Origin of the sequence: Geodermatophilus normandii, assembly GCF_003182485.1 — a bacterium.
Lineage (GTDB): Bacteria > Actinomycetota > Actinomycetes > Mycobacteriales > Geodermatophilaceae > Geodermatophilus > Geodermatophilus normandii.
The window spans coordinates 3,189,788-3,246,808 of the sequence record NZ_QGTX01000001.1; the positions used below are offsets into that span (position 1 = coordinate 3,189,788).

53 protein-coding genes (2 of these 53 only partly in view) are annotated in these 57,021 nt (G+C 77.2%); 28 read left to right on the plus strand and 25 right to left on the minus strand.

Annotation, left to right across the window (positions count from 1 at the left end; genetic code table 11):
- Positions 1–141 carry the 5' portion of a sporulation protein gene (locus tag JD79_RS15550; protein ID WP_110006262.1) on the minus strand. 639 nt of this gene lie to the left of the window's left edge, so the window shows 141 of its 780 coding nt (coding positions 1–141); it begins with the start codon at positions 139–141; its stop codon lies off the left edge, out of view.
- A gap of 83 nt (positions 142–224) precedes the next feature.
- The gene (locus JD79_RS15555; RefSeq protein WP_110006263.1) at positions 225–1,970 is read right to left on the minus strand and encodes a SpoIIE family protein phosphatase; all 1,746 of its coding nucleotides are present in this window, start codon (positions 1,968–1,970) and stop codon (positions 225–227) included.
- Between the two features lie 89 nt (positions 1,971–2,059).
- Here JD79_RS15555 and icmF point away from each other — a divergent pair, with 89 nt between their 5' ends.
- A complete protein-coding gene (gene icmF, locus JD79_RS15560) occupies positions 2,060–5,296 on the plus strand; it encodes a fused isobutyryl-CoA mutase/GTPase IcmF (protein ID WP_110006264.1) in 3,237 nt (1,078 codons plus the stop codon).
- Entirely contained in the window at positions 5,293–6,048 is a 756-nt protein-coding gene (locus JD79_RS15565; RefSeq protein ID WP_245900136.1) for a helical backbone metal receptor, read from the plus strand. Before icmF ends, JD79_RS15565 begins: the two co-directional genes overlap by 4 nt.
- Before the next feature lie 20 nt (positions 6,049–6,068).
- Here JD79_RS15565 and JD79_RS15570 read toward each other — a convergent pair whose 3' ends face one another.
- Positions 6,069–6,647 carry a GNAT family N-acetyltransferase gene (locus tag JD79_RS15570; RefSeq protein ID WP_110006265.1) on the minus strand — a complete coding sequence of 193 codons (579 nt, stop codon included), beginning with the start codon at positions 6,645–6,647 and terminating at the stop codon, positions 6,069–6,071.
- Between the two features lie 279 nt (positions 6,648–6,926).
- Positions 6,927–7,496 carry a hypothetical protein gene (locus JD79_RS15575; RefSeq protein WP_110006266.1) on the minus strand — a complete coding sequence of 190 codons (570 nt, stop codon included), beginning with the start codon at positions 7,494–7,496 and terminating at the stop codon, positions 6,927–6,929.
- Positions 7,497–8,185: 689 nt separating this feature from the next.
- Here JD79_RS15575 and JD79_RS15585 point away from each other — a divergent pair.
- Complete coding sequence (locus tag JD79_RS15585) at positions 8,186–8,626, plus strand: flavodoxin family protein (protein WP_110006267.1); 441 nt, start codon at positions 8,186–8,188, stop codon at positions 8,624–8,626.
- Between the two features lie 25 nt (positions 8,627–8,651).
- Complete coding sequence (locus JD79_RS15590) at positions 8,652–10,022, plus strand: FAD-dependent oxidoreductase (RefSeq protein ID WP_110006268.1); 1,371 nt, start codon at positions 8,652–8,654, stop codon at positions 10,020–10,022.
- 11 nt (positions 10,023–10,033) lie between these two features.
- On the opposite strand, the gene JD79_RS15595 is transcribed toward JD79_RS15590, so the two are convergent.
- Positions 10,034–11,173: a MalY/PatB family protein gene (locus JD79_RS15595; protein WP_110006269.1), complete on the minus strand. Its 1,140-nt coding sequence runs from the start codon at positions 11,171–11,173 to the stop codon at positions 10,034–10,036.
- Entirely contained in the window at positions 11,170–12,183 is a 1,014-nt protein-coding gene (locus JD79_RS15600) for an LLM class flavin-dependent oxidoreductase (RefSeq protein ID WP_110006270.1), read from the minus strand. The genes JD79_RS15595 and JD79_RS15600 overlap by 4 nt, the downstream gene beginning before the upstream one ends.
- A gap of 190 nt (positions 12,184–12,373) precedes the next feature.
- Between JD79_RS15600 and JD79_RS15605 the strand changes: the two genes are divergently transcribed.
- Positions 12,374–13,525 (plus strand): glycerophosphodiester phosphodiesterase, encoded by a 1,152-nt coding sequence (locus JD79_RS15605; protein WP_245900137.1) that lies wholly within the window; start codon positions 12,374–12,376, stop codon positions 13,523–13,525.
- 6 nt (positions 13,526–13,531) lie between these two features.
- Here JD79_RS15605 and JD79_RS15610 read toward each other — a convergent pair whose 3' ends face one another.
- The 5 genes from JD79_RS15610 to JD79_RS15630 form a co-directional block, all read right to left on the minus strand.
- Complete coding sequence (locus tag JD79_RS15610; RefSeq protein ID WP_110006272.1) at positions 13,532–14,131, minus strand: peroxidase-related enzyme; 600 nt, start codon at positions 14,129–14,131, stop codon at positions 13,532–13,534.
- A 53-nt stretch (positions 14,132–14,184) separates the two neighbouring features.
- The gene (locus tag JD79_RS15615) at positions 14,185–15,780 is read right to left on the minus strand and encodes a GGDEF domain-containing protein (RefSeq protein ID WP_110006273.1); all 1,596 of its coding nucleotides are present in this window, start codon (positions 15,778–15,780) and stop codon (positions 14,185–14,187) included.
- 208 nt (positions 15,781–15,988) lie between these two features.
- Positions 15,989–16,849, minus strand: a complete 861-nt coding sequence (locus JD79_RS15620; protein WP_110006274.1) for an acyl-CoA thioesterase — start codon at positions 16,847–16,849, stop codon at positions 15,989–15,991.
- A 70-nt stretch (positions 16,850–16,919) separates the two neighbouring features.
- Entirely contained in the window at positions 16,920–18,065 is a 1,146-nt protein-coding gene (locus tag JD79_RS15625; RefSeq protein ID WP_110006275.1) for a hypothetical protein, read from the minus strand.
- Positions 18,066–18,120: 55 nt separating this feature from the next.
- A complete protein-coding gene (locus JD79_RS15630) occupies positions 18,121–19,659 on the minus strand; it encodes an ATP-dependent DNA ligase (protein ID WP_110006276.1) in 1,539 nt (512 codons plus the stop codon).
- Positions 19,660–19,797: 138 nt separating this feature from the next.
- Here JD79_RS15630 and JD79_RS15635 point away from each other — a divergent pair, with 138 nt between their 5' ends.
- The 6 genes from JD79_RS15635 (at position 19,798) to JD79_RS15660 (ending at position 24,937) form a co-directional block, all read left to right on the plus strand.
- The gene (locus tag JD79_RS15635; RefSeq protein ID WP_110006277.1) at positions 19,798–20,184 is read left to right on the plus strand and encodes a DUF6394 family protein; all 387 of its coding nucleotides are present in this window, start codon (positions 19,798–19,800) and stop codon (positions 20,182–20,184) included.
- A gap of 19 nt (positions 20,185–20,203) precedes the next feature.
- Positions 20,204–21,991, plus strand: coding sequence for a potassium channel family protein (locus JD79_RS15640; RefSeq protein WP_110006278.1), 1,788 nt, complete (start codon positions 20,204–20,206; stop codon positions 21,989–21,991).
- Between the two features lie 25 nt (positions 21,992–22,016).
- On the plus strand, positions 22,017–23,231 hold the full coding sequence (locus JD79_RS15645; RefSeq protein ID WP_110006279.1) for a low temperature requirement protein A: 1,215 nt from the start codon (positions 22,017–22,019) through the stop codon (positions 23,229–23,231).
- Positions 23,232–23,332: 101 nt separating this feature from the next.
- A complete protein-coding gene (locus tag JD79_RS15650) occupies positions 23,333–23,860 on the plus strand; it encodes a universal stress protein (protein ID WP_110006280.1) in 528 nt (175 codons plus the stop codon).
- Positions 23,832–24,152: a hypothetical protein gene (locus tag JD79_RS15655; protein ID WP_110006281.1), complete on the plus strand. Its 321-nt coding sequence runs from the start codon at positions 23,832–23,834 to the stop codon at positions 24,150–24,152. The genes JD79_RS15650 and JD79_RS15655 overlap by 29 nt, the downstream gene beginning before the upstream one ends.
- Positions 24,153–24,253: 101 nt before the next feature.
- A complete protein-coding gene (locus JD79_RS15660) occupies positions 24,254–24,937 on the plus strand; it encodes a hemerythrin domain-containing protein (RefSeq protein ID WP_110006282.1) in 684 nt (227 codons plus the stop codon).
- Here the strand turns inward: JD79_RS15660 and JD79_RS15665 are convergent.
- Positions 24,912–27,239 carry an ATP-binding protein gene (locus tag JD79_RS15665; RefSeq protein ID WP_170149230.1) on the minus strand — a complete coding sequence of 776 codons (2,328 nt, stop codon included), beginning with the start codon at positions 27,237–27,239 and terminating at the stop codon, positions 24,912–24,914. The genes JD79_RS15660 and JD79_RS15665 overlap by 26 nt on opposite strands.
- Before the next feature lie 93 nt (positions 27,240–27,332).
- Here JD79_RS15665 and JD79_RS15670 point away from each other — a divergent pair, with 93 nt between their 5' ends.
- The 3 genes from JD79_RS15670 to JD79_RS15680 all read left to right on the plus strand — a co-directional run bounded on the left by JD79_RS15670 (position 27,333) and on the right by JD79_RS15680 (position 29,964).
- Positions 27,333–27,719 carry an ArsR/SmtB family transcription factor gene (locus JD79_RS15670; protein WP_110006284.1) on the plus strand — a complete coding sequence of 129 codons (387 nt, stop codon included), beginning with the start codon at positions 27,333–27,335 and terminating at the stop codon, positions 27,717–27,719.
- On the plus strand, positions 27,716–28,339 hold the full coding sequence (locus JD79_RS15675; RefSeq protein ID WP_110006285.1) for an SRPBCC family protein: 624 nt from the start codon (positions 27,716–27,718) through the stop codon (positions 28,337–28,339). Before JD79_RS15670 ends, JD79_RS15675 begins: the two co-directional genes overlap by 4 nt.
- 86 nt (positions 28,340–28,425) lie before the next feature.
- Positions 28,426–29,964, plus strand: a complete 1,539-nt coding sequence (locus JD79_RS15680; RefSeq protein ID WP_110006286.1) for an APC family permease — start codon at positions 28,426–28,428, stop codon at positions 29,962–29,964.
- On the opposite strand, the gene JD79_RS15685 is transcribed toward JD79_RS15680, so the two are convergent.
- The 3 genes from JD79_RS15685 to JD79_RS15695 form a co-directional block, all read right to left on the minus strand.
- A complete protein-coding gene (locus JD79_RS15685) occupies positions 29,951–31,108 on the minus strand; it encodes a lycopene cyclase family protein (protein WP_170149231.1) in 1,158 nt (385 codons plus the stop codon). The genes JD79_RS15680 and JD79_RS15685 overlap by 14 nt on opposite strands.
- The gene (locus JD79_RS23120) at positions 31,105–31,503 is read right to left on the minus strand and encodes a YchJ family protein (RefSeq protein ID WP_110006288.1); all 399 of its coding nucleotides are present in this window, start codon (positions 31,501–31,503) and stop codon (positions 31,105–31,107) included. The genes JD79_RS15685 and JD79_RS23120 overlap by 4 nt, the downstream gene beginning before the upstream one ends.
- A gap of 71 nt (positions 31,504–31,574) precedes the next feature.
- Entirely contained in the window at positions 31,575–33,233 is a 1,659-nt protein-coding gene (locus tag JD79_RS15695) for a glycoside hydrolase family 13 protein (RefSeq protein ID WP_110006289.1), read from the minus strand.
- Between the two features lie 212 nt (positions 33,234–33,445).
- On the opposite strand from JD79_RS15695, the gene JD79_RS22750 reads away from it, so the two are divergent.
- Positions 33,446–33,616, plus strand: a complete 171-nt coding sequence (locus JD79_RS22750; protein WP_170149232.1) for a hypothetical protein — start codon at positions 33,446–33,448, stop codon at positions 33,614–33,616.
- 122 nt (positions 33,617–33,738) lie between these two features.
- Positions 33,739–34,767: an Atu2307/SP_0267 family LLM class monooxygenase gene (locus JD79_RS15705; protein ID WP_110006291.1), complete on the plus strand. Its 1,029-nt coding sequence runs from the start codon at positions 33,739–33,741 to the stop codon at positions 34,765–34,767.
- A 9-nt stretch (positions 34,768–34,776) separates the two neighbouring features.
- On the opposite strand, the gene JD79_RS15710 is transcribed toward JD79_RS15705, so the two are convergent.
- Positions 34,777–35,409, minus strand: a complete 633-nt coding sequence (locus JD79_RS15710; RefSeq protein WP_110006292.1) for a DUF899 family protein — start codon at positions 35,407–35,409, stop codon at positions 34,777–34,779.
- A gap of 162 nt (positions 35,410–35,571) precedes the next feature.
- Here JD79_RS15710 and JD79_RS15715 point away from each other — a divergent pair, with 162 nt between their 5' ends.
- Positions 35,572–35,868 carry a PspC domain-containing protein gene (locus JD79_RS15715; RefSeq protein ID WP_110006293.1) on the plus strand — a complete coding sequence of 99 codons (297 nt, stop codon included), beginning with the start codon at positions 35,572–35,574 and terminating at the stop codon, positions 35,866–35,868.
- Between the two features lie 9 nt (positions 35,869–35,877).
- Here JD79_RS15715 and JD79_RS15720 read toward each other — a convergent pair whose 3' ends face one another.
- Positions 35,878–38,598: a LuxR family transcriptional regulator gene (locus JD79_RS15720; protein WP_170149233.1), complete on the minus strand. Its 2,721-nt coding sequence runs from the start codon at positions 38,596–38,598 to the stop codon at positions 35,878–35,880.
- A 259-nt stretch (positions 38,599–38,857) separates the two neighbouring features.
- Positions 38,858–39,631, minus strand: coding sequence for a response regulator transcription factor (locus tag JD79_RS15725; RefSeq protein ID WP_146220463.1), 774 nt, complete (start codon positions 39,629–39,631; stop codon positions 38,858–38,860).
- A 236-nt stretch (positions 39,632–39,867) separates the two neighbouring features.
- On the opposite strand from JD79_RS15725, the gene JD79_RS15730 reads away from it, so the two are divergent.
- Positions 39,868–40,224: a hypothetical protein gene (locus JD79_RS15730; RefSeq protein ID WP_146220464.1), complete on the plus strand. Its 357-nt coding sequence runs from the start codon at positions 39,868–39,870 to the stop codon at positions 40,222–40,224.
- Positions 40,225–40,239: 15 nt separating this feature from the next.
- Here the strand turns inward: JD79_RS15730 and JD79_RS15735 are convergent, their stop codons facing one another.
- The gene (locus JD79_RS15735) at positions 40,240–40,983 is read right to left on the minus strand and encodes a dienelactone hydrolase family protein (protein ID WP_211307999.1); all 744 of its coding nucleotides are present in this window, start codon (positions 40,981–40,983) and stop codon (positions 40,240–40,242) included.
- Between the two features lie 99 nt (positions 40,984–41,082).
- Here JD79_RS15735 and JD79_RS15740 point away from each other — a divergent pair, with 99 nt between their 5' ends.
- Together JD79_RS15740 and JD79_RS23125 are read left to right on the plus strand one after the other, a co-directional pair.
- Complete coding sequence (locus tag JD79_RS15740; RefSeq protein WP_110006297.1) at positions 41,083–42,261, plus strand: FAD-dependent oxidoreductase; 1,179 nt, start codon at positions 41,083–41,085, stop codon at positions 42,259–42,261.
- A 52-nt stretch (positions 42,262–42,313) separates the two neighbouring features.
- Positions 42,314–43,867, plus strand: coding sequence for a GDSL-type esterase/lipase family protein (locus tag JD79_RS23125; protein WP_211308000.1), 1,554 nt, complete (start codon positions 42,314–42,316; stop codon positions 43,865–43,867).
- Positions 43,868–43,876: 9 nt separating this feature from the next.
- Here the strand turns inward: JD79_RS23125 and JD79_RS22755 are convergent, their stop codons facing one another.
- A complete protein-coding gene (locus tag JD79_RS22755) occupies positions 43,877–44,629 on the minus strand; it encodes an alpha/beta fold hydrolase (RefSeq protein WP_170149234.1) in 753 nt (250 codons plus the stop codon).
- Positions 44,630–44,782: 153 nt separating this feature from the next.
- Here JD79_RS22755 and JD79_RS22760 point away from each other — a divergent pair, with 153 nt between their 5' ends.
- Positions 44,783–45,163 carry a DUF4267 domain-containing protein gene (locus tag JD79_RS22760; protein WP_170149057.1) on the plus strand — a complete coding sequence of 127 codons (381 nt, stop codon included), beginning with the start codon at positions 44,783–44,785 and terminating at the stop codon, positions 45,161–45,163.
- 32 nt (positions 45,164–45,195) lie between these two features.
- Entirely contained in the window at positions 45,196–45,741 is a 546-nt protein-coding gene (mug, locus tag JD79_RS15760; protein ID WP_281270352.1) for a G/U mismatch-specific DNA glycosylase, read from the plus strand.
- On the opposite strand, the gene JD79_RS15765 is transcribed toward mug, so the two are convergent.
- Positions 45,738–48,626, minus strand: coding sequence for an AfsR/SARP family transcriptional regulator (locus JD79_RS15765; protein ID WP_110006299.1), 2,889 nt, complete (start codon positions 48,624–48,626; stop codon positions 45,738–45,740). The two genes, mug and JD79_RS15765, sit on opposite strands and share 4 nt — an antisense overlap.
- Positions 48,627–48,799: 173 nt before the next feature.
- Between JD79_RS15765 and JD79_RS15770 the strand changes: the two genes are divergently transcribed.
- Positions 48,800–50,113: an FAD-binding oxidoreductase gene (locus tag JD79_RS15770; RefSeq protein WP_170149235.1), complete on the plus strand. Its 1,314-nt coding sequence runs from the start codon at positions 48,800–48,802 to the stop codon at positions 50,111–50,113.
- Here the strand turns inward: JD79_RS15770 and JD79_RS15775 are convergent.
- Entirely contained in the window at positions 50,110–50,403 is a 294-nt protein-coding gene (locus tag JD79_RS15775) for a hypothetical protein (protein ID WP_110006301.1), read from the minus strand. The two genes, JD79_RS15770 and JD79_RS15775, sit on opposite strands and share 4 nt — an antisense overlap.
- Before the next feature lie 26 nt (positions 50,404–50,429).
- On the minus strand, positions 50,430–51,686 hold the full coding sequence (locus tag JD79_RS15780) for a globin domain-containing protein (protein ID WP_110006302.1): 1,257 nt from the start codon (positions 51,684–51,686) through the stop codon (positions 50,430–50,432).
- A 258-nt stretch (positions 51,687–51,944) separates the two neighbouring features.
- On the opposite strand from JD79_RS15780, the gene JD79_RS15785 reads away from it, so the two are divergent.
- From JD79_RS15785 to JD79_RS15800, 4 genes are read left to right on the plus strand one after another with little or no spacing between them, the layout of a single operon-like run.
- On the plus strand, positions 51,945–53,069 hold the full coding sequence (locus JD79_RS15785; RefSeq protein ID WP_245900138.1) for a globin domain-containing protein: 1,125 nt from the start codon (positions 51,945–51,947) through the stop codon (positions 53,067–53,069).
- A complete protein-coding gene (locus JD79_RS15790; protein WP_110006304.1) occupies positions 53,066–53,872 on the plus strand; it encodes a DivIVA domain-containing protein in 807 nt (268 codons plus the stop codon). Before JD79_RS15785 ends, JD79_RS15790 begins: the two co-directional genes overlap by 4 nt.
- 52 nt (positions 53,873–53,924) lie before the next feature.
- Complete coding sequence (locus tag JD79_RS15795; RefSeq protein ID WP_110006305.1) at positions 53,925–55,559, plus strand: bifunctional 3'-5' exonuclease/DNA polymerase; 1,635 nt, start codon at positions 53,925–53,927, stop codon at positions 55,557–55,559.
- A gap of 53 nt (positions 55,560–55,612) precedes the next feature.
- Positions 55,613–55,810: a hypothetical protein gene (locus JD79_RS15800; protein WP_110006306.1), complete on the plus strand. Its 198-nt coding sequence runs from the start codon at positions 55,613–55,615 to the stop codon at positions 55,808–55,810.
- Positions 55,811–55,813: 3 nt separating this feature from the next.
- On the opposite strand, the gene JD79_RS22765 is transcribed toward JD79_RS15800, so the two are convergent.
- On the minus strand, positions 55,814–55,963 hold the full coding sequence (locus JD79_RS22765) for a hypothetical protein (protein WP_170149236.1): 150 nt from the start codon (positions 55,961–55,963) through the stop codon (positions 55,814–55,816).
- A gap of 152 nt (positions 55,964–56,115) precedes the next feature.
- Between JD79_RS22765 and JD79_RS15805 the strand changes: the two genes are divergently transcribed.
- A complete protein-coding gene (locus tag JD79_RS15805) occupies positions 56,116–56,436 on the plus strand; it encodes an EthD family reductase (RefSeq protein ID WP_110006307.1) in 321 nt (106 codons plus the stop codon).
- Between the two features lie 16 nt (positions 56,437–56,452).
- On the opposite strand, the gene paaE is transcribed toward JD79_RS15805, so the two are convergent.
- Positions 56,453–57,021 carry the 3' portion of a 1,2-phenylacetyl-CoA epoxidase subunit PaaE gene (paaE, locus tag JD79_RS15810; protein ID WP_110006308.1) on the minus strand. 514 nt of this gene lie beyond the right edge of the window, so 569 of the gene's 1,083 nt are visible here — the last part of the coding sequence; its start codon lies beyond the right edge, outside the window — the gene reads right to left on this strand; the stop codon is at positions 56,453–56,455.

A 57,021-nucleotide genomic window follows, 5' to 3' on the forward strand; every position in this document is an offset into this window, starting at 1 on the left:
GATCTCCTGGGCCACCTGCCCGCCGGTGAGGTGCACGGTGCCGGTGACGGTGCCGCCGGGGGTGGTCGTCGGGGTGTCGAGGACGGCGTCGACGGTGGCGTTGCCGGCGCCGAGCTTCGCCATCAGGTTGCGGAAGGCCATGGGGGTCGTGCTCCGTTCGGTTCGGGGACGGCGGGCACTCTGACACCACGTCCGGGGGCTGGCGAGGGGTTCCCGCGCGGCGGTCAACACGCGGGGAGCACCCGCAGCCCCAGCAGGGCGACGTCGTCGGCCCGGTCGGGAGCCAGCCGGGCCAGCACCGTGTCGCAGACCTCGCCGGCCGGGCGGCCCGCGAGGTCGGCGGCCGCGGCGAGCAGCCGCGCCAGCCCGGCGTCGAGGTGGTCGTCGCGGCGCTCGACGAGGCCGTCGGTGTAGAGCACCAGCGTGGTGCCCGGGGGGAGCGTCTCGACGGCGTCGGAGCGGGCGGTGTCCGGCCGGACGCCCAGCAGCAGGTCGGGGCGGCGGTCGAGCAGGCGGGGCGGCCCGGCGGCGGGGACCAGGAGGGGCGGCAGGTGCCCCGCGCTGGACCAGGTGAGGGTCTGGGCACCGGCGGGTGCCGGCTCGACGCAGGCGAGGACGGCGGTGGCCAGGGTCGCCGTCCCGAAGCCGTCGAGCGCCCGGTCGAGCGTGGCCAGCACCCGCGACGGCGGCCCACCGACGGCCGCCGTGATGCCGCGCAGCACGTTGCGGACCTGGCCCATGACGGCGGCGGCCATCCGGTCGTGGCCGGTCACGTCGCCGATGACGAGGGTGGTGCCCTCGCCCGAGGCGAACGCGTCGTACCAGTCGCCGCCGACCTGTGCCTCCACCGCGGCCGGGCGGTACCGGACGGCGAGGTCGAGCCCGGGCCGGTGCGGCGGGTCGGTGAGCAGGGAGCGCTGCAGCGTCTCGGCGAGGCTGCGGGTGGCCGAGGCCAGCCGCCGCTCGTCCTCGAGGCGGGTGACCCGGTCGAGGGCCTGCGCGGTCTGGGCCGCCAGCGCCTCCAGCAGCCGGGTGTCGTGGTCGTCGATGCGCCGGGGTCCGTGCCAGCCGATGCCCAGCGACCCCAGCGCCCGCCCACCGGCCTCGATCGGGAGGACGGCCCAGGCGCGCAGCCCCGGTGCGAGCGGGGTCCCACCGGTGGTGTCCGGCACGATCACCGCCCGGCCGCGGGCGGCGACCGCCGCGGGGTGGTCGCCGCCCGCGGCGAGGGAGCGGCCGGGCGCCAGGCCCGGGCCGGTGAGCAGCAGCTGTCCTGCGCGGGGTCCGGGCGCGGCCAGCAGGAGCGCGTCGGCCCCCGACACCGCCCGGCCGTGCTCGGTCAGCCGTGCGAGCAGTTCCTCCCGCGTCTCGGCACCGGCGAGCGCCGAGACGGTGGCCGCCAGCGCGGCCAGCGACCGGGCGGTGCGGCGCTGCCGCTCGCCGAGCAGGCGCAGCTCGGCGTTGGCCGCGGCCAGCTCGCGGGTGCGGGAGAACAGGTCGGCTTCCACGTCGGCCACCCGGCGGTGCTCGCGGTCGGCCGCGCTGCGCGCCTCGTCCTGCCGCCGCACGTAGTCGGTGATGTCATCGGAGCGGTGCAGCAGCAGGACGACGCGGCCGTCGTCGTCGAGGACCGGCACGTGCACCGGGCTCCAGTAGCGCTCGGCCCACGTCCCGTCGGGCAGCGGGATGTCGTACTTCTGGATCGGCATGAGCACCGGGCGGCGGGTGTCGCGCGCCTCCTCGAGCGTGGCGCGCAGGTTGCGCAGCCCGTCGGCCGCCGGGTCGTCGGGCGGCATGGGGAAGGCGTCGAACAGGTGCCGGCCGACGGTGTCCTCCAGCGTCGTCGCGGTCGCCTCCAGCCGGGCGCGGTTGGCGTGCACGATCACGAGGTCCGGCGTCAGCAGCAGGAAGGGGGCCGGCGCGACGTCGAACACGCGCGCCCAGTCCGGGACCGGCAGCTCCTGCTCCATCCGCCCCCCGTGCCCCGGCCGGGGAGCGGGGACACCCGGCTACCCGCGGGTAGTTGGACGTCCTACTAAATTCCGCCTACGGTGCGGGCATGCCCTCCGCGGAGCTGCACGTGCCCGTCCACCCCGTCCGGTTCGTCACGGCGGCGAGCCTGTTCGACGGCCACGACGCCGCGATCAACGTGATGCGGCGGCTGCTGCAGAGCCAGGGCGCGGAGGTCGTCCACCTCGGCCACGACCGCGGCGTCGACGAGGTGGTGCGTGCCGCCGTGGAGGAGGACGTGCAGGGCGTCGCGATCTCCAGCTACCAGGGCGGGCACGTCGAGTACTTCAGCTACCTGAAGGAGCGGCTGGCCGACGCCGGGGCGGGCCACGTGCAGGTGTTCGGCGGCGGCGGGGGCGTGATCGTGCCCGAGGAGATCGCGCTGCTGGCCGAGCGCGGCGTGCGGGTGTTCAGCCCCGAGGACGGCGCCCGGCTGGGCCTGCCCGGCATGATCAACGAGCTGATCCGATCCTGCGACGTCGACCTGTCCACCGAGGGCCCCGACGTCGACGCGCTGCTCACCGGCGACCCGCGGGCGCTGGCGCGGGCGGTCACCGTGCTGGAGGCCGGTGCCGACGAGGCGCTGGCCGCCCGGGTCCGCGAGGCCGCCGCGCGGCGCACCGTGCCGGTCCTCGGCATCACCGGCACCGGCGGGTCGGGCAAGTCCTCGCTCACCGACGAGCTGCTGCGCCGGCTGCGCCGCGACCAGGAGGACAAGCTCCGCGTCGCCGTCGTGGCCATCGACCCCAGCCGCCGCCGCGGCGGGGGCGCGCTGCTCGGGGACCGGATCCGGATGAACGCGCTGGAGTCCGGCGAGGGCTCGCACACCTTCTTCCGCTCGATGGCCACCCGCACCGCGGGCGCGCAGGTGCCCGAGCGCCTCGACGACGTCCTCGCCGCGGTCAAGGCGGCCGGCTTCGACCTGGTGGTCGTGGAGACGCCGGGCATCGGGCAGGGCGACGCGGCGATCGTGCCGTTCAGCGACGTCTCGCTCTACGTCATGACGCCGGAGTTCGGCGCCGCCTCGCAGCTCGAGAAGATCGACATGCTCGACCTCGCCGACGTCGTGGCGATCAACAAGTTCGAGCGGCGCGGCGCCGAGGACGCCCGCCGCGACGTCGCCCGGCAGATGGTGCGCAACCGCGAGGCGTTCGGGCAGCCGTGGGAGCAGATGCCGGTGTTCGGCACCAGCGCCGCGCGCTTCGACGACGACGGCGTCACCGCGCTCTACCAGCACCTGCTCGGCCTGCTGGTGGAGAAGGGCCTGCCGGCCGGCGCCGGGGTGCTGCCGCGGGTCGACGTGCGCGCCTCGACCGGGCTGACCAGCGTGGTGCCGGCATCGCGGGCGCGGTACCTGGCCGACGTCGCCGACGCGGTGCGCGCGCACCACCGGGTCACCGAGGAGCAGGCCGCCGTCGTCCGCCGCCGCCAGCACCTGACCACCGCGGCCGAGGTGCTGGAGGGGGACGCCGCCGAGGCCGCCCGCGAGGCGGCGGCCGCCGCCGACCGGGAGCTGCTGCCCGAGGTGCGCGCCCTGCTCGACGAGTGGCCGGCGCGGGTGGAGCAGTACTCCGGCGACGAGTTCGTCTACACGGTGCGCGGCAAGGAGATCCGCACGCCGCTGAGGCGGCAGACGCTCAGCGGCACCCAGGTGCCGCGGGTGGCGCTGCCGCGCACGACCGACGCCGGCGACCTGGTGCGCTTCCTGCGCCGGGAGAACCTGCCCGGCTCCTTCCCGTACACGGCCGGCGTCTTCCCGTTCAAGCGGGCCGGGGAGGCCCCGGCGCGGATGTTCGCCGGGGAGGGCGACGCGTTCCGCACCAACCGGCGGTTCCGGGTGCTGTCGGCCGGCAGCGAGGCCACCCGGCTGTCCACGGCGTTCGACTCGGTGACCCTCTACGGCCGCGACCCGCAGCCGCGGCCCGACGTCTACGGCAAGGTCGGCACGTCCGGCGTCTCGATCGCCACGCTCGACGACATGCGGGTGCTCTACGACGGCTTCGACCTGTGCTCGCCCACGACGTCGGTGTCGATGACGATCAACGGTCCCGCGCCGGCGGTGCTGGCGATGTTCCTCAACACCGCGATCGAGCAGCGGCTGGACGCCTTCCGCGCCGAGGAGGGCCGCGAGCCCGACGAGGCGGAGGCCGAGGAGATCCGCGCCTGGGTGCTGGCCACCGTCCGCGGCACGGTGCAGGCCGACATCCTCAAGGAGGACCAGGGCCAGAACACCTGCATCTTCTCGACCGAGTTCGCGCTGCGCTGCATGGCCGACATCCAGCAGTGGTTCATCGACCACCGGGTGCGCAACTTCTACTCGGTGTCCATCTCGGGCTACCACATCGCCGAGGCCGGGGCGAACCCCGTCAGCCAGCTGGCCTTCACGCTGGCCAACGGCTTCACCTACGTCGAGGCCTACCTGGCGCGCGGCATGGCGATCGACGACTTCGCGCCCAACCTGTCGTTCTTCTTCAGCAACGGCATGGACGCCGAGTACACGGTGATCGGCCGGGTGGCGCGGCGGATCTGGGCGGTGGCGATGCGCGACCGCTACGGCGCCGGCGCGCGCTCGCAGCAGCTGAAGTACCACGTGCAGACGTCGGGCCGCTCGCTGCACGCGCAGGAGATGGACTTCAACGACATCCGGACGACGCTGCAGGCGCTGTGCGCGATCTACGACAACGCCAACTCGCTGCACACCAACGCCTACGACGAGGCGGTGACCACGCCGTCGGAGCACTCGGTGCGCCGCGCGCTGGCCATCCAGATGATCATCGACCGGGAGTGGGGGCTGGCCGGCAACGAGAACCCGCTGCAGGGCTCGGCGATCGTCGAGGAGCTCACCGACCTGGTCGAGGAGGCGGTGCTGGCCGAGTTCGACCGGATCGCCGAGCGCGGCGGCGTGCTGGGCGCGATGGAGACCGGCTACCAGCGCGGGCGCATCCAGGACGAGTCGATGCTCTACGAGCACCGCAAGCACGACGGCTCGCTGCCGATCGTCGGCGTCAACACCTTCCTCGACCCCCACCGGGACGAGGCCCCGCCGCGGGAGGTGGAGCTCGCGCGGGCCACCGAGGCGGAGAAGCAGTCGCAGCTGACCCGGTTGGCCGACTTCCAGGCGCGGCACGCCGACGAGGCGCCCGCCGCGCTGGCCGCGCTGCAGGAGGCGGCGACGTCGGGCGGCAACGTGTTCGCCGCGCTGATGGACGCCGTCCGGGTGTGCTCGCTGGGCCAGATCTCGGAGGCGTTCTTCGAGGTGGGCGGCCAGTACCGCCGCAACGTGTGAAGGACGACCTCGGTCACCCGGTCGACCTCCGCGGACCGGCGCGGCGGATGGTCTCGCTGGTGCCCTCGCTGACCGAGGCGCTGGCGGTGACCGTGCCCGACCGGCTGGTGGGCGCCACCGACTGGTGCACCCACCCGGCCGGCCTCGACGTGCCGCGCGTGCGGGGCACCAAGAACCCCGACCGGGCGGCGATCGCCGCGCTGGCGCCGGACCTCGTCGTCTGCAACCGGGAGGAGAACCGGCGCCTGGACGTCGACCGGCTGCGCGCGGCGGGGATCGCGGTGTGGGTGACGGTGATCGAGTCGGTGGACGAGGCGCTGGCCTCGATGCGCCGGCTGTTCGCGGAGGCGATCGGGGCCCCCGAGCCCGCCTGGCTGACGACGGCGGCCGCGGAGTGGGCGCGGCCGGTGCCGGGGCCGCCGCTGCGGTGCACCGTGCCGGTGTGGCGGGACCCGTGGATGGTCGTCGGCCCGCGGACGTTCACCGGCGACGTGCTCGCGCGGCTCGGGCTGGCCAACGCCTTCGGGGCGGGGGAGGAGCGCTATCCGCACGTGGCGGTCGACGACGTCCTCGCCGCGCGGCCCGACGTCGTCCTGCTGCCCGACGAGCCGTACCCCTTCACCGCCGGCGACGGCCCGGAGGCGTTCCCCGGCGTCCGGTCGGTGCTCGTGTCCGGGCGGGCGCTGACCTGGTACGGCCCGTCACTGGCCACCGCCCGCGCCGACCTGCTCACCGCCCTCGGCCCCCGCTGAGCCCTCGGGCCCGTCGCCGGTCAGGTCAGCGCCCGGCGCATGAGGACGCGGGGGAAGCCGCCGGCGACGGCGTCGGTGTCCGCGGCCTTGGTGAACCCGGCCTTCTCGAACAGGCTCCGCGTCCCGACGAAGGCCATGGTGAGGTCGACCTTCCGCCCCGCGTTGTCCACCGGGTAGCCCTCGACGGCCGGGGCGCCGTGCGACGCGGCGTAGCCCACCGCCCCGCGGACGAGTGCGTGCGCGATGCCCTGGCCGCGGTGCCCCGGTCGCACCCGGACGCACCACAGGGACCACACGGGCAGGTCGTCGACGTGCGGGATCCTCCGCGAGCGCGCGAGGGGCAGCTCCGCCCGCGGCGCGACCGCCGCCCAGCCGACGACCTCGCCGTCGTCGTAGGCGAGCACCCCCGGCGCGACCGGGCGGCCGGTCAGCTCGCGGACGAACTCCCCGCGTGCCGGCCCCACGAGCTCCCGGTTCGTCCTCGAGTCGAGCCGGTGGCTGAGGCACCAGCAGACGTTCGCGTCCGGGTTCCTCGGACCGAGGATCGTCGCGACGTCGTCGAACCGCGCCCGCGTCGCCGGCTCGACCACGATGCCCACGCCCGCACGCTAGCGCCGGCGTTGCGGCGCGGCCACGACCGTGAGCACGGCCTCGGGCCTCCCGTGGAGACGGTGTGCGCCGGGGGCGCCTCCCCCGGGCCGGGATGCACCCTCAGCGCACACCGTCACGCGGCGGCGCTTCCCGGACCACCGTCAGCACTCCGGCCCGCCCTCGGCGACGCCGACGTCGACGCGGTCCGGGTCGCCCGTGGAGCCACGCGCCCGGCAGCGGGGAGGGCACCGGACCCGAGGCGCACGACGGTCCAGCCGGGCGCGCGCTCACCGCGCCGGTCGCACGTCCGACAGGAAGCGCTCGACGATCGCCGTCCACCGCCCGCGGGCCTCGTCGTTGGCCTCGAGGGTCGGCACGCCGATCTGCGTGGCCACCAGCGACGCCGTCCCGTTCCCCTTCGGCTCGCTCGTGACGACGATCGAGGAGCCGTCCACGGCCCTGGTCCGCCAGGTGAGGCGCCGGTCGGTGCCACTGACCTTGAGGTCCCCGCCGGCGAGGACCTCCTGCACGGCCGCGTCACCGTCGGCGAAGGCGCGCCAGCGCTCCATGAGCTCGGTCATGCCGAGCGACGTCGCCCGGCTCACGCTGCACTGGAAGGTGCCGTCGGAGCGCTGGCCGGGGATCCGCCGGCCGATGTGCTGCTCGTAGGCCACGGTCACCGACTGCGCCCACCAGCCGCGCTGCTCGAAGGAGTCGCCGAGCTCCTCGTGGACCCGCAGCGCGATCTGCCCGTGGTCGAGGTCCGCCGCGCCGATGCCGTCCATGAACTGCAGCCACTCGTCCCACGTCCGGCCCGTGGCCCGCTCGACCGGACCGATCCGGGGGTTCGTCGCCATGGCGGTGATCGTGCCCGACCGCGGATCCGGTCCGGGCGGCCCGGGGGCGGCTCCCCGGCGCCCACCGCTGGGTGAGGCACTCCTGCGGTGTCCCCCGCGCTCCTGCGGTCCTGCAGCACCGCAGGAGCGCGGCGACCACCGCAGGAGCGGCCGTCAGCCGTCGGCCGGGGCGCCGCCGAAGCCGATCTCGTTGCCGTCGGGATCGCGGTAGGTGACCTCGCGGACGCCGTTGTCGTAGGTCTCCCGCAAAGGCGGGCTCCAGACCGCGGGCGCTCATCGCCGCGACCCGCGCGTCGAGGTCGTCGACGAACAGCGTGGTCATCGCGTGCCCGGCGTGGTCGGGCTCGACCTCGGTGTGGACGTACCGGTGCTCGGCGACCTCCCACACCGCCTCGACGTCGTCGGGCAGGAACGCCGGCCCGGAGCCGAACAGCCGCCCGTACCAGTCCAGGGCACGCTCGCGGTCACTGACGGGGACGCCCGCGGAGAGCTCGACGGCCACGGCGGGACGCCGGCGAGGACCACCGACACGCGGGACCCCGCCGGATGTCGACCTGCGGCTGCCTCCGGCGGCAGGAGACGACCGCAGGTCGACGAGCGCCGCGGTCAGGCGGGCTGCAGGAACTCCAGGCCCGCGTCCTCGGCGCCGGGGTGCAGCGCGGCTCGGCCGGCGGCGCAGGATGGCGGGCATGCCGCGGCTGCTCGTCGTCCACCACACGCCCTCGCCGAACCTGCAGGCGGTGCTCGAGGCAGTGCGGGAGGGCGTCGCGATGGTCGGGGAGGTCGACCTCGACGTCCGCCCCGCGCTGTCGGCAGGCCCCGCCGACCTGCTCGCCGCCGACGGCGTCCTGCTCGGCACCCCCGCGAACATCGGCTACATGAGCGGAGCGCTCAAGCACTTCTTCGACACCGTCTACTACCCCTGCCTCGACGCCACCGTGGGCCTGCCGTTCGGCGTCTACGTGCACGGCGGCGACGACACCGCCGGCGCGCTGAGGGCCATCGCCACGATCACCGGCGCCCTGCGGTGGAAGCAGGTCGCGGCCCCCCTGAGCCTCACCGGCGCGCCCTCGACGGAGGACCTCGAGGCGGCCCGGGAGCTCGCCGCGACCGTCGCGGTGAGCCTGTAGTCGCGGACGGTCATAGCCTGCCGGGGTGAGCACCCGACTCGTCGTCATCGGAGGCGACGCCGCAGGCGGCAGCGCGGCGTCGCAGGCCAAGAAGCGGCGGCCCGACCTCGACGTCGTCCTGTTCGAGCGCGGCCGCGCGACCTCCTACTCCGCCTGCGGGATCCCCTACTGGATCTCCGGCGCGGTCGCGAGCGAGACCGACCTGGTCGCCCGCACGCCGCAGCAGCACCGCGCGGCCGGCCTCGACGTCCGCATGCGCACCGAGGTCGTCGGCATCGATCCCGACAAGGGCGTCGTCCACTGGCGCGACCTCGACGCGGGCACCGAGGGCACCGAGCCCTACGACGACCTCGTGTACGCCACCGGCAGCGTGCCCATGCGCCCGCCGGTGCAGGGCATCGACGCGCAGGGCGTCTACGGCGTCCAGGTGCTCGACGACGGCGTCGCGCTCCGGGCGGAGCTGGACCGCGGGCACGTGCGGCGGGTGGTCGTCGTCGGCGGCGGCTACATCGGCCTGGAGATCGCCGAGGCGTGCCGCGTGCGCGGGCTCGACGTCACCGTCGTGGACAAGTCGCCGCAGCCGGTGGGCACCTTCGACCCCGACGTCGGCCGGTACATCGCCGACGCCGTCCGCAGCGAGGGCATCGAGCTGGTCCTCTCCGACGGCGTCTCGGGGATCGACGTCGGCCCCGACGGGCGGGCGCGCGCGGTGGTCACCGAGAGCGGCCGCGAGCTGCCCGCCGACCTCGTCGTCCTCGGGCTCGGCGTGCGGCCGAACGTGCGGCTGGCGCAGGAGGCCGGCATCCCGCTGGGCACCTCCGGCGGGATCGCCGTCGACCAGCGGATGCGCACGGAGGTGCCCGGTGTGTGGGCGGCCGGCGACTGCGTCGAGTCGGTGCACCGCCTGTCCAAGCAGCGGGTGGTGGTGGCGCTCGGCACGCACGCCAACAAGCAGGGCCGGGTGGCCGGGATCAACATCGGCGGCGGCTACGCCACCTTCCCCGGCGTCATCGGGACGGCGATCACCAAGATCTGCGCGGTCGAGGCGGCCCGCACCGGCCTGTCGGAGAGGGAGGCCGAGCACGCCGGCTACTCGTTCGTCACCGCCGCCGTCGACTCGACCACCAAGGCCGGCTACTTCCCGGGCGCCCGGCCGATCCGGGTCAAGATGATCGCCGAGCGGCGCAGCGGCCGGCTGCTCGGCGCCCAGGTGGTCGGTGAGGAGGGTGCGGCCAAGCGGGTCGACGCGCTCGCCATCTGCATCTGGAACGAGATGACCGTCGACGAGGTCCTGTCCCTCGACCTGTCCTACGCGCCGCCGTTCGCGCCGGTGTGGGACCCCGTGCTCATCGCCGCCCGCAAGGCGTTCGAGGCGGTGGAGGCCGACCCCCGCTGACCGGGGCGGGGTCAGGCGAGGGCGGCGCCCATCTGCTCGACGATCCGCCGCAGCACCGGCGGTGTCGTGGCGGTGTTGAGCCGCACCGCGCCGCGGCCGGCGGCGCCGCACCGGGCGCCGTCGACCAGCGCGACCCCGGCCTCGCGCAGCAGGTGGTCGCCGGGGTCCGGGACGCCGAAGCCCTCCAGCCAGGCGAGGTAGGTGCCCTCCGGCGGGCGGTACCGGATGCCGGGCAGGTGCTCGGAGACCAGGTCGGCGAGCAGCCGGCGGTTGCCGTCCAGGACGGCGAGCGTCTCGTCGAGCCAGCCGAGCCCCTCGGTGTAGGCGGCGACGTTGGCGACGGCGCCCAGCGTGGCGGCGCCGTGCTCGGCCGCGTGCCCGACCTCGGCCCACAGCCGTGCGTCGGCGTCGTTGCTGAGGACCAACTGCGCGCACTTGAGCCCGGGCAGGTCCCACGCCTTCGACGCGCTGGTGGCGGTGACCGTGTGGCCGGCGGTGGTCTCCCCGAGCGAGGCGTAGGGCACGTGCCGGTGCCCGGGGAAAACCAGCGGCGCGTGGATCTCGTCGGAGAACACCCGCCCGCCGTGCCGGTCGACCACCTCGGCGATCGCGGTCATCTCCGCGGGCTCGAGGACCCGCCCGACCGGGTTGTGCGGGTTGCACAGCACCAGCAGGTGCCCGCCGGCGCGGAAGGCGGCGTCGAGCGCGTCCAGGTCGTAGACGTACCGGCCGCCGTCGCGGGCCATCGGCACCTCGAGCACCTCCCGGCCCAGGGCGGGCGGCACCTCCAGGAACGGCATGTAGGCGGGGGTGGGCAGCACCACCGGCGACCCGGGCCGGGACAGGTGGGTGATCGCCGCGGACAGCCCGGCGAGGACGTCGGCCAGCGGCCGGATCCGCTCCGGCGGCACCTCCCAGCCGTGCCGGTCCCGCAGGAAGCCGGCGGTCGCCCGGGCGAGGTCCTCGGTGAGCCAGTCGGGCAGATAGCCGAACAACCCGCGGTCGACGGCGGCGTGCAGGGCGCGGGTGACGGCGGGCGCGGTGCCGAGGTCCATCTCGGCCACCCAGGCGCCGAGCGCGCCCGGGTACCGCGACCACTTGAGCGAGCCCTGCGCGCGGAGGGCGGTGACCGCGGCGTCGGCGTCGGTCATCGGGCGGACCAGCCCAGGAGCGGGCCGAGGCGCTCGGCGGTGTCGGTCAGGATCTGCTCGTAGTCGGGGCCGGCGAAGCTGAACGGCAGCGCGAACACCACCTCGCTCACCTCGCGGAAGCCGGCGTGCGCGTACAGCGCCTCGGCGATCTGCTCGGAGGTGCCGAGCAGGTCGGCGGCGAAGAGCATCCGCGCCGGGCCCTGCGGGCTGCGGGTGCGCGGGGTGCGCGCCTCGACGTAGGCGGCGTAGCGCTCGCGCTGCTCCGGCGTCGCGCTGTCGGTGGGGACGACCACCAGCCCCTGCGACACCCGCCCGGCCGGGTTCGCCTGGCGGAAGGCCCGCACCTGCGCCGCCTGGATCTCCGCGAAGTCGGTCGACCCGCCCTCGGCCTTGACCACGCTGCTGGTCAGGAAGTGCATCCCGGCGTCGCCGGCCCACTCCGCGGAACGGGTGCTGCCGCCGCCGTACCAGAGCCGGTCGCGCAGGCCGGGGGAGTGCGGCTGCACCCGGTCCGACCACTCCTCGACGACGCCCTCGCGGCCGGCGAACGAGGTCGCGGGCTCGCCGGCGACCAGGCGCAGCAGCCGCTCCACCCGCGCGTAGGAGAAGTCCTCGGCGTCGGCCGTGTCGGGGTAGAGCGCGCCCTTGACGTCGTCCCAGTGCATCGGCGGGCCCACGCTGACGCCGGGGTTGAGGCGGCCGCCGGAGAGGACGTCGACGGTCGCGAGGTCCTCGGCCAGCCGCAGCGGGTTCTCCCAGCCCAGCGGCGTCACCGCGGTGCCCAGCTCGATCCGGGAGGTGCGCTGGGTCAGGGCGGCGAGGACGGCGACCGGGGAGGAGATGCCGTACTGCAGGTGCCGGTGGCGCAGCCACGCGCTGTCGAAGCCCAGGCGCTCGCCGAGCTCGACCGTGCGCAGCGTGGTCTCGTGGCCGGCCGCGGGGTCGGCGGGGTCGAACAGGCCGATGGTCAGGAAGCCGAGACGCTCGAGCGGGACACCGGGGGCGGGCATGCCGCGATCCTGCCCGCCTCCGGCCCGTCCGTCCCGGCGGCGGGGTCGGCGCGGCCGAGGGCCTCCCACCGGGCGCGGGCGGGCGGCGGGGTCCACCCTGTGTCCACCGGCCCGCCGGCGGGCCGTCCCCCCGCACCGGCGTCGCTGCGGGACCGCCGGTGCGCGCCGCCGGCACCCTGCGGAGGCACCCGTGTCCGTCCCCTCGTCGCGCCGGTCGGCTGCGGTCGCCGCGCTGCTCGCCGTCCTGCTCGCCCTCGCCGGGCCTGCCTCGGCGACGCCGCGGCACGGCTCTTCACCGGGACCGGGTGCCGGCGACGCGGACCTGCTCGTCATCGGCCACCGCGGTGCGTCGGGCTACCGGCCCGAGCACACGCTGGCCGCCTACGAGCTCGCCGCCCGCACGGGCGCCGACCACGTCGAGTGCGACGTCGTCAGCACCGCCGACGGCGTCCTCGTCTGCCGGCACGAGAACGACATCACCGGCACCACCGACGTCGCCGACCATCCCGAGTTCGCCGACCGGCGCACCACGAAGGTCGTCGACGGCGTGGCGCTGACCGGCTGGTTCACCGAGGACATGACCCTCGAGGAGCTGCGGACGCTGCGCGCGGTCGAGCGGCTGCCCGACGTCCGCGAGGAGAACACCCTCTACGACGGGCTCTACCCGGTGCCCACGCTCGAGGAGTACCTCGACCTGCGCGCCGACCTGAGCCGGGAGCTGCGCCGCGAGGTCGGCGCCTACGTCGAGACCAAGCACCCGACCTACTTCGACTCGATCGGGCTCTCGCTCGAGGAGCCGCTGCTCGCGGCGCTGCGCGCGGCGGGGCTGGACCGGCGGAACGCGCCGGTGTTCCTCCAGTCCTTCGAGACGGGCAACCTGCGCGAGCTGGACGCGGCCGGCGTCCGGGTGCCGCTGGTGCAGCTGCTGGCGGTGAGCGGCGCGCCGGCCGACCTGGTGGCGGCCGGGGACCCGCGGACCTACGCCGACCTGTCCACCGCCGCGGGCCTCGCGGAGGTCGCCACGTACGCCGACGGCGTCGGCCCGGAGAAGGACCAGGTGATCCCGCGGGACCCGGACGGCACGCTCGGCGAGCCGACGTCGTTCGTCGCGGACGCGCACGCCTCCGGCCTGCTGGTGCACCCGTACACGTTCCGCAACGAGAACACGTTCCTGCCCGCCGACCTGCACGAGGGGGAGGCGCCCGACGACTACGGCCGGGCGATCGAGGAGCAGCTGGCGTTCTGGGCGACCGGCATCGACGGGTTGTTCACCGACAACCCCGACACCGGCGTGGTGTCCCGGCAGCTGTTCGAGGACGGCGCGCTCCCCGAGGCCGGCTGAGCGCGGTCACCGCTGCCGCGGCAGCCGGCCCATGAGGTGGAACTCCGGGTTGGGCGGGATCGCCGCGAAGTGGGCCAGCCGGTTGGACAGCGCGAAGAACGCGGTGATCGCGCCGACGTCCCACACGTCCTCCTCGGTGAGCCCGTGCGCGCGCAGGCGGTCGAGGTCACCGGCGGTCACCGCGGCGGGATCGGTGGCCAGCCGCACGGCGACGTCGAGGACCGTGTGCACCCGGTCGTCCAGCGGCGCCTTGCGCCAGTCGACGGCGACCAGGTCGGCGAGGTTCGGGTCGCGCGTGCGGACCCGGGCGATCGCCCCGTGCGCGACGACGCAGTAGCCGCAGTCGTTGGCCGCGCTGGTCGCGACCACGATCAGCTCCCGCTCGCCGGTCGACAGCCCGGGGGTGTCCTTGTCCATGAGCGCGTCGTGGAAGGCCAGGAACGCGCGCTCCTCGGCCGGCCGCCAGGCCAGCGCGGCGAAGACGTTGGGGAGGAAGCCCGACTTCTCCGCCACCTCGGCGTGGCGCTCGGCGAGGTCGGGCGGGAGGTCGGCGGGATCGGCGACGGGGAAGCGGCTGATCGGCGCGGGCGACGGTTCGGCGGTCACCCCGTCAGCCTGCCCCGCGCCGACCGGATGCGCCCAGGCCCTCCGGCGCCCCGTCAGTCGCCGAGGACGACGCGGTCGCGGCCGCCGCGCTTGGCGCGGTAGAGCCGGGCGTCGGCCCGGCCCAGCAGCTGGGCCGCCGTCCGGTCGGGGACGTCGACGGTGCCGGCCGCGCCGATGCTGACCGTCACGGGCAGGTCCCCGGTGAGCGGGCCCCACGGGTGGGCGGCGACGGCGGCGCGGACCTGCTCCAGGTGCCGGGCCGCGGTGCCGGCGTCGACGCCGGCGAGGACCAGCAGGAACTCCTCGCCGCCCAGCCGCGCGACCAGCGAGCCGGTGCCGGGGGCCGCCTGCTGCAGCAGCCCCGCGACGGCGCGCAGCACCTCGTCGCCGACGGCGTGCGAGCAGGTGTCGTTGACCCGCTTGAAGTGGTCGAGGTCGAGCAGCGCCACCCACACCTGCCCGCCGTCGGCCAGCATCCGGGGCAGCTCGTCGTCGACGTGCCGCCGGTTGTGCAGGCCGGTCAGGGGGTCGCGCAGGGACAGCTCGCGCCAGCGGCGGCTCTGCCGGCGCGCCTCGGTCGTCTCGTACATGGCCTGCATCGCGCGGGCGCGCGACTCGCGCTGCGCCGACTGCTGCTCCACCAGCTCCGCGGTGAACCGCTTGTGCTCCTCGAACGCGGCGCGGTGGTCGCCGGCGGCGGCGTGCAGCTCGGCCTGCTCGGCGCGGGCCCGCACCCGGATCGAGGTCAGGCCGTGCTCCACGCAGCGGCGGACGCACTCGTCCAGGGTCGCCTGCGCGGCGTCGACGGCGCCGCGGCGGCGCTGCACCTCGGCCAGGGTGAGCAGGTAGTCCGCGCCGGCGTCGCCGTCGTGCGAGCTGCCGAGGACCTCGGGCGCCAGGCCGGGGGCGAGGGCCGCCTCGGCCTCGTCGAGCCGGTCGAGGCCCATGAGCGCGCGGGCGACGGTGTCGAGCCTGCCGACGTCGAGCGGGATCCCCTGCGCGGCGGCCAGGTCCTGCAGGCGGGTGCTGAAGTGCAGCGCGTCGGCGAACCGGCCGGCGAGGGTGTCGGTGTAGGCGCGGTTGTTGAGGATCCGCAGCTGCCGGTCGACGTCACCGAGGTCCTCGGCCAGCCGCAGGACCGTGGCGTAGCGCTCGGGCGCGGCCGGGTCGCGGGACAGGCCCAGGACGTCGGCCAGCCGGACCAGGTGGTCGACCCGCAGCGCCGGCAGGGTGTCGTCGTCGAGCAGGTCGACGCTCTGGACCGCGTGCTCCAGCGCTCCGGCGAGGTCGCCGAGCTCCTGGAACACCGCGGTGAGGACGAAGGAGCTGCGGGCGATGAGGTGCCGCGAACGGGCCTCGGTCGCCCAGCGGTGCACCTCCTGGGCGATCCGGCCGGCCTCGGCGACCGCACCGCGGCGGCGCATCAGGTCGGCGGCCGCGAGCAGCGCCCGCTGCTCGAGGTCGGGGCGACCGAGCTCGCGGGCGGTGGCCGCGGCGGCGTCCGCGCGCGCGGCGGCCGGCTCGACGTCGAAGCGGGACAGGGTCTCGAGCTCGTCGAGCGTCGTGAGCAGGACCGCGAGCGGGTCCGGCGGGCGCCCGGCGCTCCCGGGTGCCGCGCCGCTGTCCGGGCGTACGGCGAGACTGGTCACGAGCCCCCATCGGCAGCCGCAGGACCCGGCGACAGGGCAGTCACGGGAGGCACACCCGGTCGGGTGAGGCCGGTGCGGGTGGGGGAGACGGCCATGCGCACCTCCCGGCCGAGGAATCCGCTGCAGCGCTCCGGTCCGGCGGGCGCTGTGCCCTCCATCACACCAGACGAGGTCCCCGTCGGCGAGGAACCACCCCGCACGTCGTCCCTCACACGGGGCGGCGGCGGAGCATGCCCTCCTGGACGACGGTGAGCACCAGCCGGCCGTCGCGGTCGAAGACGCGGCCCGAGCAGAGCGCCCGGCCGCCGGCGGAGAAGGCGCTCTCCTGCTCGAAGCACAGCCACGTGTCGGCGCGGGCCGGCCCGTGGAACCAGACGGCGTGGTCGAGGCTGGCGGTGGCCAGGTCCGGCGCCCCGATCACCGTGCCGTGCGGCGCGACGGCGACCGACAGCAGCAGCATGTCGGTGGCGTAGGCCAGCGCGCACGCGTGCAGTCGCGGGTCGCCGGGCAGCGCCTCCCGGGAGCGGAACCAGAACCGCTGCCGCGGCGGCGCCGCCTCGCCCCGGCCGGCGGCCACCCGGGGCAGCGCGCCGTCGAAGCGGAAGTCGAACGGGTGCCGGCGGTCCAGCCACGACAGCCACTCCAGGACCGCTGCCGGGGCGCCGGTCAGCGCCTCCTCCGGCTCCGGCAGCGTCTCCGGTGCAGGCGCGTCGAGCACGGGCACCTGGTGCTCGGGGCCGTCCTCGGGCCGGGCGAAGGACGCCGTCAGCACCAGGGTGGTCCGCCCGTGCTGGACGGCCGTCACCTCGCGGGTGGCGTAGCTGCCGCCGTCGCGGACCCGCGTGACCCGCAGGTCGGTCGGCGCGGCCGGGTCGCCGGCGCGGACGAAGTAGGCGTGCAGCGAGTGCACCGCCCGGTCGGCGGGGACGGTCGCGGTGGCCGCCAGCAGCGACTGGGCCACCACCGCGCCGCCGAACGCGCGGTCGGCCGGGACGCCGCGCGGGCGGCCGCGGAACAGGTCGGGCCCGGCCTCGTCGACGTCGAGCAGGGCGATCAGCCCACCGGGCACCGGATCCGTCCCCGCCACCGTGCCCCCTGTCCGCCCGACCGACCGGTGCAGTGAACCACCCGCCCGGAGGTCACCCGACGAGCACGGCGACCACGTCGGAGTCCCCGCAGGAGCCGGCCGCGACGCCCGAGGTGCCGTCGGCCGCGAGGTCGAGGGCGGCGTAGCCGCCCAGGCCCTCGCACGAGGCGAGCGGTTCCCCCAGCTCGCCGGTGGCCGGGTCGAGGGTCACGACCACGGGATCGGCACCGCCCCGTCCCCACGAGAGCGTCACGAGGCCCGCCGACGGGCCGGCGACCACGGCCTCCACCGGGCCGGTTAAGTCCGCGTCGACGGTGCTCACCAGGTCTCCGCCGGAGAAGACCGAGACCTGCCGGCCGTCCCGCACCTCGGTGAGGACGACGAGGTCGCCGTCCCCGGCCGCCCCGACCGAGACCTCCGTGTACTCCGTCGCCCCGATCGCCGCGACGACGCCGAAGGGTGCGACCACCGGCTCCAGGCCGGCGTCGTACTCGGCGACCCAGTCGCGCGCGCCCCCCGTCACGGGGTTGCTGATGACGGCCACGACCCCGCCGTCCGGGCGCGGCAGCAGCTGGTACGCCCGCGCCCGCGGGTCGAGCCCGTCGCCCAGCGGCGCCTCCCCGGTCACCTCGCCGGTGGCGGCGTCCACGGTGACCAGCCGGGCGACCGCGCCCTGCTCCTCCACCGGCGCCAGGCTGAGGTACACGGTGCCGCCGTCGGGGGACGTCGCCGAGGCCAGCACGGCCCCGGTCCCCGCGACGCGCCGCTCCGCCGGCTCACCGTCGCCGATGGTCAGGAGCACCGGCCCCTCGCCGTCGCTCCCGGCCAGCAGCAGCCCGCCGTCGGCGCCGCGGTGCAGGGCTGCCCCCCGGTGGAGCGCCGGCAGGTCGACGACCTCGCCGGCCTCGGGCCCGTCGTCCCCGGGCAGCACCTCGACCAGCCGGACGGCCTCGCCCCAGGTGAGGACGTACGCGCGGCCGTCGGGCAGCGCGGCGACGTCGAGCACCTGCACCCGGGACAGGTCGGGGTGCGGTGCACCGGCGAGCGCGCCCAGGTCGACGGTGCCGAGCACCTCGTCGAACGGCTCCGGGGCGGCGGCGGTGGCGGTCCCGCCGGGAGCGGCGGTGCAGCCGGCCAGCACCAGGGCGGCGGCCGGGAGGAGGGCGAGGAGGGCGGGGCGGTGGCGGGTCGCGGTCACGCGGCGACCCTCGCGGCGGGCGCTTGCGGGCCGCTGCGCCCCCGCTTGCCGCCGGTCAGTCCCCGGCCAGCAGGGCCCGCACCGCCTCGACGTCGTCGGCCTGGCCGGCGGTCTTGTCCGGCCGGTACCGCAGGACGCGCGCGAAGCGCAGCGCGACGCCGCCGGGGTAGCGGGGACTGCGCTGGGCGCCGTCGAGGGCGATCTCGACGACGAGCTCGGGCTCCAGCTCCAGGCCCCAGGGGTGCTCGGCCCGGGCGTGTGCCGGGAAGGTACGGGTCTGCCAGGCCAGCAGCTCGTCGGTCATCCCCTTGAACGTCTTGCCGACCATCACCGGCTCCCCGCCGTCGGGATCGCGGGCGCCGAGGTGGATGTTGGACAGCGTCCCGGTGCGCCGGCCGTACCCCCACTCCGCGCCGAGGACGACGAGGTCGAGGGTGTGCACCGGCTTGACCTTCTGCCAGGCGCGGCCGCGGCGGCCGGCGGCGTAGGGGGCGTCGAGCGCCTTGACGACCACGCCCTCGTGACCGGCGCCCAGCGCCTCGTCGAGCACGGCGGCGGCCTGCTCCGGCGTCGGCCGGCGCACGCCCGGCATCCGCAGCGGCGCGTGCTCGTCGCCGGCGAGCAGCCCGGCCAGCGCGTCGAGGCGGACCGACAGCGGCTCGTCGATCAGGTCGCGGCCGTCGAGGTGCAGCACGTCGAAGAGGAAGGGGCTCAGCAGGACGGCCGCGTCCTCGGCGGCTCCGTCGCTGCCGAAGCGGCTCATCGTGTCCTGGAAGGCGCGCGGGCGGCCGTCGTCGTCCAGCGCCAGGGTCTCCCCGTCGAGCACGGCGGTGCGGCAGGGCAGCGCGCGCACCCGCTCGACGAGCTCGGGCACGCCCCCGGTCACCTCACGCAGGGTGCGGGTCCACACCCGGACGTCGTGGCCGTCGCGGTGCACCTGGATCCGGGCGCCGTCGAGCTTGTGCTCCACGGTGACGTCGGGGCCGAGGTCGGCCAGTGCGGCGTCCAGCGAGGAGCCCGGGCTGGCCAGCATCGGCCGCACCGGCCGGCCCACCCGCAGCGTCACGGCCGACAGCGCCTCCTGCCCCCCGCCCAGCGCGAGCGCGGCGGTCTCGTCCAGCCGGCCGGCGAGCATCATGGCGCGCCGCACCCCCGGCGCCGGGACGCCGGCCGCGGCGGCGACCGCGTCGAGGACGACGCCCTCCAGCGCGCCCTGGCGCAGCTCCCCGCCGACCAGCCGGACCAGGAAGCGCTGCTCGTCGGCGGTGGCGGCCGCGAGCAGCTCCGCCAGCAGCGCCTCGCGGCGGGCGGCCGAGCCGCTGCCGGCGGTGCCCGCCAGCGCGGTGAGCGTCGCGTCGACCGCGGCCACGGTCAGCGACGGCGCCCCGGCGGCCGGCGGCGCGGCCCTCGCCAGCGTGCGCCAGCCGACCCCGACCCGGCCCTGCGGCAGCTCGCCGGCCAGCCACGCGGCCACCGGCCCGACCTCGCCCGGGTCCGCCGCCCGCAGCGCCGCGGCGATGGCCTGCGCCTTGGCGGTGCGCGAGCGGGTGGCCGCCACGGCGGCGGAGGCGGCGACGACGTCGGCGAGCAGCACCCCGCCATGCTGGCAGCCGGTCCCGACACCGCGGGCCGGGCGCGACGGCGTCACGGCGCCCGGCCCGGCCGGCGTCCCCGGCGCCGGTGCCTGCGCGGCGCTAGGGTCGGCTCCGCGTCGGAGGGGGGTGGTCGCAGCGTGAACCTCGAGAAGGTCGTCTTCGGCTTCTTCGTGCTGCTCGCCGCGACGCTGAACTTCGGCTTCTTCATCGGCGACATCGAGGACCCCGAGCAGCACAACGTCTACGAGCTGTTCGCCGCGCTGGTGGTCAGCCTGATCGCCACGGTGCTGAAGTTCGGTGACCGCACCCAGATCGGCGCCGTCCACCTCGCCACCAGCCTGGTCGCCGACCTGCAGCTGATCGCGGCCACGATCACCTGGGCCTGGGCGGTGCACGTCTCCGCCGACGGGCTGACCGCCAACGCGACGGCGAGCATGGTGTCGCTGTCGGGCGGTGCCCTGCTGGCCAACGTGGTGTCGGTGGTGCTGCTCGTCGTCGAGACCGTGTCCTTCCAGCGCCACTGACCGGCCGCCACCGACCGCCATGGAGACCGCGCCGCCGCCCCCGGTGACCACCCGGGGCCGCCGCGTGCGCCGCCGGGCGCCGGTGGTGCCCCGCGCGGAGGGGTCCGCGACGGTGTTCGTCGTCCTCCGCCGGATGCGCGCGCCGCTGATCACGCTGATCGTCATCTTCTTCGTCAGCGTCCTGGGGCTCTCGCTCATCCCGGGGACCGACGCCGAGGGGCAGCCGGCGCGGCTGAGCCTGTTCGACGCGTTCTACGTCATGAGCTACACGGCGACGACGATCGGCTTCGGCGAGATCCCCTACGCGTTCGGCTACGCGCAGCGCCTGTGGGTGACCGGGACGATCTACCTGACCGTCATCGGGTGGGCCTACGCGATCGGCTCGCTGCTGGCGCTGCTGCAGGACCGCGCGTTCCGCCAGGCGCTGGCGCTGCGGCACGTGTCGCGCAAGGTCACCCGGCTGCGCGAGCCGTTCCTGCTCATCTCCGGGTACGGGCAGGCCGGCGAGCGGCTCGGGGCCTCCCTCGACGCCCTGGGCCGCCGGTTCACCGTCGTCGACATCGCCGACGCCCGCATCGACGCCCTGGAGATCGCCAGCCACCGGGCCGACGTCCCGGGGATCGTCGGCGACGCCCGCGACCCGCACGTGCTGGGCGTGGCCGGGCTGGGGCACCCGTACTGCGAGGGCGTGCTGGCCGTCACCGGCGACGACGAGGCCAACCTCGCGGTGACGATGGCCGCCGCGCTGCTGCGCCCCGAGCTGCCGGTGGTCGCCCGCACGACGTCGGCGATGGTGGCCGAGCGGATGTGCGGCTTCGGGTCGCCGACGATCATCAACCCCTTCGACCGGTTCGGCGACCACCTGCGCCTGGCCCTGCGGACCCCGGCGTCATACCAGCTCATGACCTGGCTGGAGAGCGGCCCGGGCGCCGAGATCCCGCCGCGGGGGAAGGCGCCGGCGCCGGGCCGGTGGGTGGTGTGCGGGTACGGCCGGTTCGGCCGGCACTTCGCCGCCGACCTGCGCGCCGAGGGCCTGGAGGTGACGACCGTCGACCCCTCCCCGGAGGAGGAGCCGACCGTCGTCGGGGACGCCGCGGACCCCGACGTCATCCGCCGGGCCGACCTGGCGACCGCGGTCGGACTGGTCGCGGGCACGGACAACGACACGACCAACCTCTCGCTGGTCGCCGAGGCGCGGCGGATCAACCCCGACCTGTTCGTCGCCGCCCGCCAGAACCAGCCCGCCGACGCCGCCCTGTTCGCCGCGATGGAGGTCGACGCGCTGCTCGTGCCGACCGAGGTGGTCGCCCACGACGCCTACGCCCGGCTGAGCACGCCGCTGCTGTGGCGCTTCCTGCGCGAGCTGCCGCGCCAGTCCGACGCGTGGTCGGCGGGCGTCGTCGAGCGGCTGCTGGACGCCTGCGGCAGCCACCTCGAGGCGTTGTGGAAGGTGCGGCTGACCGCCGACGACGCGCCGGCGCTGTACCCGCGGCTGGCCGGCGGGCGGTTCCGCCTCCGCGACCTGCTGCGCGACCCCGCCGACCGGGACCAGGCACTCCTCGCCGTCCCGCTGCTGGCGCTGCGCGGCGGGGACGCGCTGCTCGCGCCCGAGGGGGACCTGGTGCTCGAGCCCGGCGACGAGCTGCTGTTCGCCGGCCGGGCGGCGGTGCACCGCGAGGTCGAGGCGACGATGTTCATCGACGGCGTCGCCGACTACCTGCTCACCGGCCAGCGGGTGCCGCAGAGCTGGATCTGGCGGAAGCTGACCCGGTCGGCGCCGGTGCCGGACGCGACCGCCGCCTCCTGACCGCGCGCCGACGGGGGGAGTTCCCGTGGCCGAGCAGGGACCGGTCCGGCGGTTGCTCGACGGCCTCACCGGCCGTGGGGACTCCGTCCGCCCGCCGCAGCTGCGCACCGACGACAACCGCTCGGCCTCGCGCCTGGAGCTGTTCTTCGACCTGGCGTTCGTCCTCGTCGTGGCCGAGCTGGCCATCGCCCTGCGCGAGGACGTGACGCCGCACGGCTTCCTCGTCTTCGGCGGGCTGTTCGCGACGGTGTGGTGGTCGTGGGTGAGCTCCACGCTCTACGCCAACCGCTTCGACCACGACGACGTCGTCTACCGGCTGTACAAGCTCGGCAGCATGGCGGCCGTCGTCGGGCTGGCGGCGTCGGCGTCGGAGGCGACGAAGGAGCGCTTCGTCCCCTTCGTGCTCTGCCACGTCGCGCTGCGCGTGATGCTGCTCCTGCAGTACCGCCGGGCGCACCGGCACGTCCCGGAGGCGCGGCCGATCACGCGGCTGTACCTGCTCGGGGCGGGCGCCGGGGCCGTGCTGTGGGCCGTGTCGCTCGCGGTGCCGCGGCCGGCGGCCTACGCGCTGTGGGCGGCCGCGGTCCTGGCCGAGGCGCTCGTGCCGCTGCTGGCGACGCGGTCGCGGGCCGACGTGCCGCTGCACGTCGAGCACCTGCCCGAGCGGTTCGCGCTGTTCGTCATCCTCGTGCTGGGCGAGCCGGTGGCCGCGATCGCGCACGGGCTCTACGACGCGGAGTGGTCGGGTGCCGCGCTGCCGGTGGCGGCGCTGGGGTTCGTGCTCGCCGCGGCCCTGTGGTGGAGCTACTTCGACCTCGCCGGCGCGCGGGCGAAGAAGCTGCTCGACGAGGCAGGGGAGTCCAACGGCGCGCACTCCCACGACGTCTACGTCTTCGGGCACCTGCCCCTGACCCTGGCGCTGGCGACGGTGGGCGCCGGCCTGGAGCTCGCCGTCGTCGAGGCCGGGGCGGGCGAGGTGCCGGCGGGGACCCGGCTGCTGGTGGCCGGCGGGGTCGCGGTCTACCTGGCCTCGGCGAGCCTCACCGCGTCGGCGATGACGGGGGACTCCCGCCGCGGGTGGTGGTGGCCGCTGCTGGCCGCCGTCGTCGCCGCGCTCGACGCGCTGCTGGAGCTGCCGGCCGTGGTGGTGATCGGCACGCTGGCCGCACTCGTCGGCCTCGTGGTGGTCGCCGGCTCGGTGCAGCGGTCCTCCGGCGACCTGGAGACCGAGGAGGTCTGACCCGGCCGGCGCACAGGGACCTCCGACCCTCCCGCCGGCCGCCGGGTCGGCGTGCACTGGAGCCGGCGGGTCGTCGAGGACCGGCCGGGAGGTGCGCTGCCGTGGACGCGTTCCCGGGAGGCGGCGGTGCCGTGGGTGGCGGGATCGTCGTCGGGGTCGACGGGTCGGCGTGCGCGCGGACGGCGCTGGCATGGGCCGGCCGGCTGGCCGCCCGGTCCGGCATGCCGCTCCTGGTGGTCCGCGGCTGGAGCCTGACCACCGCACCGCGGCCGGACTGCTGGGAGCCGGCGTACGTGCCGCCGCTGTCGGAGTACGAGGCGGCGGTGCGCCGCGCGCTCGCCGACGACGTCGCCGCGGCCGGGGTGCCCGCCGACGTCGCGGTGACCTGCACCGCGGTGCACCGCGCCCCCGTCGACGCCCTGCTCGGGGCGGCCGGGGGTGCCGAGCTGCTCGTCGTGGGCGCCCGCGGGCGCGGGGGCGCCCGCGGGCGGCTGCTGGGATCGGTGGCCACGTCGGTGCTCCGGGCGGCGGACTGCCCGGTGACCGTCGTGCGCCCGGGCAGGACGGCGCCCGGGGCGGGCGCCACGAGGGAGGAGCGCCATGAGCACGTCAGCACCGACGCCCGGTGACGACCGGCGGCGCTGGGAGATGTCCCCGGGGGAGAAGCTGATCGCCCAGTGGGAGGCGCAGCACGACGTCGCCGCCCGCGGCTCGCGCTGCGACCCGCTCGGCCTGCAGCACCAGCTCAGCCGGGAGCGCCTCGCCGACCGCACGCGTCCGCCGAGCCCCCGGACACCCGCCGGCGCCACCGCGTCGCGGGCGGCCGACGAGCCGGCGCCCGCCGAGGCGGCGCACCCCGAGCCCCCGACGGCCCGGCGGCACCCGTGGCGGCGGTTCCACCACCACGCCTCCGAGCACTGACCCCCCGGAGGTCCGCCGGTCGGGACCGTGGGGGGAACGTGGGAGGAACGTGGGGGTCCTGAGGGTGGGACGCCGGCGGCCCCGCCGACAGGCTCGTCGGCATGACGACCACCCGCACCGGCACCGCCACCCGCACCGTCCCGATGGCCGACGTCCGCGACATGTACGTCGTCCACCGCGCCTTCCGCCGCGAGTTCGGGCTCCTGCCCGGGCTCGTGCGCGCCGTCGCCCCCGGCGACACCGCGCGCGCCGCCGTCCTGGCCCGGCACGCCCGGATGGTGCTGCTCGGCCTGCACCTGCACCACACCGGCGAGGACGACCTGCTCTGGCCCAAGCTGCTCGAGCGGTGCCCGCCCGACGCCGCGCTCGTGCGCCGCATGGAGGCGCAGCACGAGCAGGTCGAGGACCTCACCGGGCGGCTCGGCCCGGCGCTGGACCGCTGGGAGGTCGAGGCCCGGCCGGCCGTGGGCGAGGAGGTCGCGTCCCTGGTCGAGGCGCTGCGCGCCGTGCTCGTCGAGCACCTGGCCGAGGAGGAGCGCGAGATCCTGCCCCTGGCGCAGCGGCACGTCACGCAGGCCGAGTGGTCGCAGCTGGGGGAGCACGGGAAGGGCCAGATGGCGCTCCGGGACCTCCCGCTGCTGTTCGGCTCGCTGCTGGAGGAGTGCAGCCCGGAGGAGCGCACGATGATGCTGCACGTCGTGCCGTTCCCGGTACGGCTGCTCCTGCAGACGGTCTTCGCCCGGCGGTACCGCCGCTACGTCAGCGAGATCCGCGGGACCGCCTGATCTCCCCGGCCAGGGCCGGGACGTCCGCCGGGCGCACCAGCCGGCCGGCGTCCCAGGCCCGCCCGAAGGCCGTCTCACCCAGCGTCGCGCGGACCTCCGGCAGCACGTCGCGGGCCAGCTCGACGTCGGGTGGGAAGGCCACCGCCACCGAGGAGGCCTCCGCCGTCGCCGACCCCGCCGCGAACAGCCGGGCCGCCAGGTCGGGCAGGCCGCGGCGGGCGGCGACGACGGCCAGCCCGGGGAGCGTGTAGGCCAGCGTCCAGGTGGTGCGGACCTCCGCGGCGAGGTCGGCGGCCTCGCTCCACCGGGCCAGGGCCGTGTCCTCGTCGCCGGCGAGGAGCGCGAGCGAGGCCTGCACGTTGAGCACCGTGGCCAGCGTGAACGGGCTCCCCAGCTCCCGGGCCAGCCGCTCGGCGACCGCCAGCTCGGCCGTGCCCCCGCCGAGGTCGCCGGCCCGCAGCAGCAGCTGTCCCCGGGCGCTCACGGCGTGCGCCCGAGCCCAGGGCTGGCCGGCCTCCTCCGCCAGCCGCTGCGCCTCGTCGAGCTCGGCTGCGGCCGCGTCGAGGTCCCCGAGGAAGACGGCGGCCGAGCCGGTGAGCACCAGCGCGAGGGCGTGCAGGTCGCCGGCCCCGGCGTCGGCCGCGGCGCGAGCGGCGTCGGCAGCCGCCGCGCGGGTGCCCGGGACGTCGCCCGACGCGTAGCGGAGCGCGGCCGTCCCCAGCAGCAGGCGGGCGGCGTCGGCAGGGGCGGGGTCGGCAGGGGCGGGGTCGGCAGGTGCGGGGTCGGTGCGCGCGGCCCGCGTGACCCAGCCCAGGCCCTCCGCGGTGTTGCCGCGCACCGCCCAGTACAGCCACGTCCCCTCGATCACCCGGGCGACGTCGGCCGCGCGTCCGGCGGCCACCAGCCGGCCCAGCGCGGCGGCGAGGTTGCCGTGGTCGCGCTCCAGCCGGTCCAGCCAGGCACCCTGCTCCGGTCCGGTCAGCCCGGTGCGGGCGCCGGCCGCGAGATCGAGCACGGCCGCGGTCGCCCGCTCGGCGACCACCTCGGCCTCGCCGGAGGCGGCCAGCCGGACCGCCGCGTACTGGCGCACCGGCTCCAGCAGCCGGTAGCGCGCCTCGGGGCCCTCCTCGGGGAGCACGAGGGACTGCTCGACCAGCCCGCCGAGCGCGGCGAGCACGCCGCCGCCGGCCACCGCCCGCGCGGCGTCGAGGGAGAAACCGCCGGCGAACACCGCGAGGCGGCGCAGCAGCTCCTGCTCGGCGGCGGTCAGCAGGTCGTGGCTCCAGTCCAGGGCGGCCCGCATCGTGCGCTGCCGCTCGGGCAGGTCCCGCGAGCGGCCGGACCCCAGCGCCTCGTCCAGCCGGCCGAGCAGCGCCGCCGGCGGCAGGTAGCGCGCGTGCGCCGCGGCCAGCTCCAGGGCCAGCGGCAGGCCGTCGAGCCGCCGGCAGATGGCGGCGACGTCGGCGGCGGTGGCGTCGGTGAGGGCGTCCGGGCGGCCCGCGGCCGCCGCGCGGTCGAGGAACACCTGCGCGGCGGGGGAGGCGGCCACGGCGCCGGCGCTGCTGCCGGCCGGCAGGGGCAGGGGACCGAGCGGCCGCTCGCGCTCGGCGCGCACCCGCAGCGGCGCCCGGCTGGTGGCCAGCACCGCCAGGCCGGGGCAGCGGGCCAGCAGGTCGGCGACCTCCGGCGCGGCGTCGAGCACGTGCTCGGCGTTGTCCAGGACCACGAGGTGGCGGCGCTCACCCAGCCGGGCCGCCACCGCCTCGGCGACCGGGCCGGACAGCTGCCGGCCGCCGAGCGCCCGGGCCAGCGTGGGCAGCACCAGCCGCGCCTCCCGCACCGGCGCCAGCTCGGCCACCGTCACCCCGTCGGGGAAGTCGGCCGCGACCGCCCGCGCGACCGCCAGGGCCAGCGTCGTCTTGCCCACCCCGCCCGGGCCGGTGAGCGTGACCAGCCGCGCCGCGCCGGAGCGCAGCAGGCCGGCCACCTCGGCGACGTCGTCGTCCCGGCCGAAGACGGGCGCCGCCGGCGCGGGCACGGGAGGGAGCGGGTCCGCGTCGGGTACGGGACGGGCGGCCGCGGCCAGCGCCGCACGGCCGGGCTCGTCGAGGCCCAGGGCGTCGCCCAGCGCGCGCAGCGTGTGCGGGTGCGGCCGGCGCCGCTCGCCGCGCTCCAGCGCGCTCACCGCCTTGGCGGTCAGCCCCGAGCGTGCGGCGAGCTCCTCCTGGCTGAGCGCGGCCCGCAGCCGCGCGCTCCGCAGCAGCCCGGCCAGCGGGCCGGGGCCGGACGTCGGAGCGCTCACCGGCGGGGAGGGTAGCGGCGGATGCCGCATCCCGGAGGTCCGGGCAGCGTATGAGCCTTGACTCATATAAGCGAGTACTGAAACGATGCGGCCGTGCACGCCTTCGACGTCCTGGGCGACCCGGTCCGGCGGCGGGTCCTCGAGCTCCTCGCCGACGGCGAGCGGTCGGCCGGCGAGGTCACCGCCGTCGTCCGGGAGGAGTTCGGCATCACCCAGCCGGCCGTCTCGCAGCACCTGCGGGTGCTGCGGGACAACGGCTTCGCCCGGGTCCGTGCCGACGGCGCGCGGCGGCTGTACGCCGTCGAGCCCGCGCCGCTGCAGGACGTCGACCGGTGGCTCGCGCGGTTCCGCGGCACCTGGGACCGGCACCTCGACGCACTCGCCACCGAGCTCGCCCGCGGCAGGCGGGAGCGCCGCCCGCGCGAGGAACACCCGCCGGACACCCACCCGGCGGACCCACCCGAGGAGGAGGAACCGTGAGAGACCTGCTGGCCGAGGTCGCCGAGACCGCCCGCGAGGTCGCCCGCCGCGGCGGGGCGGACGACGAGCTGGTCGCCGTCACCGTGCGGCGCGAGTACCCGGCGGCCGCCGAGGACGTGTGGGAGGCCGTCACCGACCCCGCGCGCCTGGCCCGCTGGTTCGCGCCGGTCACCGGCGACCTGCGCCCGGGCGGCGGCTTCGCCGTCGAGGGCAACGCCGACGGCGAGATCCGCGAGTGCTCCCCGCCGTCGACGCTGGTGCTCACCTGGGGCGGGCCGGTCAGCGTCGTCACCGTCCGGCTGACCCCGGCCGGCGCGGCCACCGTCCTGGAGCTCGAGCACACCGTCCCGGTCGCCTTCGCGGGCAGCGGCGCCGGCGCGCTGTTCGTCGGCCCGGGCTGGGACGTCGCCCTGCTCGGCCTGGGGCTGCACCTGCGCGGCGAGGACGTCGGCGACCCGGTCGCCTGGGAGGGCGGCGAGGAGGTGCGCCGCGCCAACGCCGCTTCCATCGACGCGTGGGTGGCCACCGTGACCGCCTCGGGCACCGCGACCCCCGAGGAGGTCGCCGGCGGCGAGGCGGCGGCCCGCGCGCAGTTCACCCCGGAGCCCTCGGCGAGCTGAGACCGCGGTCCCCGGCGCCGGCTCGCCGGGGACCGCGCCGTCGGTCAGAGTGATCACGCGATCCCCTCCCGACGGAAGGCCTCCCCGTGCGCCCCCAGGACGACGGCGACCCGCAGCTCGCGGAGTTCGGCTACACGCAGAAGCTGGACCGCAGCATCGGCCGGTTCGCCAGCTTCGCGGCCGGCATCAGCTACATCTCGATCCTGACCGGCACGTTCCAGCTGTTCTACTTCGGCTTCGGCGCCGGCGGCCCGGCCTACGTGTGGTCCTGGCCGATGGTGTTCGCCGGGCAGCTCATGGTCGCGCTCTGCTTCGCCGAGCTCGCCGCCCGCTACCCGGTGGCCGGGTCGCTCTACAACTGGACGAAGCGGCTGGGCAGCGCGACGACGTCGTGGCTGGCCGGCTGGGTGATGCTGACCGCCTCGATCGTGACGCTGGCGGCCACCGTGCTCGCCTACCAGATCACGCTGCCGCAGCTGTGGTCCGGCTTCCAGGTCGTGGGCGACGGCACCGGCACCTACGACGTCGCGGTGAACGCCGTCGTCCTGGGCGGCCTGCTCGTCCTGTTCACCACGCTGGTCAACGCCTTCGGCGTGAGGCTCATGGCGCGGATCAACAGCGCCGGGGTCCTCATCGAGCTCGTCGCCGCCGTGCTCATCGTGGTGATCCTCGCCGTCAGCGCCACCCGGGGTCCGCAGGAGGTCCTCACCGACACGGCCGGCGCGGGGGAGGGGCAGAGCCTGGGCTACCTCGGTGCCTTCCTCGTCGCGGCGCTCGCCTCCGGGTACGTGATGTACGGCTTCGACACCGCCAGCTCGCTCGGCGAGGAGACGAAGGACCCCGGACGCACCGCGCCGCGCGCGATCATCCGGGCCATCACCGCGTCGTTCGTCCTGGGCGGGCTGATCCTGCTCTCCGGCCTGATGGCCGCTCCCGACCTGGCCGACCCGCAGCTGGCGTCGAGCTCCGGCGGCCTGCAGTACGTCCTGCTGCAGGTGGCCGGCACGGGGCTGGGCAAGGCGTTCCTCGTGTGCATCGTCGTCGCGATCACCGTGTGCTGCCTGGCGGTGCACACCGCGACGATCCGGATGGCGTTCGCGATGGCCCGGGACAACAACCTGCCCTTCAGCGCCCGGCTGGCCCGCGTGGACCCCAGGCGGCGGACGCCGGTCGTCCCGGCCGTCGTCGTGGGCGTGCTGGCGATCGGCGTCCTGGTGCTCAACATCCGCCAGCCGCAGATCTTCACGGCGCTGACCAGCATCGCCGTGGTGATGATCTACCTGGCCTACCTGCTGGTCACCGTCCCGATGCTGGTGAGCCGGCTGCGTGGCCGCTGGCCGCTGCCCGCCGAGCCCGGGCGCTTCTCGCTGGGTCGCTGGGGCCTGCCGGTCAACGTCCTCGCGGTGCTGTGGGGCGCCGCCATGGCGCTGAACCTGGCCTGGCCGCGCCGGGAGGTCTACAACGCCACCGGGGAGCAGCACTGGTACCTGCAGTGGGCCGCGTTCGTGCTGATCGGCGCCATCGTCGCCGTCGGCCTGGCCTGGTACCTGCTGCGGCAGCGCAAGCGCTCGGGCGTCCTGCCCGAGCACGCCCTGGTGGCCGACCCGCCCCCTACCCCCGCCTGATCCGGGCCGCGGCCCGGCCGACCGAGCGCAGCAGCCGGGCCCGCTGTGCCCCCGGCAGGGCGGCGAACACCCGGGCCATCGCCGCGGCGACGGCGGACGGCGGCGAGCCGGCGTCGAGGTAGCCGCCCCACGCCCCCTCGGGCAGCGTGAAGAAGGCGGCGAAGAAGGCGTCGGTGGCCGCGGTGTCCAGCGCGAGCAGCACCTCCAGGCCCAGGCCCAGCAGCCCCGCCGTCGTCCGCGGCCGGGCGGCGCGCACCACCGGCCGCGGGTCCGCGCCGGCGGCCAGCGCCGCGGCCACCCGCGGGCCCAGCCGCAGCGACGACGCCACGCTGTAGCCGGTGGCCGGGTGCACCAGCCCGCCCGCCGCCCCGAGCGGGGTGCCCGGCCCGGCGGCGCGCGGCGGCGCGTCCAGCGGGATGGCCACCCGCTCGGCGTCACCGGCCGGGCGCAGCCCGTGCGCGTCGAGGAGCGCGGCCAGCCGGGCGCGCAGGTCGCCCAGCGGCACCGGCGGGCGCGCGGCGAGCGAGGTGGCCTCCAGGAGCACGGTGCCGTCGTCGAGGGGCAGGCCGTAGAGGAAGGCCGGCGGCGCGGCGGGGTCGGCCAGCGCCGTCCAGTCCATGAGCAGCGCGCCGCCGGGCGGCACCAGGCCGGGCACCGGGCCCGCGACCACCTCGCCCCAGGCCCGCTGCTGCGCCGTCCCCGGCCCGCCGCCGCGGGCGTCGAGCACCGTCCGCGCGGTCAGCCGGGCCCCGTCGGCGAGGACGGCGGCCTCCCGGTCCCGGTCGCGGACCAGCCCGGTCACCCGGCCGGTGCGCACCTCGCCGCCGTGCGCGCGGAGGCGGTCGAGCAGGGCGGCGTGCACGACGCCGTTGCGCAGCCGCGCGTAGCCCCGCTGCAGGCGCCGCTCGCCGCCGGCGGCGGTGCGCACGACGGTGGGGGAGTACCGGGCCGCAGCCGCGGCCGGGTCGAGCCCGAGCGGGCCGGCGGCGGCGTCGAGCTGGTCGGCCCACAGGCAGTAGGTCGGCGCCCACACGCGCGCCGACGGCGCCACCAGCACGGTGCGCAGGCCCGCTGCGGCGCAGGCGGCCGCCGCCGACAGCCCCGCCGGTCCCACCCCCGCGACGACGACGTCGTACGGGGTCACCCGATGTCGCCGTCGACGTACACCCAGCGGCCCCCCACCCGGCGGACCCGGCTGCGCTCCCGGTGCGTGTGCTCGGCCTGCGCGTGCCCCTCGCCGCCCGCGCGGGAGTACGCGCGGAAGGCCACCGTGCCCTCGGCGTCGAACAGCCCGCCGCCGGTGGTGGCCAGGACCTCCAGGCCGGTCCAGCGCACGTCCGGGTCGAGGGTCAGCGACCGCGGGCGCGTGGCCGGGTCCCACGTCCGCTCCAGGTAGCCGGCGTCGCCGAGGGCGAAGGCGCTGTAGCGCGAGCGCACGAGCTGCTCGGCGGTGGCGGCGGCCGCCGTCCCGTCGTGCAGCGGCCCGCAGCACTCCGCGTGGCTCAGGCCGGTGCCGCAGGGGCAGCGTCTCGGGGGCACGCCGCCATTCTGGCCCTCCGGCAGGGGCCCGCTCCGAGCGTGCGAGGGGTGGGGGACAGGGGGCTCCTCGCTCAGGACTCCGCGATCCAGACGGCGGTGTCCGGCGGCAGCGCCACCGACCGGGCCGAGGTGTGGACGCCGGGGCCGGACTCCAGCAGCACCTGCCCGCGGGAGCGGACCAGCGCGGTGCCGGTGCCCATGTTGACCACGCAGCGCACCGTCCGGCCGCCGCCGGTGCAGCGCACGGTGAGGACGTCGCCGCGGGTGCTCACGGTGGCCTCGCCGCTGCCCAGCGCCGGGTGCTCGGCGCGGATGCCCAGCGCCGTCCGGTAGAGGTGCAGCACCGAGCCGGAGTCGCGGGTCTGCCGGGACACGGCGTGCCGCTTCCACTCCGCGGGCACCGGCAGCCAGGGCCTCGCCGAGCGGGTGGGCGAGAAGCCGACGCCGGTCGTGGCGTTCCACGGCATCGGCACGCGGCAGCCGTCGCGGCCGGCGCGCTCGCCGCCGCTGCGGTGGAAGATCGGGTCCTGCCTGGCCTCGTCGGGGACGTGCGCCTGGGGCAGGCCGAGCTCGTCGCCGGCGTAGACGTAGGCCGAGCCGGGCAGCGCCAGCAGCAGCATCGCCGCCGCCCGGGCGCGGGCCAGGCCGGTCTCGCCGCCGCCGAAGCGGGTGACCATGCGGTCCTTGTCGTGGTTGCCCAGCACCCACGACACCGGCGCGCCCACGCGGCCGAAGGCCTCCAGGGCACTGCCGATCGCCTCGGCGAAGGCCGGGGTCTCCCACGCGGACTTCAGCAGCCGGAACGACAGGGACTGGTGCAGCTCGTCGGGCCGCGAGTAGAGGGCGACCTCGTCGAGGTCGGCCAGGCAGACCTCGCCGACCAGCATGGTGTCCGGGTACTCGTCGCAGACCGCGCGCCAGCGCCGCCACACGTCGTGCACCTCGGGCTGGTTCCAGGTCATGGCCTGCTCGGGGCCGTGGCCGAAGAGGGTGGGGGAGTACTCGCCCGGGTTGTCGCGCAGCCCGGCGTCCTTGTGGAGGCCGTAGGCGACGTCGACCCGGAAGCCGCTCACGCCGCGGTCGAGCCAGAAGCGCAGGGTCCGCTCGAAGTCCTCGGCCACGGCCGGGTCGCGCCAGTTGAGGTCGGGCTGCTCGGGGGCGAACAGGTGCAGGTACCAGCGGCCGTCCGGGGTCCGCGACCAGGCCGGCCCGCCGAACAGCGAGCGCCAGTTGTTCGGCGGCTGCTCCGACGGCGGCGCGAAGTGGTACCGCGCGGCCTCGGGGGAGTCGGGGTCGGCCAGCGCCGCCTGGAACCAGGGGTGCCGGTCGGAGGTGTGGTTGGGGACGACGTCGAGCACGACGCGCAGGCCCAGCCGGCGGGCGTCGGCCACCAGCGCCTCGACGTCGGACACGTCGCCGTACTCGGGGTCCACCGCCCGATAGTCGACGACGTCGTAGCCGCCGTCGGCGCCGCCGGAGGGGTAGTGCGGGTTGATCCACAGCGCGTCGACGCCGAGCCACGACAGGTACGGCAGGCGGGCGCGCAGGCCCGCGAGGTCGCCGATGCCGTCGCCGTTGCCGTCGGCGAAGGAGCGCAGGTAGACCTGGTAGACGACGGCCGAGCGCCACCAGGGCTGGTCGAGCTGCCCCGGCCGCTCCAGGGCGGGCGTCTCCCGGGACCACGGCTGCTGACCGGCCGCACTGCCGGCCGCCACGAGTCGAGCGGACATGCGCCCAGGATCGGCACTCCCCGTGGTCCGATCGCAGGTCGTGCACGCCAAAGAGTGCCGTCATGATCGTCACGTTCCGCCGAACGCGCAGGTGCGGGGCGTGCACGGTGTCCTCAGGCACACCCCGGATGGAGGACCCTCCTGCCGGTGTTGCACCAGCCGTCACACGAGTCACGAGCCGCCGTCGCCCGGCGGCAGGGAGTACCCGCACCATGACCAGCCCCACGGCCAGTTCCACGGCACCCGCCACGACCGGCCGCACCGCCTGCTTCCGTCATCCCCGGCACGTCTGGATCGCCAGCTGCCCCGACTGCACCGCCTGGTACCTCGCCGGCCTGCGCGCCGCGCCCAGGAACCGCGACCGGGCCGCCTCGGCGGTCTGATCGACCCGACGGCGCCCCTCCTGCTCCCCGGCCGGAGGGGCGCCGTCGTGTCCGGGGCTGGTTGACTGGTCGTTGAACGCTCGACGACCGGGGGCCTGCGTCCCCACCGGAGGAGGACGGCCGTGCACGTCGGTGTGGACAGCTTCGTGGCGGCGGTGACCGATCCGCGCAGCGGCCGCCGGGTCGGCCCCGAGGAGCGGATGGCGCACCTGCTCGAGGAGATCGAGCTCGCCGACCGGGTGGGCCTGTACTCCTTCGGGATCGGCGAGCACCACCGGCCCGAGTACTACGACTCCGCGCCCCCCGTGATCCTGGCCGCGGCCGCCGCGCGCACCGAGCGGATCCGGCTGGGCAGCGCCGTCGCGGTGCTGTCGGCGGCCGACCCGGTCCGGGTGTTCCAGCAGTTCGCCACCCTGGACCTCATCAGCCGGGGGCGCATCGACCTCGTCGTCGGCCGCGGCTCCTTCACCGAGGCGTTCCCGCTGTTCGGCCTGTCGCTCGCCGACTACGACGAGCTCTTCGACGAGAAGCTCGACCTGCTGCTGCGCATCCGCGCGTCCGAGCACGTCACCTGGTCGGGCCGGCACCGCCCGGCGCTCACCGGCCAGGGCGTCTACCCGCGGCCGCTGCAGGACCCCCTGCCGATCTGGGTGGGCGTGGGCGGCACCCCGACGTCCTTCGTCCGGGCCGGCCTGCTGGGCCTGCCGCTCATGGTCGCGATCATCGGTGGTGAGCCCCGGCAGTTCGCCCCGCTCGTCGACCTCTACCGGCAGGCCGGCGCGCAGGCCGGGCACCCACCCGAGCGGCTGCAGGTGGGGCTGCACGTCTTCGGCTACGTCGCCGACAGCACCCGGGCGGCGGCGGACACCATCTACCCGGGCTGGCACGAGATGTTCACCGCGGTCTCCCGGGAGCGCGGCTTCCGCGCACCCACCCGCGCGCAGTTCGACGCCACCAGCGGCCCCGACGGCGCGTTCTTCATGGGCGACCCGGACACGGTGGCCGACAAGCTGCGGCGGATCTCCGCGCAGCTCGGCGGCGTGGACCGGGTCTCGATCCAGATGACCAACCCGCGCCTGGCCCACGAGGACCTGTTGCGGGGCATCGAGCTGCTGGGCACCGAGGTGGCGCCCCGGGTCGCCGCGGGCTGAGGTCGCGCCTCAGGAGTGGCCGCCGTGCCGGCCGAGCGTCTGCACGGGAGTCGCGCCGGGCCGGGGCCACTGCGGCACGGGGCGGCTGGTCGGCCCCCAGGTGGCGTTGCCGTCGGCGTCCGAACGCCAGTACCAGCACGCGTGGTCCCCCTCGGGCCGGCCCTCGGGTTCGTCCTCCCACGCCTCGCCGCGGCCGTAGGGCGTCCGGTCGAGCAGGCCGAAGGACCCGGCGACCGGCTCGTTGCCGCGGCCGGTCGTGGAGTAGGTGAGGAACGTGCGGTCGACGTCGCGCAGGAAGCAGGTCAGGTACCCCATGGCGCCGCCGACCGGCTCCGCCACGTCCCGCACCGAGTACCAGGGCCGGGAGTACCCCATGAACGCGACGTAGGCGGCCACCTCGTCCCACCGGCCCGTGGTCACGACGGCGGAGGAGACGCCGCGGGCCTCGAGGTGGACGGTGTCCCGGAGCTGCCAGGTCGTCATGGTGCAGCCCTCGCACTGCCCCTGGTGCGGCGCGCCGTCGTACCACATGTGCTTGTGGACCACGAGCTCCTCGCGCCCCCGGAACAGGTCCAGGAACGGGACCGGGCCGTCGGGCCCGACCACCTCGACCGTCCCGTCGAACTCCAGCGTGGTCGTCATGGCGTCCTCCGGTGGGTGTGGGACCGGCGTCCCGCGACAGCCGGGCAGACCCGCGGGCCGGCCGGGACTCGTCGCCGGAGGCCGGGGACCAGGGTCGGGTCCGGGTGCGGTTCCGGGCCTTCCCCGATGCGGCGGGACGGCCCGCGGCGGGAGCCTCGTGCCATGACCACACCGACCCCCTTCCCGCCTCCCACCACCACCCCGGTCCGGCTGCGGCGCAGCTCGACCGACCGCATGCTCGGCGGCGTCTGCGGCGGCCTGGCCACCTACACCGGCGTCGACGCCGTGCTGTGGCGCGCCGGCGTCGTCGCGCTCTCCCTCGCCGGCGGCGCCGGCCTGGTCCTCTACGCCGTCCTCTGGGTGCTCACCCCGGCCGACCCGCCCGCGCCCGGTGAGCAGCCGCGACCGGTGGACCGGTTCGTCGACCGCCTCGCCGGACGGACCGACGGCGCCGCCTGAGCGCCGCGGTCAGGGCCGGGGCGGGAACAGCCGCGCCAACCCGACCCGGGACCGCAGTCCGCGCTTGCGGTAGACGCTGCTCAGGTGGTGCTCGACGGTCTTCGGGCTGAGGAAGAGCGCCGCCGCGATCTCCGCGTTGGAGTGCCCCTGCGCCGCCAGGACGGCGATCCGCGTCTCCTGGGCGGTCAGGGGCTCCTCCGGCAGCGCACGGCGCGGTCGGGCGGTGCGCCCGGTGGCCCGCAGCTCGTCCTCGGCCCGCCGCGCCCACGCGGCGAGGTCCGTCGCGGCGAAGGCGTCGGCCGCGGCGGCCAGCTCCTCCCGCGCCCGCGTCCGCCGTCCCGCGCGGCGCAGCCGGGCGCCGTACAGCAGCCGGGTGTGCGGCGTCTCGAAGGCGTCGGGCGCCAGGGCGTGCGCGGCCAGCGCCTGCTCGAACAGCGCGGCCGCCCCGTCGTCGTCGGGGGAGGTCAGCGCCCGGCACCGGGCCACCAGGGCCGCGGTCGGGGGCAGCGGTGACGGCGACACCCGCTCGTAGTCGGCGGCCAGCCGCGCGGCCTCGGCGACCCGGCCCAGCCCCGTCCACGCCTCCACCAGCAGCGGTGCGACGCCGAGCGGCTCACCCAGCGCCCCCACCCCGCCGTCGGCGGCCAGCCGCGCCTCCAGCAGCGTCGCGGTGCCGACGAGGTCGCCGCGGCACAGCGCGCAGAAGGCCTCGGTGAGCGCGAGGTGCGCGGCCACCCCGGCCGTGCCGGCGCGCAGGACGAGGGCCCGGGCGCGCGCGAGGTGCGCCGCGGCCTCCGCGTGCCGGCCGCGGGCCGCGTGCTCCCAGGCCAGCAGCTCCAGGGCCGGCGCGGCGTCGGCGACGTAGCCGAGCTGCTCCGCCAGGTCGACGGCCTCGCCGGCGTCGGCGAAGGCGCCGTGGTGGTCGCCCAGCAGCTGCGCCCTGCCGTGGGCGGTCATCGCGAGGACGCTCACCAGCACGCCCAGCGCCCCGAGCGCCCGCGCCTCGCGCAGCCGGCGCTCCACCGCCGGGACGGCGCCGAGCGGGTCGGCCGTCCAGCCCAGCCCGAGCACCGCCAGGGGCAGCAGCCGCGGCTCGGCGCGCAGGTCCGGCTCGGCCTCCATCGTGTCCAGCGCCCGCTGCAGGAGCGTCCGGCCGCGCCCCTCGTCGCCGTCGTGGACGGCGGCCAGACCGGTCACCCACGCCGCGAGGGCGCGCTGCAGCGGGTCCCCGTCGTCGGCTCCCGCGGCGATCCGCCGCGCGGTGTCCCGCATGCCCGCCACGTCGCCCAGCCGGTGCTCGGCGACGGCCAGGTCGGTGAGCACCCAGGCGGCGGCACGGCCCCGCGCGAGGTCCGCGGCCGCGCGCAGCAGGTCCCGTGCGGCCGGCACCGAGCCGGCGTCCTGCTCGACCCGGCCCAGGACGTGCAGCACCCCGGCGCGGGCGGCGCCGGTCGCCGGGCCGCGCAGGACCACGCCGGCCAGCGACCGGGCGCGGGCGGTGTCCCCGCCGACGGCGGCGTCCGCAACGGCGGCCGCCAGCAGGTCCGCCGAGCGTGCGGCGTCGCCGGTCAGCGCTGCCGCCCGTTCGAGGGCCGCCGAGGAGGCGGCGTAGCCGCGGCGGTCGCGCGCCCGGCCGGCCAGGCCCGCCAGCTCCCCGGCCAGCGCCTCGTCCGGGCCGGCCGCGGCGAGGGCGCGGTGCCACACCCGGGCGACGTCGTCCCCGGTCCGGGCGGTGTCGGCGAGGAGGCGGTGCGCCCGCCGGCGGTCGGCGGGCGCCGCGCGCTCCCACACCAGGCTCCGCAGCAGCGGGTGGCGGAAGGCGAGGGCGTCCCCGTCGCGGACGACGACCCCGCGCTGCTCGGCGGCGTCGAGGGCGGGACCGGGGTCGGTGCCCGACCGCGCCAGGGCGGCGGCCACCGCCGCGGCGCTGCCGTCGAGCGCGGCGGCCAGCAGCAGCAGCGCTTCCTCCGCGCCGGGCGGGAGCGCCGCGAGGTCCGGTGCGAGGGCACCGGCCAGCGCCGGGCCGGCCGGCAGGTCGGCGGGCAGCGGAGCGGTGCCGGCGCGCTGCTCCGGCGTCAGCGCGCCGGCCACCTCCAGCAGCGCGAGGGGGACCCCGCCGAGGCGGTCGGCGAGCCGGTGCGCCACGGGCGGGGCGACGGTCCGGGCGAGCAGCGTGCGGGCGTCCCCGGGGGCGAGGGCGGGCACGGGGAGGACCTCGGCACCGGCGACCGGTCCGGGGGCGGGACGCCGCGCCGCGAGCACCGCGACCCGGTCACCGTGCATCCGGCGCGCGGCGAACAGCAGCGCGCCCGCGGACTCGGGATCGACCCACTGCAGGTCGTCGACCAGCACCAGCAGCGGGCCGGACACCGCGGCCGCGGCGAGCAGCGACAGCGTGGCGGCCGCGACGAGGTGCCGCTCGCCCGGGACGTCGACCGGGCCCCATCCCAGCGCCGCCGCGAGCGCCGCGGCCTGGCCGGGCGGGACCTCGGCCAGCAGGGACCGCAGCGGGGTCAGCAGCTCCAGCAGCGCGGCCTGCGGCAGGGTGGCCTCGGACTCGACGCCCCGCGCGCGCAGGACGCCGAAGCCGGCGGCCCGACCGGCCGCGGCCCGCAGCAGCGCCGTCTTGCCGACCCCGGGCCCGCCCTCCAGGACGAGCAGGCCGGGGCAGCCGCCGCGAGCGTCGTCGAGCAGGCGGTCGACGCGGGCCAGCTCCGCCGCGCGGCCCACCAGGTCGCGGGTTTCCCCCGACGCGACGGCGCCCCCGCCGGACCGACGCTCGTCCGGCAGGGACCCCTCGGGAGGACACCATGTCATCGACCCAGCCCCAGACGCAGACCCGGACCCCTGCTCGGAACCAGCCACCGGCCCCGACGCTATCGCCGATCGGCACCCAGCTGAGGTGGCTCGCGTGCCTGTTCGGGGCTCCGTTCGACCGCCGGCTGCTCCCGTGGCGCAGCCCGCGGTGAGCGACCCCGGCGCCGGCCGCTCAGCGCGCGGGGGTGGGCAGGATGCCCCGCCGCTGCGCCTCGAGCACCGCGGTCAGCCGGTCGTGGACGCCGAGCTTGCGGTACACCCGCGCGGCGTGCGTGGTGACCGTGCGGACCGAGCAGCCCAGCCGGTGGGCGGCCGCGCCGGCGGTCAGCCCGTCGGCCAGGCACAGCAGCACCGCCGTCTCCCGCCCGGTGAGGCCGGCCTCGCGCGCGCGGTCGGGTGCCTCACCGGCGGGGTCCTGCAACCGCGCCAGCAGGCGGACGTGCCGGTCCAGCGCCCGCAGCACCGGCTGCACGGTCGCCAGCAGCTCCAGGTCGTCCGCGGTGAAGTCCCGGCGAGCCCGGCCGAAGGCGAACCCGCAGACCTCGGCCGGCCCGCCGCGCAGCGGCAGGCTCACCGCCTGGTCCCAGCCGCACACCTCGTCCAGCACGCCGCGGGCGGGGGAGCGGCGCCAGGTCTGCCACCCGCCGGCGGCCTCCTGCGCCGTCATCGGGGCGAGGTCCCCGGCCGCGGCTGCGGCGAGCAGCGGGTTGGCCGCGCGCATGCGGTGCGTGGCGCCGACCAGCTGCTCGAGCTGAGCGGCGTCGAACCCGCTGCCGATGATCATGGTGGCGCCGGTGCGCCAGTCGGTGCACTGCAGGACCGCGCCGGGTGCCTCCAGCCGCGGGCACAGGACCGCGAAGACCGGCCCGGTGGGCAGGCGGGGACCGACGATCCCGTCGAGCAGGCCGACCACCAGGTCGGTGAGCTCCCGGACCACAGGCTCCATGGCCGGCCTCCGACGTCCCCCACTCGCGGGACCGCCGGTCCCGCGCCCGCCGCGCGTGCGGTCCCCCGCACGGGACGAGCGTGACCGGGGCGGCGGCGCGCCGTCAACGGTCGACCGCGCGGTTCCGGCCGCGGTCAAGGTGGTCCGGTGCGGGCGGGGCTACGCAGTTGTGCGTACAGACGGCCTCGCTCCGCCGTCCCTAGCGTTCGGGCATCCGCACCGACCAGGGGGAAACCGTGTCACTCCTCGTGCTGCACCTGCGCTGGAACGACCTCGACCAGGAGCGGTACGCCCGGCTCCGCGACGCCATCCCGGAGGGCGACGACCGGCCGTCCAGCTGCCTGTCCCGCCGGCACGTCCGGCAGCCGCGGGCGGTGATGGTCTACGAGGTGTGGGACGACGGTGCCGCCGCCGAGGAGGAGCTCGCCCGGGTGCGTGCCGTGCTCGGTGCCGGTCCCGACGAGCCGCAGCGCGTCGTCTTCTCGATGCCCGACCTGTTCGCTGTCGGCTTCCCCGCCCGCAGGCCCGCGGCCTCCGCCGTGCCGATCCCCGCCCCGCGGTCGCCGGCCGAGATGCCCGCACCCGTCGGCTGAGGGCCGCCTCCGGGGTCAGCCCCGGAGGTGCTCGGCGAACCAGGCGTCGGTCCGGGCCCAGGTGTCGGCCGCGGCGCCGGCGTCCGGGCGGATCCGCAGCAGGTTGCGCAGCACCGGCCGCAGCGGGCGCGGCCCCACCGGGGCGTCGTGCAGGAAGCCGTGCCCGGCACCCGGGTACTCCCGGACGTCGTGCCGGACGCCGAGCCGGGTGAGCACCGTGCCCAGCTCGGCGGCGGCGCCGCGCAGCCCGGGGTCTGCCCCGCCGTAGCCGGCCACGACGGGGCAGGCGCCGACCAGCGCGGTGTGCGGGTCCTGCGGCAGCCGCGCGTAGAACACCGCCGCCGCGTCGAACCCGCGCGCGGCCAGGTGCAGCGCCAGGCCGCCGCCGACGCTGGACCCCAGCACGCCGAGGCGGCCGGTGCAGCCGGGCATCGCGGCGAGGTGCGACCGGGCCGCCTCGGCGTCGGCGAACGGCCGTCCCTCCCCGGCGGCCACGGCCGTGAACGTCCGCACCAGCGACGACCGGGCGCCGCCGTCGCTGAACAGGTCCGGCATCAGCGCCAGGTACCCGGTCGCGGCCATCCGCTGCACCTGCCGGCGCATGACTCCGTCCACCCCGAAGGCCTCGTGCAGCAGCACGACGCCCGGCCACGGCCCGGGCCCCTCCGGGACGCCGAGCACCCCGCGCAGCCGCGGTGACCCGCCCTCCGCCGGGGGGATCTCCACGTCGGAGAGCGCGATGCGCGCGAGATCGGTCACGGACGGCCTCCCCGGGCTCCGGTCGGTGCCGCCGATGCTGGCAGAGGACCCGCGCGCGCAGGGCTTGGCGCGCGCCGCCGGGTGTGGGGGGATGCCGGGATGACGCGCGCGATCGTGGTGGGCGGCGGGGTCGCCGGACCGGTGGCGGCCATGGCGCTGCAGCGGGTGGGCATCGAGGCGACCGTCCACGAGGCCCAGCCCGAACCGGCCGGCGACGTCGGCGCGTGGCTCGGCGTCCAGGTCAACGGCCTCGCCGCGCTGCGGGCGGTGGGTGCCGAGGACGCCGTCCGCGCCGCGGGGATCCCGACGCACGCCATCCAGTTCCGCAACGCCGCCGGGCGGGTCCTGGGCGCCCTGCCCACCGGCGACCCGCCGGCCGGGATCTCGCTGCGGCGCTCCGACCTCTACCGCGCCCTGCACGCCGAGGCGCAGCGGCGAGGCATCGAGGTCCGCTACGGCTCCCGGCTCACCGGGGTGCACGACACCGGCGACGGCGTCACCGCGGAGTTCGCCGACGGCCGCACCCAGACCGCGGACCTCCTCGTCGGCGCCGACGGCGTCCGCTCGACCGTGCGGGCCTGGGTCGACCCCGGCTGCCCGCCGCCGCGCTTCGTCCCGGTGCTCAACACCGCGGGCTACGCCGACCACGTCCCGGCCGACGCCGAGGTCGGCCGGCTGACGATGTACTTCGGCCGGCGCGGCTTCGGCGGGTACCTCGCCGCGCCGGACGGCACGACCTGGTGGTTCGCCAACCCGCCGCTGGACCGCGAGCTCCCGCACGGGGAGGTCGCCGGCACGCCGGACCTGCGGTGGCGGGCGCTGCTCTACGACCTGCACCGGGGCGACCGGTCACCCCTGGTCGAGCTGGTGGAGGCCACCCCGGGGCCGCTGCGCGGGTGGACGACGTACGACCTCCCCACGGTCCGGCGGTGGTCGCGCGGGCGCGCCGTGCTCGTCGGCGACGCCGCGCACGCCACCTCGCCGGCCGCCGGGCAGGGCTCGTCGCTGGCCATGGAGGACGCCGTCGTCCTGGCCCGCTGCCTGCGCGACCTGCCGGCCGCCGAGGCCCTGCGGGTCTACGAGGGCCTGCGCCGGGCGCGGGCGGAGCGGGTGGTCGCCCAGGCCCACCGCACGAGCGCCGCGAAGTCGCCGCCGGCCGTGGGCCGCCTCGTCCGCGACGCGGTCATGCCGCTCGTCCTGCGCGCCCGCGACCCGCAGGCGTGGATGCGCGACCACGACGTCGACTGGGACACGCCCGTGACCGCCGTTCCCCGGTGACTCCTGCGTCGTCGAGCCGGGGGACCTGCCCCCGGCCCCGATGAAGTGGTCCGTGCCCCGCCCCTGGTCCCGCCCGCTGACCGTCCTGCTCGCCGCCCTCGCCGGCGTCCTCCTGCTCACCCCGCCGGCCTCGGCCGTGCCCGGCCCGCTGCGCTACGTCGCCCTCGGCGACTCCTACAGCGCCGCCTCCGGGGTCCTGCCGCCCGACCTCACCGCCGCCCAGCACCCCGGGGTGCCGCCCCAGCTCGAGGCGCTGTCCGCGGACACCCAGCTGGTCACGATGACCATCGGCGGCAACGACAGCGGCGTGTTCGTCACCTCGATCCTGCGCTGCGGCGCGGCCGGCGTGAGCACCCTCGGGCAGGGCAGCCCGTGCCGCGACACCTACGGCACCTCGTTCGAGGACACCGTCCGCACCACCACCTACCCGGCGCTGGTCGAGGCGCTGTCGGCGGTGCGGCAGGCCGCCCCGCGGGCGCGGGTGGCGATCCTCGGGTACCCGGCGATCCTGCCGCCGACCGGTGGCTGCTTCGACCGGATGCCGATCGCCGAGGGCGACGTCCCCTACCCGTACGGGCTGCAGGCCACGCTGAACGACGCCGTCCGGCGGGCGGCCGCGGCCACCGGCGTGACGTTCGTCGACCTGTCGGCCGCCTCCGCCGGGCACGACGCGTGCCCGGCCGATCGGCGTCCGCTGGGTCGAGCCGGTCCTGCAGGGCACCAACGCGGTGATCGTGCACCCGAACGCCCTGGGGGAGCGGGAGATGGCCGCCCGGGCGGTGCAGGCGCTGCACCTGCGCTGAGGCCCCGGGGTGGGTACCGGGGGGTCGTGGTCACCCGTCGGCTCCTGCTCCTCGCGGCGGGCCGGGTCGCCGCGGCCGGTCTGCTGACCGGCTGCGCGGCCCGGCTGCCCGGCCCACCCGCGGCGTCCGGTGCCGCGGCGGTGCTCACCGCCCGCCCGGTGGCCGCGCCCAGCGCCCTGCCGCCGTCCCCGGGCACCACCGCGCTGGGCCTGGAGGAGGTGCGCGACGCCCTGCTGCACGTCCCGGCGGGCGGGCTGACCGGGCCGGCCCCGCTCGTCGTCGTCCTGCACGGTGCGGGAGGGGACGCGGAGGGCGGGCTCGGCCTGCTGCGGTCGCCGGCCGACGAGCGCGGTCTGGTGCTCCTGGCCCCGGCCTCCCGCGGCCCGACCTGGGACGCCGTGACGCGCGGCCACGGCCCCGACGTCGCGCTCGTCGACCGGGCGCTGGCCGCGGTGTTCGCGGCGCTCCCCGTCGACCCGGAGCGGATCGCCGTCGCGGGCTTCTCCGACGGCGGGTCCTACGCGCTCGGACTCGGGCTGGCCAACGGCCGGCTGTTCCGGCAGGTCGTCGCCTTCTCCCCGGGCTTCGTGCCCCCGGCCGGCCGGACCGGGCGGCCCCGGGTGTTCGTCTCCCACGGCACGGCGGACGACGTGCTGCCGGTCGACCGGACCAGCCGGGAGATCGTCCCCGCGCTCCGGGGCGAGGGGTACGAGGTCACCTACCGCGAGTTCGACGGCGGCCACGAGGTCCCGCACGAGGTGGCTCGGGAGGCCGCCGATCGGCTCGTCGCGCCCGCGGGCTGACCCGGACGCTCAGCCGACCTGTGCGGCGAGCCGGTGGATCGGCTCGGACCACGCCGCCGGCGCGGTCCAGACGAAGCTGTGCGCGCCGGGCACCGACACGAACCGGCCGTCCCGCGCGGCCCGGCTCAGAGCGCGGGCCCACTCCTCGGTGCACAGCAGGTCGTCGGCGCCGCGCAGCACGAGGACCGGGACGTCGACCTCGCCGACGACGTCCTCGAGCCGGTCGGCCAGGGACGCCCGCACCGCGTGCAGGACCCGCCGCAGGCCGGCCCGCTCCCGCTCCGGGCGGTGGGCGTCGTCGAGGTCCGGCGGCTCCAGGCGGCGGTTCCGGTGCCAGGCCCGCAGCACGCCGCCGAGGCTCCGGTACCGCGGGTCGACCGCCGGGCCGGCCAGCACCAGGCCGCGCACACCCGGTGGGCGCCGCAGGGTGGCCCGGGCCGCGACCTGGGTGCCGCCGGAGTGGCCGGCGAGCACCACGGGGCCCAGGTCCGCGGCGCGGAGCCAGGCGACGACGGCGTCGCCGAACTCCACGACGTCGAGCTCGTGCGGCGGCTCCCCGCTGCCGGAGAACCCGGGCAGCTCGACCAGGTGGGCGCGGGTCCACCGGCCCAGCTCCCGCAGCCCGGGGACGAGGTAGTCCGACACCCCGATGCCCTGGACCACCACGACCTCGGCGACGCCGTCGCGCCGGCTGCCCACCGAGCGGCTGTGCACCCGCCCCAACGGGGTCTCCCTGTCGGCGTGGAGGAGGTCGGTCGGCAACGGAACCTCCTGGTGCCGGACGGCGCACGGACGCGGGTCCCGAGGGCCAGTGTGGCGGCGCCGGCTCCCGCGTGCGCGGCCTCCGCACTGCTGGTTGGCTCGCGGCAGGCGGCTCAGCACGCGGGCCGTCCGGGTCGGCGACTGGAGACGACCGTGGCCACCACCATCGCAGGCATCCGCAGGCAGACGGCAGTGCGGGCGCTCGGCGCCTCCGGGCTGGCGTTCGGGGCGGTGAGCGTCCTCGCCCCGCGGCTGGTCGCCGCCGGGTACGGCGTCCCCCCGACGCCGCAGGGGCTGCAGCTGCAGCGGCTCTTCGGCAGCCGGGCGCTGGCCCTGTCCGTCTCGACGCTCACCGCGCGGACGCGGGAGGAGGTCGACCGGGGGCTGCTCCTGCTCGCCGCAGCCAACGTCCTCGACGTGCTCACCGCGCTGGGCGCTGCCCGCGGGTCCGGCCGGGCCACCACCGTGCGAGCCGTGACGAGCTCGGCCGTCTACGCCGCGGCCGCGCTGGCGGTCCGGGGGATGCAGGACTGACCCCGGGACCCGCCGGAGGCGCCGGCAAGCCGCTGCCCGACGTCGTCGCGCCCGGCCTCGACGTCCTGTTCTGCGGCATCAACCCGTCGCTGCTCTCGGCGGCGCGGGGGCACCACTTCGCGCGGCCCGGCAACCGGTTCTGGCCCGCCCTGCACCTGGCCGGGCTCACCCCGCGCCGGCTCGCGCCGGAGGAGGACCGCGAGCTGCTCCGCTTCGGCCTCGGGGTGACCAACCTCGTCGACCGGCCGACCCGGACGGCGGCCGAGCTGACCGCCGACGAGCTCCGCGACGGCGCCGCGGCCCTGGGTCGCCTGGTGGAGGAGCACCGGCCGCGGGTGGTCGCGGTCCTGGGACTCACCGCCTGGCGGCTCGCCGTCGGCTCCGCCCGCGCGGGCTGGGGCCGCCAGCCCGACCGGATCGGCGGCGCCGACACCTGGGTGCTGCCCAACCCGAGCGGGCTGAACGCGCACTTCCGGCTGCCCGACCTCGCCCGGCTGTACGCCGGGCTGCGCGACCCGGACCAGCGCGCCGCCCCGGACCAGCGCGCCGCCCCGGACCAGCGCGCCGCCCCGGACTAGCGCGCCGGCTCGGTCGCCCGGGCCTCCTCCGCCAGCCGGCCGACCATCGCCACGGCCTCGCCCCGGTCCAGCGCGGCGCCCTCGGCCAGGGCGGTGTCGTACTCGACCTCCTCGAGCGCCTCGCGGGTGGCCGTCACGTAGCGCTGGCCGTCCATCGGGTCCATCCGCAGCGGGTCGTAGCCGACCTGCCGGGCGTTGGCCTGCACCGCGCCGAGCAGCACCGCCGCGGTCCGCGGCCGCCCCGCGGCGGTCGTGGCGCCGACGGCGGCCAGCAGCCCGGCCAGGGTGCCGGTGGCGTCGCCCTCGCGGTGGGTCAGCTCGACCATCGCCCACAGGTCGCCCAGGGCCTCGGGCGCCCGCCCGACGTCGGTGAGCGCCTTCGCCCGGATCCACAGCACCGACGAGTGCGCCCACGAGTGCCCGAGCCGCAGCGCGAGCTCCTCGGCGCGGCCCAGGTGCTCCAGGGCGCCGTCGGTGTCGCCGGCGGCGCGCGAGAACTGCCCGAGGGTCATGGCGATCTCGACCTGCACCCACTCGATGCCGGAGGCCTGCGCCAGCTCCAGGCCGCGGGCGATGTCGCGGGCGACCTCGCCGTCGGGGTCGGGCTGGCCGAGCAGCGCCCGCACGAAACCGCGCAGGACGAGGGCGAGGGGCAGCACCGGGTCGGAGTCGGCGGCGGTCTCGGCGATCTCGCTGGTCCGCGCCCACAGCGAGGGCACGTCGCCGGACAGGTAGGACAGCAGCGCGTCGGCGAGCAGGGCGCCGCTGCGGACCCCGGCGGGCGCGCCGGGCGAGCCGTCGAGGGCGGCGGCCAGCCAGCGGCGGCCCTCCTGCACGTGGCCGCGGCGGTACCAGTACCAGCCCAGCGCGCCGCTGATCCGCAGCGCGGCCTCGCCCTGACCGGTGGCCAGCGCGTGCCCGAGCGCGGCCCGCAGCGCCGGCTGCTCGGCGTCGAGCCGCCGGGCGCTCTCGCTCCACAGCGGGCTGCGCAGCGTGGGCTCGAGCCGCGCGGTGAGGTCGACGGCGAACCCGGTCAGCCGGTCGCGCAGCCGCCGGGACCCGGTCTCGTCGAGCCCCTGCTCGGCGTACTGCCGCAGCGTCTCCAGCATCCGGTAACGGCGGGTGCCGTGGTCGAGCTCGACGAGCGACTTGGCCACCAGCACCCGGAGGAGCTCCAGCGCGCCGCCGTCGACCTCCGGGCCGGCGACCGCCTCGACCAGGTCGGGACCGAAGGTGCCCGGCAGGACCGCCACGGCCCGGAAGACGGCGAGCTCGGCGGGGGAGAGCAGGTCGACGCTCCACTGCACGGTGGCCGCGAGCGTGCGCTGGTGCGGCACCGCGGTGCGCCAGCCGCCCGACAGGAGGGCGAACCGGTCGTCGACCCGCCCGGCCACCTCGGCCAGCGGCAGGGTGGTCAGGCAGGCGGCGGCCAGCTCGACGGCCAGCGGCAGCCCGTCGAGGGCCGCCACCAGCTCGCGCACGTGCCGCAGGTCCTCCTCCGACGGGTCGGCGAGGTGGGGTGCGGCCAGCCGGGCGCGGTCGAGGAACAGCTGCTCGGCGTCGCTGCCGGGCGCGCCGGCCGGCATCGGGCCGCAGGGCAGCACCGCCTCGCCGGGCAGGCCGAGCGGCTCGCGCGAGGTGGCGAGCACCCGCAGCTCGGGGCAGCGGGGCAGCAGCGCGGCGCAGACCGCGGCGGCGGCGTCGACGACGTGCTCGCAGTTGTCCAGCACCAGCAGCAGCGGCCGGTCCTGCAGGGCGGTGGCGACGGCGCCCAGCGGATCGCCGCCGGCCAGCGTCACGCCGAGGACGGTGGCCACCTGGGCGGCGACCAGCTCGGGGTCCTCGACGCCGGCCAGCTCCACCAGCGCCGCGGGCGGTGCCCCGGCCGGACGGCGTCGCGCGGCCTCCAGCGCCAGCCGCGTCTTGCCGCTGCCCCCGGGCCCGACCAGGGTGACCAGGCGCTGTCCGGACAGGGCCGCGCCCAGGCGGGCGAGCTCGGCGGTGCGCCCGACGAACGCGGTCAGCGGGACGGGCAGCGGTCCCAGGGCCCGGACCGCGGGCGGCGCCGGCGGAGCCGGGGCGGGCTCCGGTGCCGGGGCGGCGGGAGGGGCCGCCGGCCCGGCCAGCGCCGGGTCCTGCCGGAGGATCTGCTCGTACAGCGACTGCAGTGCCCGCCCGGGGTCGACCCCCAGCCCGTCGGCGAGCAGCCGGCGGCCCTCGTCGTAGACCTCGAGCGCCTCGGCCTGCCGCCCGCAGCGGTACAGCGCCAGCATCAGCGAGGCGCGCAGGCCCTCGCGCAGCGGCTCGGCGCGCAGCAGCTCGCGGACGTCGTCGACGATCTCGGCGTGCCGGCCCAGCCGCAGGTCCAGCTCGGCGGCGAGCTCGCGGGCGGCCAGCCGCAGCTGCTCGAGCCGCTCGGACTCCTCGGCGGCGAAGGCGGCCGCGACATCGGCGTAGGCCGGGCCCCGCCACAGCGCCAGGCCCTCGGCGACCGCGGCCCGGGCGCCCTCGGCGTCGCCCCGCGCGGCGAGGTCGCGGGCCGCGCGCAGCAGCTGCACGAAGCGGACGGCGTCGACGTCCTCGGGGGCCACCTCGAGGCGGTAGCCGGGCTCCCGGGTGACCAGGAGCGTCCAGCGACCGCCGGTGACGTCGGGCTCGAGCTCCCGGCGCAGCCGGGACACGATCGACTGCAGCGTGGCCGAGACCGCCGTGGGCGGCTGGCCGCTCCACACGCGGTCGACGAGCAGGTCGACGGGGACCGTGCGACCGGGGTCGACCAGCAGCGCGGCGAGGACCGCGCGGTGGCGGGGGGACTGCGGAGCCAGGAGCTGCCCGTCGCGCCAGACCTCCACGGGTCCGAGCACGCGGTACGAGGTGGCGGTCATCGCGGCGCAGCCTAGGTACCGGAACGCCCCGGTGGTGGGTCTCCGGCGCCCCGTGACCTGCCGGTGACCTGCACCGCGTGCGCGTGACCTGCTGCCCAAGCGGCCGACAAGGGGACACCAAGGACGCACCGACACCCTCCGGGTGCACCGACCACCGCACCAGGAGACGCCTCGTGACCACCCTCCCCGTTCCTCCGTCGCCGCTGCCGGACCTCCTCGGAGAGCCGCGGCCGGCCGTCCTGCCGCCCGACCTGACCGCCGCACTGGCCGCCCGGCTCTCGCCGTCGGCCGTGCTGACCGCCGGGTCGGTCCTGCGGGTCGGGGAGGTCTCCGACGTGGTCGCCGCGCTGCGGCTGGCCGGCCGGCACGGCGTCCCCGTGACCGTCCGCGGGCCCGGCCGGGTCGACGACGGCCCGGCCCGGCGCCTGGCCGTGGACCCCGGCGGGCTGGCCGGCGTGACCGTGTCGCCCGCGGGCTGGGCGCGGGTCGGCGCGGGGGTGCGGTGGCGGACGCTGGCCGACGCGGCCGCGCCGCACGGGTTCACCCCCATCACCGGCGCCTCGGCCGCCGAACGGGTCGCCGACACGGTCACCGGCGGCGGCGTCGGGCCGTTGGCCCGGACCTACGGACTGGCCGGGGACCGGGTCCGGGCGGTGGAGCTCGTCACCGGCGACGGCGTCCTGCGCCGGGTCACGCCGGGCGACGACGCCGACCTGTACTGGGGCGTGCGCGGCGGCGGCGCGGCGCTCGGCGTGGTCACCGCCGTGGAGCTGGACCTGCTGGCCGCCGGGCCGCGCTACGGCGGGGAGCTGTCCTGGGCCGGGACCGACGCCCCCCGGGTGGCCGAGGCCTGGCGCACCTGGTCCGCGGGGCTGCCCCCGCAGGCGGGGACCTCGCTGCTGCTCACCCGGCCGCGGGAGGGCGAGGGTGCGGTGACCGTGCGCTTCGCCTGGACCGGCGAGGCCGACGACGGCGACGCGCTGCTCGACCGGCTGCGTGCCGCCGCGCCGCCGGCCCGGGCCGACCTCGCGCCGCGCGGGCCCGCCGGCCTGGCGGCGCCCGGGCTGACCGGCGGTGTGGAGTCCTCGCTGCTGCTCGACCGGCTCTCCGGCGGCGCGACCGGCGCCCTGCTCCGGGCGGCGGGCGGCAGCCGGCCGCGGACGGTGGAGGTGCGGCTGCTCGGCGGCGCGCTGAGGTGGGTGCCGCAGCAGCCGAGTGCGGTCTGCCACCGGGACGCGCGGCTGGCGGTGCGGGTCGTCGGCGGCACCGGCGCGGAGGACCGCGCGGCCACCCGTGCCTGTGCCGAGCAGCTGGCCGCCGCGCTCGGCGGTGACCTGGGCGGCCGCGCCACCGCGCACGGGTGGGGTGCGGCGCCGGACGTGCTGGCGCGCACGCCCTCGCCCGCCGTCCGGGACCGGCTCGCCGCGCTGGCGGCGGCCACCGACCCGCACCGCATCCTCGAGGGCGCGGTGCCCGGGCGGGGCTAGCCGCCCAGCGCGGCGCTGACCACCGGCGAGGGCCGCAGCGCCACGGGACGGCCGGCCAGCTCGGCGGCCTCGAGGGTGTCGGCGAGCAGCTCGCGGCCCGACGCCGACAGCGCGGTGACCGAACCGGCGTCGACGCGGTCGACCGGCACCGGCTCCCGCCCGTAGCAGCTCCAGAAGGCCTCCACCGCTGCGGCGTCGACCTCCCCCGCCAGCACCAGCGCCCGCCCGCCGGCGGTGACGAGCAGGCGGACGACGCCGCGGCGGGGAGCGGCCGAGCGCGGAGCGGTCACCCCGCCAGTGTGCGCGGGTCCCCGGCCTACCGGCCCGCCCCCGCCGGCTCCGCCCGGGCGCCCGGCGCCGGCTCGGAGGCGAGGTCGGCCTGCCACAGGTCGGGGCCGAAGACCTCGTACTGGACGTCGCGGGCGGGCACACCCCGGTCGATCAGGCTGCTCCGGACCGCGCGCATGAACGGCAGCGGCCCGCACAGGTAGTAGGCGGCGCCCTCGGGCAGCTCCACCGCGTCGAGGTCCATGGTCCCGGCGTGCACGCCGTCGACGGGGAGCGTCGTCTCGGCGCCGCGCTCGTACCAGACGTGGACGGCGGCGTCCGGCAGCGTGCGGAGGTCCCCGAGCACCTGGCGACGCAGCGCGAAGGCGTCCTCGTCCAGGTCGGCGTGCAGCAGCGTGACGGGCAGGGAGGAGCGCGCCGCGGCCAGGTGGGAGAGCATCCCGGCCATCGGGGTGATCCCGATGCCGGCGCTGGCGAACACGACCGGCCGGCCGGAGTCGTCGAGGACGACGTCACCGAAGGGCGCCGAGAGCGTCAGCCGGTCGCCGACCTGCACGTGGTCGCACAGGTGGTTGGAGACCTCGCCGGCGGGCCCGTCCTCGCCGCGCACCCGCTTGACCGAGAACGAGCGGTGCTCGCCGTCGTCGGCGCGGGTGAGGCTGTACTGGCGTGGCTGGCGCACGCCGTCGGGCAGCGGCACCTGCACGGTGACGTACTGGCCGGGCAGCGACGTCGTGACCAGCCGGTGGTCGATCCGCCGCACCCGGAAGGTGACGACGTCGGCGGTCTCCTGGACCTTCTCGGCGACCTCCCACTCCCGCCACACCGTCTCCGGGCGCACACCCCGGGCGCTGTAGAGGCCGCGCTCCTGGTGGACGAGCGCGTAGGCCATGAGCCAGTAGACCTCGTCCCAGGCCGCGGCCACCTCCGGGGTGACCGCGTCGCCGAGCACGTCGACGATGGCCCAGAACAGGTGCTCGTGGACGACGTCGTACTGGGCCGGGGTGATCCCGAGCGAGACGTGCTTGTGCGCGATCCGCGACAGCAGCTGCTCGGGGAGCTGCTCCGGCGTCTTCACCAGCGTGCCGGCGAACACGGCGACGGAGCCGGCCAGCGCGACCTGCTGTTCCCCGGTGGCCTGGTTGCCGCGGTTGAAGACGCCGTCGAACAGCTCGGGGTGCGCGCCGAACAGGTGCCCGTAGAAGCGCCGGGCGATCTCCTGGATGTTGTCGGCGACCACGGGCAGCGTCGCCTCGATCACGGGACGGGATCGGTCAGAGAGCATGCGGTCCTCCTCGGGCGGGCCGACGGCCGGACAGCAGCCTGCTGGGCTCCCCGTGTCCGCGCCCGCCCGTCGCTGCCGTCCGCGGGGAGGGGTGTCCACACCGGCGCGCCCCGCGGCGACCCTGCCAGGACCGGCGCCGGAAATCGATCGGATCAGCGCTGGTGGAGGTCTAGCCGCCGTCCGGAGGCCTCGCTAGTGTGCGCCAGGTCACACGGCTGAGCCGACGGCCCACGGGGGGCGACTGTGGACGTTCCTGCGATGCGCACGAGTTTCTCCAAGGCCGCGGCCGCGGGGGACGAGGCGCCGCTGTGGTTCTACTCGCACCTGTTCCTCGCCCATCCCGAGACCCGGCAGATGTTCCCGGTCTCGATGGCACACCAGCGCGACCGGCTCTTCGCCGCGCTCGGCGAGGTGGTGGCGCGGGTCGACGACCTCGACTCCCTCGTGCCGATCCTGCAGCAGCTGGGGCGCGACCACCGCAAGTTCGGGACGGTGGCCGAGCACTACCCCGCCGTGGGCGCGAGCCTGCTGGCCACGCTCGCGCACTTCGACGAGGACTGGGACGACGCGCTGGCCGCGGACTGGACGGCGGCCTACGAGCTGGTCGCCTCGGTGATGGTCGCCGCCGCTGACGAGATGGCCGACGAGCCACCGTGGTGGGACGCCGACGTGACGGCGCACGAGCGGCGCACCGTCGACACCGCCGTCCTGCGACTGCGGACGAAGATCCCGCTGCCCTACCGCCCCGGGGAGTCGATCTCCCTGGAGACGGAGCTGCGGCCGCGGCTGTGGCGCTACTACTCGCCGGCCAACGCCTGCCGGCCCGACGGCGAGCTGGAGATCCACGCGCGGGCGCAGGCCGGCGGGCCGGTCAGCACCGCCCTCGTGCGGCAGGTCGACGTCGGGGACGTGCTGCGGCTCGGGCCCCCGGTGGACCACCTGCGCTTCGATCCCGACTCCGACCGTGACCTGCTGCTGGTGGCGGGAGGCACGGGACTGGCGCCCCTCAAGGCGATCGTCGACCACGTCGCCCGCAACGGCCCACCCCGGCGGGTGGACCTGTTCGTCGGCGTCCGCACCGAGGCGGACCTCTACGACGGGGCGGACCTGGCGCGGCTGGAGCAGGAGAACCCCTGGCTCACCGTCAGCGTCGCCGTCTCCGAGGACGGGGACTCGCAGTGGGCGCAGGGCGACGTCGGCGAGGTGGTGGCGCGCTCCGGGCCGTGGGCCAGCCGTGAGGCCTACGTCGCCGGTCCCCGGGCGATGGTCGACGACACCGTCGAGCGGCTGCTGCAACACGGACTGCCCCGGGACCGCGTCCGCACCGAGGTGTTCGCCCCCAGCCGTCCCGGACCCGATGTCGATGGAGAGGTGACGTCATGACGTCCGAGCAGGTGGCCTCCAACGGTCGGCGGCTGACCCCCGCGGACGTGCGCGAGGTGCGGTTCACCCGGTCATCGATGCTGCACCCCGGCTACAGCGATGCCGAGGTCGACCGGTTCCTCGAGCGGGTGGGCGAGGAACTGGCCCACCTGCACGCGGAGAAGGGCGAGCTCCGCGACCGGGTGCAGGCGCTGCAGGCCCAGGTGGGCGAGGGCAGGCCGCGGGAGGAGCCGACGGCGCAGGCGGTGAGCCTGCTGGCGGTCGCCCAGCAGACCGCGGACCAGTACGTGGCGGAGGCGGAGACGTTCAGCCGGGTGATGGTCAGCGAGGCGCAGCAGCAGTACGACGAGCAGCTGCGGACGGCGCGCGAGAAGGTCGGCGCGATGATCCAGGCGGCCCACGAGGCCGCGGCCCGGATCGTCGCCGAGGGCGGCGGGCCGGCCGACGCGGGGAACGCCCGGACCGCCGAGGAGCTGCAGGAGCAGGTGGCCTACCTGCAGGCGTTCGGCCAGGCCTGCCGGACACAGCTGCGGTCCTACCTGGAGGCGCTGATCGGCGAGGTGGAGCGGGCCTGGGGCCACGCCGACCCGACGGCCGTACCGGTGCTGGACTCCCGCGCCCCGGCGACCCGGCCGGCTCCGGCACCCCGGGCCCCGGCTCCCGCGGCCGGGCCTGCACCGGCTCAGGACCCGGCCACGGTCGAGGCCGCCGCGGTGCTGCTCGGCGAGCAGTCGCTGGAGCCCGGGTCCGCCGACGGCACCCCCGGGCAGGTGGCCACGGGAGCCGCCCGCGACCGGTCCTGACCCCCCGCGTCGGTCCGACGGGACCGTCGGAGAGGTCGGGCACACTGCGGCGGTGGACCGGGTCCTGCTGCGCCGCCGCGGCGACGCCGTCGCGGTGCACGAGGGCGACGGCACGGTCACCGAGGTCCCGGCCGACGGGCTCCCGGCGCTGGTGCGGGCCCGCGCCGGCGTCCGCTGGGTGTGGGACGACACCACCCGCTGGTACCCGGCACTGCTGGCCGCCGGCGTCCGCGTCGAGCGCTGCACCGACCTGCGGCTGTGCGCGGCGGTGCTGCGCCGCTCGCCCCACGCCGCACGCGGCCCCGCGGAGGACCCGGGCTGGGCGGCGCTGGAGCCGGTGACCGCGGGCGACCCGGCGCTGTTCGACCTCGCCGACCCGGCCGACGCGCTCGACCCGGTCGCCGAGGACCGCCGCCAGCAGGCCGTCCTCGCCGCCTCCCCGCAGCGGGCCCGGCTCGGCCTGCTGCTGGCCGCGGAGTCCTCCGGGGCGCTGGCCGCGGCGGAGATGACGCACACCGGGCTGCCGTGGCGGGCCGACGTCCACGACCGGCTGCTCACCGGGCTGGTGGGCCCGCGCCCGGCGGCGGGCCTGCGGCCTCCGGTGCTGGAGGCGCTGGCCGGCGAGGTCCGCGTCGCGCTCGGCACGCCCGACCTCAACCCGGACTCGCCGGCCGTCCTGCTGCGGGCGCTGCAGACGGCCGGACTGCCGGTCGAGGACACCCGCTCGTGGACGCTCGAGCGGTTCGAGCACCCCGTGGTCGCGCCGCTGCTGGAGTACAAGCGGCTGGCGCGGCTGCTGGCCGCCAACGGGTGGAGCTGGCTGGACACCTGGGCGCGCGGCGGCCGGTTCCGGCCGGTCTACCTGCCCGGCGGCGTGGTCACCGGGCGCTGGGCGTCCTCGGGCGGGGGAGCGCTGTCGGTGCCGGTGCAGGTGCGCCCGGCGGCGGTGGCCGACGACGGCTGGTGCCTGGTGGTGGCCGACGTCGCCCAGCTCGAGCCGCGCGTGCTCGCCGGCATGAGCGCCGACACCGCGCTCGCCGACGCCGCCCGCTCGGCGGACCTCTACGCCGGCATGGTCGACGCCGGGGTCGTGGCCACCCGCGCCGAGGCCAAGGTCGGCGTGCTCGGGGCGCTCTACGGCGGCACCCGCGGCGAGAGCGGGCGGATGGTGCCGCGGCTGGCCCGCCGCTACCCCCGGGCGATCGGGCTGGTCGAGGAGGCGGCGCGGGCCGGCGAGCGGGGCGCGGTGGTGTCCACCCTGCTCGGGCGCGGCTCCCCGGTCCCGGGCGCGGCGTGGGCGGAGCGGGACGCCGACCTCGGGGAGGCGCCCGAGCCCGGCGGCCGGGACTCCGACCGCGCCCGCCGCGCGTGGGGCCGGTTCACCCGCAACTTCGTCGTCCAGGGCACCGGCGCGGAGTGGGCGCTGTGCTGGCTGGCCGACCTGCGCAACCGTCTCTGGCGCCTGGGGGAGGAGCGCCTGGGGGAGGAGCGGCTGGAGGAGCGGCCGCACCTGGCGTTCTTCCTGCACGACGAGGTGGTCGTGCACACCCCGGCGGAGCTCGCCGCCGACGTCGCCACGGAGGTCCGGGCCGCCGCGGCCACCGCGGGCCGGCTGCTGTTCGGCACCTTCCCCGTCGACTTCCCGCTCGACGTCGCCGTCGTCCGTTCCTGGGCCGACGCGGGTTGACGGCGGGCCGCTGCAGGGAGGAGGCCCGCGTCCGTCGTCCCCGGGGAGGTCCCGTGTCCGGTTCCCGTCGCGCCGTCGGGCGGTGGCGCGCCGCCGTCGCGGGCGTCGTCCTCGCCGTCTCACCCCTGGCGGTCGCCGCCTGCGGGTCGGGCGACGACTCCGTCCAGCAGACCGACGGGAACGAGGACGAGGCGGACGAGGACGAGCCGGACGAGGACGAGCCCGACGGGGACGAGCCCGACGAGGGCTGAGCCTCAGGCGGCGCTGGTCTCGAGCAGGCGGCGCAGCGCCTCCTCGAAGTACTGCTCGTAGAACTCCTGCACGAGGTCCATCCGGTCCTCGGCGACGGCGACGTTCACCTGCCGGACGTAGTGCTCGTGCAGCGCGGTCATCGTGGTGTCCACGGGGATCTCCTGGTGATCGGCTGCCTCCAGTGTCCGGCCGCGGGGACCGCGGTGGGGGAGGGCGGACTGCTCGCTCGGTCACACCCTCCGACGGGCACGGGGCCGCGGCGACGCGGAGCCCGCGCCGCCGGGTGTCCGGGCATGCTCCGGTCGTGACCGTCAGCTACTTCGCCCTGTACCGCACCCCCGAGGACCCGGCCGCCTTCGAGCAGCACTACTTCGGCAGCCACGTGCCGCTGGTGGAGCGGACCCCCGGCCTGCTGGAGAACCGCGTCCACCGGGTGACGCGTCAGTTCGTCGGCGAGCCCTCCTGGTTCCTGCTCGCCGAGCTGGTCTTCGAGTCGCCCGAGGCCATGGAGCAGGCGTTCCGCACCGAGGAGTGGGCCGCCTCCGGCGCGGACCTGCGGTCCTGGGGCGGCATGGAGCTCGTGACGATGTTCGCCGCCGAGCCGCACCCCTCGGCCGCCGGCTGACCCCGGCCACCCGGGGTCAGGCGTCGAAGTCGACGGTGACCGCGTCCGACAGCGGGAGCGCCTGGCAGGTCAGCACGTAGCCGGCCCGCACCTCCTCCTCCTCCAGCGCGTAGTTGCGGCGCATCTCCACCTCGCCGTCGGTGACCCGCGCCCGGCAGGTCCCGCAGACGCCGCCCTTGCAGGCGAAGGGCAGGTCCGAGCGCACGCGCTGGGCGGAGTCGAGGACGGGGACGCCGCGGGGCAGCGCCAGGGTCGTCGAGCGGCCGTCGAGGACGACGGTCACCGAGCTGCTCGGGCCCGCGACGGTCTCCTCGTCGCCGCGCACCGGCTCCGGCGGGACGTCGTCGACGTAGAACAGCTCCTGGTGCACCCGGTCGGAGGGGACGCCGAGCTCGTCGAGCAGCGCGCGTGCGTCGGTGACCATCCCGTGCGGGCCGCACAGCCACCAGTGGTCGACGTGCTCCGGGTCGGTGAACGCCCCGACCAGCGCGCGCAGCCGGGCGCCGTCGAGCCGGCCACTGGTCAGCTCGGCGTCGCGCGGCTCGCGGGAGAGGACGTGCACCAGCTGCAGCCGCGTGCCGTAGC

Coding starts and splice junctions, on each gene's coding strand:
- JD79_RS15555 (WP_110006263.1), bottom strand. CDS start 1,970: ATGGAGCAGGAGCTGCCGGTCCCGGACTGGGCGCGCGTGTTCGACGTC.
- icmF (WP_110006264.1), top strand. CDS start 2,060: ATGCCCTCCGCGGAGCTGCACGTGCCCGTCCACCCCGTCCGGTTCGTC.
- JD79_RS15575 (WP_110006266.1), bottom strand. CDS start 7,496: ATGGCGACGAACCCCCGGATCGGTCCGGTCGAGCGGGCCACGGGCCGG.
- JD79_RS15585 (WP_110006267.1), top strand. CDS start 8,186: ATGCCGCGGCTGCTCGTCGTCCACCACACGCCCTCGCCGAACCTGCAG.
- JD79_RS15595 (WP_110006269.1), bottom strand. CDS start 11,173: ATGACCGACGCCGACGCCGCGGTCACCGCCCTCCGCGCGCAGGGCTCG.
- JD79_RS15600 (WP_110006270.1), bottom strand. CDS start 12,183: ATGCCCGCCCCCGGTGTCCCGCTCGAGCGTCTCGGCTTCCTGACCATC.
- JD79_RS15640 (WP_110006278.1), top strand. CDS start 20,204: ATGGAGACCGCGCCGCCGCCCCCGGTGACCACCCGGGGCCGCCGCGTG.
- JD79_RS15655 (WP_110006281.1), top strand. CDS start 23,832: ATGAGCACGTCAGCACCGACGCCCGGTGACGACCGGCGGCGCTGGGAG.
- JD79_RS15660 (WP_110006282.1), top strand. CDS start 24,254: ATGACGACCACCCGCACCGGCACCGCCACCCGCACCGTCCCGATGGCC.
- JD79_RS15695 (WP_110006289.1), bottom strand. CDS start 33,233: ATGTCCGCTCGACTCGTGGCGGCCGGCAGTGCGGCCGGTCAGCAGCCG.
- JD79_RS22750 (WP_170149232.1), top strand. CDS start 33,446: ATGACCAGCCCCACGGCCAGTTCCACGGCACCCGCCACGACCGGCCGC.
- JD79_RS15710 (WP_110006292.1), bottom strand. CDS start 35,409: ATGACGACCACGCTGGAGTTCGACGGGACGGTCGAGGTGGTCGGGCCC.
- JD79_RS15715 (WP_110006293.1), top strand. CDS start 35,572: ATGACCACACCGACCCCCTTCCCGCCTCCCACCACCACCCCGGTCCGG.
- JD79_RS15725 (WP_146220463.1), bottom strand. CDS start 39,631: ATGGAGCCTGTGGTCCGGGAGCTCACCGACCTGGTGGTCGGCCTGCTC.
- JD79_RS15740 (WP_110006297.1), top strand. CDS start 41,083: ATGACGCGCGCGATCGTGGTGGGCGGCGGGGTCGCCGGACCGGTGGCG.
- JD79_RS15765 (WP_110006299.1), bottom strand. CDS start 48,626: ATGACCGCCACCTCGTACCGCGTGCTCGGACCCGTGGAGGTCTGGCGC.
- JD79_RS15780 (WP_110006302.1), bottom strand. CDS start 51,686: ATGCTCTCTGACCGATCCCGTCCCGTGATCGAGGCGACGCTGCCCGTG.
- JD79_RS15785 (WP_245900138.1), top strand. CDS start 51,945: ATGCGCACGAGTTTCTCCAAGGCCGCGGCCGCGGGGGACGAGGCGCCG.
- JD79_RS15790 (WP_110006304.1), top strand. CDS start 53,066: ATGACGTCCGAGCAGGTGGCCTCCAACGGTCGGCGGCTGACCCCCGCG.